The organism is Moorena bouillonii PNG (assembly GCF_001942495.1).
GTDB lineage: Bacteria > Cyanobacteriota > Cyanobacteriia > Cyanobacteriales > Coleofasciculaceae > Moorena > Moorena bouillonii.
Map to the genome: position 1 here is coordinate 2,539,753 of NZ_MKZS01000001.1, position 47,871 is coordinate 2,587,623.

Annotated in this window: 46 protein-coding genes, 2 tRNA genes and 5 pseudogenes; 29 read left to right on the forward strand and 24 right to left on the reverse strand. The window is 42.9% G+C overall.

Annotated features, from left to right (window positions below; all coding sequences use genetic code 11):
* Positions 1 to 56: 56 nt before the first annotated feature.
* Positions 57 to 429: pseudogene (locus BJP37_RS10380) on the reverse strand (DUF4277 domain-containing protein); the annotation flags it as partial.
* Between the two features lie 393 nt (positions 430 to 822).
* On the opposite strand from BJP37_RS10380, the gene BJP37_RS38885 reads away from it, so the two are divergent.
* Together BJP37_RS38885 and BJP37_RS42370 are read left to right on the forward strand one after the other, a co-directional pair.
* Positions 823 to 966, forward strand: a complete 144-nt coding sequence (locus tag BJP37_RS38885; RefSeq protein ID WP_158069515.1) for a hypothetical protein — start codon at positions 823 to 825, stop codon at positions 964 to 966.
* Positions 967 to 1,238: 272 nt separating this feature from the next.
* A pseudogene (locus tag BJP37_RS42370) lies at positions 1,239 to 2,474 on the forward strand (IS1634 family transposase); the annotation flags it as partial.
* Positions 2,475 to 2,536: 62 nt separating this feature from the next.
* Here the strand turns inward: BJP37_RS42370 and BJP37_RS36160 are convergent.
* A pseudogene (locus BJP37_RS36160) lies at positions 2,537 to 2,673 on the reverse strand (IS5/IS1182 family transposase); the annotation flags it as partial.
* A 454-nt stretch (positions 2,674 to 3,127) separates the two neighbouring features.
* Here BJP37_RS36160 and BJP37_RS10405 point away from each other — a divergent pair.
* The 4 genes and pseudogenes from BJP37_RS10405 (at position 3,128) to BJP37_RS10420 (ending at position 6,981) form a co-directional block, all read left to right on the forward strand.
* On the forward strand, positions 3,128 to 4,021 hold the full coding sequence (locus tag BJP37_RS10405) for a pyridoxal phosphate-dependent decarboxylase family protein (protein WP_075898615.1): 894 nt from the start codon (positions 3,128 to 3,130) through the stop codon (positions 4,019 to 4,021).
* A gap of 48 nt (positions 4,022 to 4,069) precedes the next feature.
* Positions 4,070 to 5,266, forward strand: coding sequence for an IS4 family transposase (locus BJP37_RS10410; protein WP_198953943.1), 1,197 nt, complete (start codon positions 4,070 to 4,072; stop codon positions 5,264 to 5,266).
* Positions 5,267 to 5,311: 45 nt separating this feature from the next.
* Positions 5,312 to 5,767, forward strand: a pseudogene (locus BJP37_RS10415) (hypothetical protein); the annotation flags it as partial.
* A 38-nt stretch (positions 5,768 to 5,805) separates the two neighbouring features.
* Positions 5,806 to 6,981 (forward strand): PLP-dependent transferase, encoded by a 1,176-nt coding sequence (locus tag BJP37_RS10420; protein WP_075898619.1) that lies wholly within the window; start codon positions 5,806 to 5,808, stop codon positions 6,979 to 6,981.
* A 224-nt stretch (positions 6,982 to 7,205) separates the two neighbouring features.
* On the opposite strand, the gene gntT is transcribed toward BJP37_RS10420, so the two are convergent.
* The 3 genes from gntT to BJP37_RS10435 all read right to left on the reverse strand — a co-directional run bounded on the left by gntT (position 7,206) and on the right by BJP37_RS10435 (position 11,367).
* Positions 7,206 to 8,534, reverse strand: a complete 1,329-nt coding sequence (gene gntT / locus BJP37_RS10425; RefSeq protein WP_075898621.1) for a guanitoxin biosynthesis MATE family efflux transporter GntT — start codon at positions 8,532 to 8,534, stop codon at positions 7,206 to 7,208.
* A 453-nt stretch (positions 8,535 to 8,987) separates the two neighbouring features.
* Positions 8,988 to 10,316: a DUF2330 domain-containing protein gene (locus BJP37_RS10430; protein WP_075898623.1), complete on the reverse strand. Its 1,329-nt coding sequence runs from the start codon at positions 10,314 to 10,316 to the stop codon at positions 8,988 to 8,990.
* 40 nt (positions 10,317 to 10,356) lie between these two features.
* On the reverse strand, positions 10,357 to 11,367 hold the full coding sequence (locus tag BJP37_RS10435; RefSeq protein WP_075898625.1) for an RnfABCDGE type electron transport complex subunit D: 1,011 nt from the start codon (positions 11,365 to 11,367) through the stop codon (positions 10,357 to 10,359).
* Positions 11,368 to 11,559: 192 nt separating this feature from the next.
* Between BJP37_RS10435 and BJP37_RS43430 the strand changes: the two genes are divergently transcribed.
* Entirely contained in the window at positions 11,560 to 11,682 is a 123-nt protein-coding gene (locus BJP37_RS43430) for a hypothetical protein (RefSeq protein WP_267876534.1), read from the forward strand.
* Positions 11,683 to 11,756: 74 nt separating this feature from the next.
* Here BJP37_RS43430 and BJP37_RS10440 read toward each other — a convergent pair whose 3' ends face one another.
* The gene (locus tag BJP37_RS10440; RefSeq protein WP_075898628.1) at positions 11,757 to 12,668 is read right to left on the reverse strand and encodes an alpha/beta fold hydrolase; all 912 of its coding nucleotides are present in this window, start codon (positions 12,666 to 12,668) and stop codon (positions 11,757 to 11,759) included.
* A gap of 92 nt (positions 12,669 to 12,760) precedes the next feature.
* A complete protein-coding gene (locus tag BJP37_RS10445) occupies positions 12,761 to 13,486 on the reverse strand; it encodes a hypothetical protein (protein ID WP_070392306.1) in 726 nt (241 codons plus the stop codon).
* A gap of 1,033 nt (positions 13,487 to 14,519) precedes the next feature.
* Here BJP37_RS10445 and BJP37_RS10450 point away from each other — a divergent pair.
* The 6 genes from BJP37_RS10450 to BJP37_RS10475 all read left to right on the forward strand — a co-directional run bounded on the left by BJP37_RS10450 (position 14,520) and on the right by BJP37_RS10475 (position 19,323).
* Positions 14,520 to 15,041, forward strand: coding sequence for a GNAT family N-acetyltransferase (locus BJP37_RS10450; protein ID WP_075898630.1), 522 nt, complete (start codon positions 14,520 to 14,522; stop codon positions 15,039 to 15,041).
* Between the two features lie 64 nt (positions 15,042 to 15,105).
* Positions 15,106 to 15,179 (forward strand) — tRNA-Pro (locus tag BJP37_RS10455).
* 327 nt (positions 15,180 to 15,506) lie between these two features.
* Positions 15,507 to 16,274, forward strand: coding sequence for a Tic22 family protein (locus BJP37_RS10460; protein WP_075898632.1), 768 nt, complete (start codon positions 15,507 to 15,509; stop codon positions 16,272 to 16,274).
* Positions 16,271 to 17,218, forward strand: coding sequence for a peptide chain release factor N(5)-glutamine methyltransferase (gene prmC, locus BJP37_RS10465; protein ID WP_075898634.1), 948 nt, complete (start codon positions 16,271 to 16,273; stop codon positions 17,216 to 17,218). Before BJP37_RS10460 ends, prmC begins: the two co-directional genes overlap by 4 nt.
* A 102-nt stretch (positions 17,219 to 17,320) precedes the next feature.
* Entirely contained in the window at positions 17,321 to 17,923 is a 603-nt protein-coding gene (locus tag BJP37_RS10470) for an L-threonylcarbamoyladenylate synthase (protein WP_075898636.1), read from the forward strand.
* A 407-nt stretch (positions 17,924 to 18,330) separates the two neighbouring features.
* Positions 18,331 to 19,323, forward strand: a complete 993-nt coding sequence (locus BJP37_RS10475; RefSeq protein WP_075898638.1) for a sensor histidine kinase — start codon at positions 18,331 to 18,333, stop codon at positions 19,321 to 19,323.
* On the opposite strand, the gene BJP37_RS10480 is transcribed toward BJP37_RS10475, so the two are convergent.
* Positions 19,283 to 19,753, reverse strand: a complete 471-nt coding sequence (locus BJP37_RS10480; protein WP_075898640.1) for a GNAT family N-acetyltransferase — start codon at positions 19,751 to 19,753, stop codon at positions 19,283 to 19,285. The two genes, BJP37_RS10475 and BJP37_RS10480, sit on opposite strands and share 41 nt — an antisense overlap.
* A 341-nt stretch (positions 19,754 to 20,094) precedes the next feature.
* Here BJP37_RS10480 and recJ point away from each other — a divergent pair, with 341 nt between their 5' ends.
* Positions 20,095 to 22,146 (forward strand): single-stranded-DNA-specific exonuclease RecJ, encoded by a 2,052-nt coding sequence (gene recJ / locus BJP37_RS10485; protein ID WP_081431135.1) that lies wholly within the window; start codon positions 20,095 to 20,097, stop codon positions 22,144 to 22,146.
* Between the two features lie 186 nt (positions 22,147 to 22,332).
* On the opposite strand, the gene psb30 is transcribed toward recJ, so the two are convergent.
* The gene (gene psb30 / locus BJP37_RS10490) at positions 22,333 to 22,467 is read right to left on the reverse strand and encodes a photosystem II reaction center protein Ycf12/Psb30 (protein WP_008178400.1); all 135 of its coding nucleotides are present in this window, start codon (positions 22,465 to 22,467) and stop codon (positions 22,333 to 22,335) included.
* A 201-nt stretch (positions 22,468 to 22,668) separates the two neighbouring features.
* Between psb30 and BJP37_RS10495 the strand changes: the two genes are divergently transcribed.
* Entirely contained in the window at positions 22,669 to 23,022 is a 354-nt protein-coding gene (locus tag BJP37_RS10495) for a YkgJ family cysteine cluster protein (RefSeq protein ID WP_075898642.1), read from the forward strand.
* 67 nt (positions 23,023 to 23,089) lie between these two features.
* The gene (locus BJP37_RS10500; RefSeq protein ID WP_075898644.1) at positions 23,090 to 23,722 is read left to right on the forward strand and encodes a phosphoribosylanthranilate isomerase; all 633 of its coding nucleotides are present in this window, start codon (positions 23,090 to 23,092) and stop codon (positions 23,720 to 23,722) included.
* A gap of 118 nt (positions 23,723 to 23,840) precedes the next feature.
* Here BJP37_RS10500 and BJP37_RS10505 read toward each other — a convergent pair whose 3' ends face one another.
* Positions 23,841 to 25,841 carry a DICT sensory domain-containing protein gene (locus BJP37_RS10505; RefSeq protein ID WP_075898646.1) on the reverse strand — a complete coding sequence of 667 codons (2,001 nt, stop codon included), beginning with the start codon at positions 25,839 to 25,841 and terminating at the stop codon, positions 23,841 to 23,843.
* Between the two features lie 123 nt (positions 25,842 to 25,964).
* Positions 25,965 to 26,636 (reverse strand): pentapeptide repeat-containing protein, encoded by a 672-nt coding sequence (locus tag BJP37_RS10510; protein ID WP_214607751.1) that lies wholly within the window; start codon positions 26,634 to 26,636, stop codon positions 25,965 to 25,967.
* Between the two features lie 436 nt (positions 26,637 to 27,072).
* Here BJP37_RS10510 and BJP37_RS10515 point away from each other — a divergent pair, with 436 nt between their 5' ends.
* Entirely contained in the window at positions 27,073 to 28,101 is a 1,029-nt protein-coding gene (locus BJP37_RS10515) for an Hpt domain-containing protein (RefSeq protein WP_075898650.1), read from the forward strand.
* 22 nt (positions 28,102 to 28,123) lie between these two features.
* On the opposite strand, the gene BJP37_RS10520 is transcribed toward BJP37_RS10515, so the two are convergent.
* The gene (locus BJP37_RS10520; protein ID WP_075898652.1) at positions 28,124 to 28,645 is read right to left on the reverse strand and encodes a DUF937 domain-containing protein; all 522 of its coding nucleotides are present in this window, start codon (positions 28,643 to 28,645) and stop codon (positions 28,124 to 28,126) included.
* Between the two features lie 317 nt (positions 28,646 to 28,962).
* Here BJP37_RS10520 and BJP37_RS10525 point away from each other — a divergent pair, with 317 nt between their 5' ends.
* Positions 28,963 to 30,507 carry a YcjF family protein gene (locus tag BJP37_RS10525; RefSeq protein WP_075898654.1) on the forward strand — a complete coding sequence of 515 codons (1,545 nt, stop codon included), beginning with the start codon at positions 28,963 to 28,965 and terminating at the stop codon, positions 30,505 to 30,507.
* Positions 30,508 to 30,707: 200 nt separating this feature from the next.
* Here the strand turns inward: BJP37_RS10525 and BJP37_RS10530 are convergent, their stop codons facing one another.
* The 3 genes from BJP37_RS10530 to BJP37_RS10540 form a co-directional block, all read right to left on the reverse strand.
* A complete protein-coding gene (locus tag BJP37_RS10530; protein WP_075898656.1) occupies positions 30,708 to 30,908 on the reverse strand; it encodes a hypothetical protein in 201 nt (66 codons plus the stop codon).
* A 330-nt stretch (positions 30,909 to 31,238) separates the two neighbouring features.
* Positions 31,239 to 32,078, reverse strand: a complete 840-nt coding sequence (gene mazG / locus BJP37_RS10535; protein WP_075898658.1) for a nucleoside triphosphate pyrophosphohydrolase — start codon at positions 32,076 to 32,078, stop codon at positions 31,239 to 31,241.
* A gap of 310 nt (positions 32,079 to 32,388) precedes the next feature.
* On the reverse strand, positions 32,389 to 32,994 hold the full coding sequence (locus tag BJP37_RS10540) for a metal-binding protein (protein ID WP_075898660.1): 606 nt from the start codon (positions 32,992 to 32,994) through the stop codon (positions 32,389 to 32,391).
* A 60-nt stretch (positions 32,995 to 33,054) separates the two neighbouring features.
* Here BJP37_RS10540 and BJP37_RS10545 point away from each other — a divergent pair.
* Positions 33,055 to 33,126 (forward strand) — tRNA-Val (locus BJP37_RS10545).
* Between the two features lie 179 nt (positions 33,127 to 33,305).
* On the opposite strand, the gene BJP37_RS10550 is transcribed toward BJP37_RS10545, so the two are convergent.
* Both BJP37_RS10550 and BJP37_RS38895 read right to left on the reverse strand, forming a co-directional pair.
* A complete protein-coding gene (locus BJP37_RS10550) occupies positions 33,306 to 34,463 on the reverse strand; it encodes a mechanosensitive ion channel family protein (RefSeq protein WP_075898662.1) in 1,158 nt (385 codons plus the stop codon).
* A gap of 314 nt (positions 34,464 to 34,777) precedes the next feature.
* Positions 34,778 to 34,936, reverse strand: coding sequence for a hypothetical protein (locus BJP37_RS38895; RefSeq protein WP_158069517.1), 159 nt, complete (start codon positions 34,934 to 34,936; stop codon positions 34,778 to 34,780).
* Between the two features lie 242 nt (positions 34,937 to 35,178).
* Between BJP37_RS38895 and BJP37_RS43435 the strand changes: the two genes are divergently transcribed.
* Positions 35,179 to 35,313 (forward strand): hypothetical protein, encoded by a 135-nt coding sequence (locus BJP37_RS43435; protein ID WP_269086978.1) that lies wholly within the window; start codon positions 35,179 to 35,181, stop codon positions 35,311 to 35,313.
* A 94-nt stretch (positions 35,314 to 35,407) separates the two neighbouring features.
* Here BJP37_RS43435 and BJP37_RS34320 read toward each other — a convergent pair whose 3' ends face one another.
* On the reverse strand, positions 35,408 to 36,358 hold the full coding sequence (locus BJP37_RS34320; RefSeq protein ID WP_081431136.1) for a hypothetical protein: 951 nt from the start codon (positions 36,356 to 36,358) through the stop codon (positions 35,408 to 35,410).
* Between the two features lie 580 nt (positions 36,359 to 36,938).
* On the opposite strand from BJP37_RS34320, the gene BJP37_RS42375 reads away from it, so the two are divergent.
* The gene (locus BJP37_RS42375) at positions 36,939 to 37,265 is read left to right on the forward strand and encodes a hypothetical protein (RefSeq protein WP_229415262.1); all 327 of its coding nucleotides are present in this window, start codon (positions 36,939 to 36,941) and stop codon (positions 37,263 to 37,265) included.
* Here BJP37_RS42375 and rfbB read toward each other — a convergent pair.
* On the reverse strand, positions 37,192 to 38,289 hold the full coding sequence (rfbB, locus tag BJP37_RS10560; RefSeq protein WP_075898664.1) for a dTDP-glucose 4,6-dehydratase: 1,098 nt from the start codon (positions 38,287 to 38,289) through the stop codon (positions 37,192 to 37,194). The genes BJP37_RS42375 and rfbB overlap by 74 nt on opposite strands.
* On the opposite strand from rfbB, the gene BJP37_RS43440 reads away from it, so the two are divergent.
* Positions 38,288 to 38,413, forward strand: coding sequence for a hypothetical protein (locus tag BJP37_RS43440; protein ID WP_269086979.1), 126 nt, complete (start codon positions 38,288 to 38,290; stop codon positions 38,411 to 38,413). The genes rfbB and BJP37_RS43440 overlap by 2 nt on opposite strands.
* Before the next feature lie 232 nt (positions 38,414 to 38,645).
* Here the strand turns inward: BJP37_RS43440 and BJP37_RS10565 are convergent, their stop codons facing one another.
* Positions 38,646 to 39,719: a glucose-1-phosphate thymidylyltransferase gene (locus tag BJP37_RS10565; protein ID WP_075898666.1), complete on the reverse strand. Its 1,074-nt coding sequence runs from the start codon at positions 39,717 to 39,719 to the stop codon at positions 38,646 to 38,648.
* A gap of 3 nt (positions 39,720 to 39,722) precedes the next feature.
* Positions 39,723 to 39,923 carry a hypothetical protein gene (locus tag BJP37_RS38900; protein ID WP_158069518.1) on the reverse strand — a complete coding sequence of 67 codons (201 nt, stop codon included), beginning with the start codon at positions 39,921 to 39,923 and terminating at the stop codon, positions 39,723 to 39,725.
* Between the two features lie 87 nt (positions 39,924 to 40,010).
* Between BJP37_RS38900 and BJP37_RS38905 the strand changes: the two genes are divergently transcribed.
* The 6 genes and pseudogenes from BJP37_RS38905 to BJP37_RS44930 all read left to right on the forward strand — a co-directional run.
* Complete coding sequence (locus BJP37_RS38905; RefSeq protein ID WP_158069519.1) at positions 40,011 to 40,184, forward strand: hypothetical protein; 174 nt, start codon at positions 40,011 to 40,013, stop codon at positions 40,182 to 40,184.
* Between the two features lie 28 nt (positions 40,185 to 40,212).
* Complete coding sequence (locus BJP37_RS10570; RefSeq protein ID WP_229415263.1) at positions 40,213 to 42,636, forward strand: CHAT domain-containing protein; 2,424 nt, start codon at positions 40,213 to 40,215, stop codon at positions 42,634 to 42,636.
* 575 nt (positions 42,637 to 43,211) lie between these two features.
* Positions 43,212 to 43,628, forward strand: coding sequence for a helix-turn-helix domain-containing protein (locus BJP37_RS10575; protein ID WP_075898670.1), 417 nt, complete (start codon positions 43,212 to 43,214; stop codon positions 43,626 to 43,628).
* Between the two features lie 37 nt (positions 43,629 to 43,665).
* On the forward strand, positions 43,666 to 43,863 hold the full coding sequence (locus BJP37_RS10580) for a hypothetical protein (protein WP_075898672.1): 198 nt from the start codon (positions 43,666 to 43,668) through the stop codon (positions 43,861 to 43,863).
* A 113-nt stretch (positions 43,864 to 43,976) separates the two neighbouring features.
* Positions 43,977 to 44,174, forward strand: a complete 198-nt coding sequence (locus BJP37_RS10585; protein WP_075898674.1) for a hypothetical protein — start codon at positions 43,977 to 43,979, stop codon at positions 44,172 to 44,174.
* Between the two features lie 119 nt (positions 44,175 to 44,293).
* A pseudogene (locus BJP37_RS44930) lies at positions 44,294 to 44,662 on the forward strand (DUF433 domain-containing protein); the annotation flags it as partial.
* 142 nt (positions 44,663 to 44,804) lie between these two features.
* Here BJP37_RS44930 and BJP37_RS10595 read toward each other — a convergent pair.
* From BJP37_RS10595 to BJP37_RS36175, 3 genes are all read right to left on the reverse strand, one after another.
* Positions 44,805 to 45,683, reverse strand: coding sequence for a DNA adenine methylase (locus BJP37_RS10595; protein WP_070395815.1), 879 nt, complete (start codon positions 45,681 to 45,683; stop codon positions 44,805 to 44,807).
* 152 nt (positions 45,684 to 45,835) lie between these two features.
* On the reverse strand, positions 45,836 to 46,708 hold the full coding sequence (locus tag BJP37_RS10600; protein WP_075898676.1) for a NotI family restriction endonuclease: 873 nt from the start codon (positions 46,706 to 46,708) through the stop codon (positions 45,836 to 45,838).
* A gap of 112 nt (positions 46,709 to 46,820) precedes the next feature.
* The gene (locus BJP37_RS36175; protein ID WP_143727558.1) at positions 46,821 to 47,045 is read right to left on the reverse strand and encodes a hypothetical protein; all 225 of its coding nucleotides are present in this window, start codon (positions 47,043 to 47,045) and stop codon (positions 46,821 to 46,823) included.
* On the opposite strand from BJP37_RS36175, the gene BJP37_RS10605 reads away from it, so the two are divergent.
* Positions 47,039 to 47,644, forward strand: coding sequence for a hypothetical protein (locus BJP37_RS10605; protein ID WP_075898678.1), 606 nt, complete (start codon positions 47,039 to 47,041; stop codon positions 47,642 to 47,644). The genes BJP37_RS36175 and BJP37_RS10605 overlap by 7 nt on opposite strands.
* Positions 47,645 to 47,871: the final 227 nt, after the last annotated feature.

Sequence of the window (47,871 nt, forward strand, 5' to 3'; positions counted from 1 at the left end):
TGAGAGCTATGAAGCTTATACAGTCTACTTTTTAGCTCTCATGTCGCCCCCCCAGCCCCAAAATACTTCGCCGCCGCCAATGCTACAGTGACGAAGATTTCGGTGAGTCCGAAGCTGTACAATTTGTCCAAGATCCGCCCCCTACGGTCATCGTTGAGGTGTTCTGGTCTGATCCCAACTCCCTTGTAGATGTTCTGTGGCTTTGCCCACAAAGAACCTTTCAAATAGATACAACGGCGCACTGACAAAGCCCAAACCATTCAGAATCATGGCTTTGACTACTTGCCCTGGGGTGATAATTGACTGGGGATGATTGCCGTATAGTTTGTCTATTTGTTCGACTAGTCCGATTTCATCACAAATTCCAGCCACTATTCCACAGTGGTCAAGATCCTGTACTCTGATATTAGACGCTTCAATTTTACTCATCTTTTAAAAATACCGGATTTTGGAATCACACCTGCGGAATGTGGGTTCAGGTATTCCGTGGCGTGATAAGCCTGAGAGGTTTGGGGATTTTCGGTCTGTGCACAAGCGTCATAGCCTAGGGTCTGAAAGTGGTGTGATAGAACGTGTATTACTGACACTGTCATTAGATGCAGACAACGAATACGCTGCGCTCGACGAACACGATTGTACGTGCCCATCAACACAGTGCTGGCGCAAAAAAAAACAGCAGACGATACACCATTAACACAAGCAATTGGGCGGTTGTAAGGGTGGTTTGACGACCATTATTCATGCTACTACCTGTGACGCACGCTGGTAATCCAACGGGGTTTCATTTGACTCCAGGTCTTGCACACGATTTACAGGGAGCTGATGTGTTACGCGGGTGGTATTCATGAGATTGGTGCATTGCTTGCAGACAAGGCAAAAGATGCTACGGAGCGAGTGCTCAAACGTTTTTTAGAGGCCGACTGCCAAGCTGTCATCCCTCCTAAAGTCAATCGCACTCAACTTTGAAAATATGACTTGCACATGTATAAGTGGCGTCATCTCATCGAAAACTTTTTTCAAAAACTTAAGCAATACAGGGCAATAGCAACTCGCGCTTGATAAGACAGCTCGCAATTTTCATCGGAGCCATTCATCTCGCCGCTTCCGTGATCTGGCTTAACTGACGACATGCCCTAGTATGTATCTTTTTGTAACATATCGGCTGAAAGTATTACCCAATAAGGATTTTAGCTTGCATGTCACCCCCTCAGATTTTGGGGTAGAAATGAGCAGCGACTAACCTAGATTCGAGTTCCCTGCACGTAGATGGAAATTACGCCTGTTCCGGTGATGAACCGGATCAGCCAGGTACAATTCACATTACCTATGGTTATTCGAGAGACCACCGCCCCGACTTAAAGCAATTCATGGTAGACCTGATGTGCACCGGCGATGGAGATATCCCCAAGTACGCTGAGAGTGGGGGATGGGAATGAAACAGATTCAGCAGTATTTGCTCAACTGATCCAGGAATTTAGACAGCAATGGAATGTAGATGCACTTTTTGTCGCCGATGCTGCTCTCTACACCAAGGACAATCTGCAACTCCTGACACAATTCCAATGGGTATCGAGAGTCCCAGCCACCCTCAAAGCGGCTAAAGAATTGTTACAACAGATTCACCCAGAGGCATTCGTAGACAGTTCTCTAACTGGGTTATGAGATGCCCCTGTGGGTAACAGTTATGGGGATATTCGACAACGATGGTTAGTAGTGGAAAGTCAGGCGCGGTTAGAATCTGACTCGAAACAACTAGAAAAACCTATTGCCAGACAGTTAACACTCGCGACTAGAGCACTGCATCAGGCACGAGAATCAACGGTTTGCTTGTCAACCTGATGCTCTGTGTGCGGCTGACAAGTTGTCCGCACAGTTACCCTACCATCAACTGCATGACCTGCAAGTGGTAGAAATTCTTCAACACCAAGGACGCGGTAGACCCCGCTTGGATGCCGTCCCTGACAAACACTATTCATACTCTGCCACACTTGTATCCATTGAGTCAGTCATAGCTGCTGAACGTCAACGAGCTGGCAAGTTCGTGTTGGCTACCAATGTCTTGGATGAGCAGGTGTTGAGTCATGACCAAATCCTTCGTGAGTACAAGGCACAACAATCGACGGAGCGAGGAAATCGCTTCCTCAAGACCCATTATTCTTCACTTCGAGCGTTTTTCTCCATACCCCTGAGCGAGTGGCGGCTTTGGCCATGATCATGGGGAAGGTGCTTGCTGGTTTATAGTTTGGGTCAACGCTCTGTGCGTCAGGCAATAGATACAGCGTGGGCAGAAGATTGATAATCAGGTCGGTAAGCCTACGGCTCAACCCACTCAATTCTGGATCTTTCAATGTTTCATGTCAATTCATTTACTGACGGTTGATGGTGTCAAGCACATTACCAATCTCACATCTGAACGATTGTGGATTCTTCAGTTCTTGGGTGCTCCTTGCCGTAAATATTACCTCTTGGCTTGATTTCGTGCTCAAAGGGGGTAGGAAAATTATCTGCATGTGATCCCTACCTGCGGAAAGTGGGCTGAACGGTATCGGTACAGTACGGCTTCAACAAATAGGCGGTTATCCAATGCATTTCCACCAACAAGCGCCCTCCTGGCCAGGTAGCATATCCTTGATTCGCTCCCACTGATCCAAGACGCAAAGCATACCGGCGCATTACTCCCCCCAAAATTTATTTTTACTGACTTCCCTCAGTTCTATAGCTGCGCTGACTGGTTGTCAATTCTCTAACTGACGACACGCCCTAGTTTGGCCTGACCTTGGACGTAGTTATAAGGGTTTTAGCTTCTAGAACATCATTCCTAGGGTCAATTGCCCAGTTTAGTTTATCTTTGCTAAGATAAACTGGCATCAAAGCATTATCTAGTAAGCTTTTAAGGGCTCATGTCACCCCCTCAGAAAAAAGTCAGTTTACATAGTTATAAAGCCAGGTTGTTGTGATATTGATTTATCAAAGTTTTCAGGCTTCCTTTCTCACACAATCTGTATCAAGTGCTAATTTTTGCACTCCGATCTCCGCTTATCCGGACTGGACGGCTTTATCGCGATAGGAATTGGTGATATCCAGATAGCTTAGACTGAATTACCCTAAACTTAGTACAACAATTAAGATGCTAACAGAACAAGACATTGATCAATGTTTGAAGATGCTGGATGGCATCTATACTTTATCCGAACCCGAAAGATTGGAGAGGATTGAAAAATTTGTTAAGTCTACCCTGTCTATTACTCCAGATATCTACAGTCCAAAAAACTTAAAATACTTATTTTCCTATCCTGACCCCATCGGTGTTTTTGCCGATTTCGTATCTAACTACATTAATTCTAATATTCATACTGAAGAATGTTCGCCAATTTTTACTCGGTGTGAAGTAGAAATGGTAGAAACTCTGTTACCACTAGTCGGTTATCCTGAAGGGGATGGTATCTTTTATCCGGGTGGTACGTTATCTAATTTGGCATCTGTATTCTTAGCGGTACAACGAGCAAAAGTTAATTTAGGACAATCAGTCATTCTGATCTCTGATCATTCTCATTACTCTGTTGAAAAAGCCGCCATAATTTGTGGAATTAAAAATATTATCAAAGTTAAAACAACCACAAAAGGAGTCGTAGATCTAGAACATTTAAGAGAATTAGTCAGCCAAATAAAAGCTGATAATCTCAATCTAATTTACTTTTGCTGTGTGATGGGTTCGACTACTTTGGGAACTTTCGACCCCGTAGAAAAAATATTGGAAATATTCCAAGAATTCGCCATTAAACCTTGGATTCATTTTGATGCAGCTTGGGGAGGCGGGGTTTACTTTAGTGAAGATGCAGCGTTTTACAGAAAGCTGAGTAGTTTGTCAGATTCGATTGTATTAGACTTTCATAAATTTCTTTCAGCCCCTCTATTATGCTCAGTCTTACTGGTGAAAGACAAATCTGTTTTAGTGGATGAAGTAACAGCACTTAATGGTAATTATCTATTTACCAGCAACCAGAATATAAAATATAGCTAACGGGGGGACAGAGCGGGTATAGCCATTGTGTAGCAAGGGATACAGCAGATGAAGGAAAAAAAAGATAGGTCAAATATAGTCATGCTGACCTATCTAGCAAAAATGATAGCTAAACCATACCAGAAAATCCTACAAAATAAGCTGCATCACACCAGGTATTTGTTACTAATCTTAGTCGTTGCCAGCCTACAATTGCTCAGACAGGTCAAACTAGAAGTGTTAGCTGAAGCGCTGCCGTTACCTATTTTATTTGAAAGTCGTCGAAAGAAATTACGTCGGTTTTTGCGCATCAAACAGTTCAATATTGAAACAATCTGGTTTCCCTGCGTAAGTGCTCTGGTAGAAGAGATGTTTAACCCGAACGATAGGATATATTTAGCGATAGACCGTACCAGTTGGGGGGTGATTAATATCTTGATGGTTAGCGTGATCTATGATCATCGTGCCTGGCCGATTTACTGGGAGTTGTTGGATAAAAAAGGCAGCAGTAACTTTGATGAGCAAACGGCTGTTTTGGCTAAAAGTCTTGGGTTACTCTCCAACTATAGCGTAGTGGTGTTAGGAGACCGGGAATTTTGTTCACCCAAACTGGGCAACTGGCTGAGCTTCGAGGGTGCATACTTTTGTTTGAGACAGAAAAATAATACCCTTGTTTGGCAGGATACTGAGGTGGCTCGGGAGTTGAAAGACTATGGAGTTAAACCAGGAGTAAAACTATTTATTAATGACTGCCATGTGACGAAACAAAAAGGATTTGGGACGTTTAATATAGCCTGTAAGTGGAAGCGGACTTACCAGGGATTTAAGACGAAAGAACCCTGGTATATTTTGACTAACTTTGATGATGTTGAACCGGCTATTGTAGCTTACCAAAGACGATTCTCAATAGAGGAAATGTTTCGAGATTTCAAGTCGGGAGGCTATAGTCTTGAAGGGTCTAAACTGAGTGGTGAGTATCTATCAAAACTGATGATTATTGTGGCGATTGCCTATACCAGTGCGATTCTCCAAGGGCGACACATTAAGCGAATGGGAATTCAAAAATATGTGGTCAGACCAGAAACCCAATCAAGTGGACAACGGCAACATAGCGCTTTTTATGTTGGCCTACATCAGCATTCGTGGCTTTTCTTAAGGGGATTATGCCAAAAAATAGTGGACGAACTTTTGGAAATTAACCGTCGTTGGCTCAATTATTACAAGAAGGGTGAGCGGGCTATAGAGTTTGCACTGTGTACGTTATAAGCTTTATGTCCCCCTGTCAGAAAATATAGTCTCAGCCTCAAGTCTTTACAATGTTCCCGAGAAGCCTATGCCTTTAAGCTCTGGCTAATGTTCAAACATCATGGTCTTGAACACTTTCAAAATTTAATTCAAAAATACTATGAAAATCAGGAAGAATTAATAAACAAACTTTCGGAGCGAGTTTTATATGTTGTCGAACCCCAGTATTTTAACGTGGGTTTATGGTTTATTCCTAAAGAAATGGAAGTGAAGGAAACTATCACAGATTACACGGCTGCAGAAATTGAGAAAATCGATCAACTTAATCTCGCTATCTATGATCAGATAGTTAAGGATGGCTTTATGAAAGTCAATTCATATCATTTTAATAATCTTCCTCTATTTATTCGGATTATTGTACATCATGGAAATCTGACAACAGACATCATTTCTGAAATTGTTGCTTATTTATATAAAATCTATGAATCTGTTGGATCAAGCCCTTGTAAAAGTCTAATCTAGAAGTCCAAAATTACAATAATTTACAGGAGGAATAGAAAATGGGCAGAGTCAGAAAGCCTGAATCCTACACTAACTCAATTATAACACCGATTTATCAAAATACAGCTTACTATTATGACGATCATAAAACTTATGTCAAAGCCTTACATGAAGGATCGATCACAAAAGGCCGCTATGGCAGGTATCATAATCCAAATTGGGAAGAAGTAGAAGGAAGATTAGCCCAACTTGATGAGGCTGAAGATTGTTTACTATTTCCCAGTGGGATGAGTGCTATTTACAGTACTTTAATGGCGTTCGCAAAATCTCAAAGCTGTTTCGCAACAACTTGCTATCTATATAAAAACACAAGACGTGTTTTTGATAATCTTGAGAAACTTGGGTTCAAAACTTTTATTTTGGATAATTCGGATTTATCTGAGTTGATGATATCACTTGATCAAGTCAGTCAAGATATTAATCTTCTCTTCTTGGAAATACCCTCTAACCCTCATCTTTACCTAGCAGATATTGAAAAAATAAAAAAGTTGTTAGAACCTGATACGCTTCTCGTTGTCGATAGTACCTTTGCCAGCCCTTATAATTTTAAACCCTGTTTATGGGGGGCAGATTTAGTAATTCATAGTTGTACTAAATATCTCAATGGCCATGCTGATGTAGTACTGGGAAGTGTTGCTGGGAAAAAGGAAGCGATCGATAAAATTAGAAATTTTAGAAATATCAATGGAGTCATTCCTAGTCCTCGCGATGTGTTTACATTGGGTCAACACTTGAAAACGTTTAAGTTGAGAATGGAGTCTCTCAATGCTTCAGGTCAAAAACTGACTGAGTTTTTAAATACACATCCTTTAGTTTCAAAGGTATATTATTTGGGGTTAGATTCTCATCCTCATCGAGAACTCTCTAAGAAATATTTTACTAATGGATATGGCGGTGTTGTGACCTTTGAACTCAAACTTTCAAAACGTGAGACATCAGAATTGATTGACAATCTGAAAATCCCATATATTGCTTCTAACTTTGGTTCAGCAGAAACCTATATCGAACAGCTTGCTCCCTTTACCTACTACTATTTATCCGAGGAGGATAGAAAATCATTAAATATTACAGATAGTCTGATTCGACTTTCCATCGGCTTTAATGATCCAGTCGATAGTATTATTGATGATATCGATTGTAGTCTTGCTCGATATATGGCTACGGCAATACATTAGAGTATCTTGTTTTTGTACTCTATTTACTTGGTCAGCTTGTCTCTAAACTAGATTCGTAATTTGTATTTCCTTGTTTGGTATATATTTAGTCCGATCTAGCCAATCGATTACTAAACAATCCTGATCAGGAAACTACAATTTTGGAAAGGATATGAATTCCCGTAACCTTTTTTTTACTAATATAAAATATCTCGTCAGAATTGAAAATAATAAAGAAGATATCTTTACCGTATCTGAAGCATTTTTTTTAAGAAAATAATATTAATATATATGGTTCTTACAATCATCAAAATCACCACAGATAACCATAAAATATGATTATCTTGATGAAACCAAGCTAAAATACTGAAAGGAATAAATCCAAAAAATAAACCGATTAGAGCAGAATTGCGAATAACGGCTGTATTGTTCAAACCAATAAAGTATCCATCAAACATAAAAGCAATAGCATTAAATATAAGAAGTGGAAGTAACCAAAAAACATATATTTTAATTTCGTAAATAATTTCCAGATGATTAGTTAAAATTATAAATACAGTATGAGGAAACCCGATGGAAATACCAGCAAAAATTAGTGCGAATAAAACTCCCGTTCCTACTGTAACTCCAACTAAAGAAGGTAAGCGATCGCGTTTTCCACGACCTACAAAATTTCCTGTTAGGGTTTCTGCGGCTAATCCAAAACCCTCAATAAAAGAGATCGTAAACAAAAACACTTCGATCATTAAGGCATTTGCTGCTAAAATCTGCGTTCCCATTGCCGCACTGATATTGGTAAAAATAACAAGGCTGGCTCGATTGCTTAAAATCTTAATAAAAGTATCTCGATTAACAGCAAAAACGGTTTGAAATCCTGAACGCTGCCAAATGCAATGACTTAACTGATGAATTTCTTGGAATCGAACATCCTGACTGACAAATAAGATTCCCACCAATAAGGTTAAGTATTGACTCAAACAAGCAGAAAAACCGGCTCCCATACTGCCCCAATGCCATTTAAAAATGGCAAAATAATCAAAAATTATTTTGCCTAAATTGCCAATGATTGTTATCACTAGCACCTTACCACTCATTTCTTTTCCTAATAACCAACCGATCACGACTAAGTTAAGTGCCACTGCGGGAGCACCCCAAATACGGGCATTAAAATAAGCAATACCAGAAGATTTAACTTCATCAGGAGCATCGAGTATAAGAAACCAAATTTTCTCGATAGGATATTGTAAAATAACAATTAATATACCCAGTACCAACCCTATCAATCCATTACGTAAACCCACTAATAACATGGCTTCGCGGTCATCTTTGCCTACAGCTTGAGCCGTCGCTCCCGTTGTTCCCATCCGCAAGAAGTGTAAAAGTCGGTAAAGATAGGTAAACAAAACCGTTGCAACTGCGACTCCTGCTAAGTGACGAATTTCTGTCAGATGTCCCAGGAAAGCCACGCTGACTAAGCCCGATAAGGGAATCATGATATTGGAGAGAGTATTAATGACCGCAAGCCTGTAGAAGCGGGGGAGAAGACTGTCTGAGTTTAAGCGGGCAAGTTTCATCGGCTCAACTATCAACTTTATTGGTATTTTTAATAGTAAATATTAACAAAAATTCAGCTGAATTTAAAAAAAAAATTATGGGATTTAAAAAATTCCACTTTCTATGAAACACAGGATAGAAAGACAACTCAGATCAAGAACAATTCTGATAGCTGGTCAGCTACCTAAGAGCTGATTTATAAAGTAAATATTAAGAAGCTTGAAAGCTTTGCTATGATTGTCTTTTGGGTATTAAATAGTTCAATTGTTCTAGTTTAGCCCAAGCCTTATCCTACAAGGATTACAGCGAGTTTACAAATCAGCTCTTACAAACGGCTCGATTATCTCAAAGGGATCAGAGCTGCTTCCCTGATCCAGTGTACTTTATAGGCGACTTGTCTCCCTCTGAGCAAGTAAGAAATAACCAGTAAAACAAGTCACAAGTTACAAGTCACAAGTAACGATTTATATAGTTTACCAGAGATGTCTCCACCAAGGAATAGGCTTAACATCAGGAAAATCGATTTTATTGCGGATTTCATCAATATCCCATCCAGTCAACTCAGCTAAGGTTTTAGCTTCCTGTTGCAATCGTCGATTTAACGATTGTTGATAGTCAACTCCTGCGCTACAGCTCATCTTTCCAGTAAACGGATGACGAAGGATATATCGTCCCTGAAACAATTCACGATTGGACGTTTCCTGGAACATCAAATCTTCTGGGAAGGTATCACGGGTATAGCGAACATGGAGGCGAGTGATATAAACATTATTATTGGGTCTTCTATTGGCTCTTCCCGAGTTTAGCCAAAAGACACCTGATTTCCGGAGTTCTTCCGGATTGAGAGGGTTAGCTGAACATGGGTCACAACTAGCCATATTCCAAGCATATTCAACAAAAGCTACTTTTTTCCCTTCACTCTCGTAAGCAGTTTGGAACATAGCAGTGTAGAAATCACCAAACTCTGTTTTGACAAATACCGGAATTTCAGTATTAGAAGGAATCTTCACCGTGCGGTAGTTTGTAATTTCAGTCTGACCTCGGGGTGATAAGACATAGACAATGAGGTCTTGCTCACCGGTAGCATTCATCATCCCTAAGCGAATGGGCAGCATAAATCGGGGAGACTCGTAAGCCATCTGGAGGGGTCGCAACCGTTGGTAGGCAGTTTTGTCAAATTCCTCCAGATTGACTTTGGCAACGAAAAATTTCATATTCTGGCGGATGTAGGGTCGCAATAGCCGATTTGCTCCCTGTGGAATTTTATAACCGTTGCGTCTGAGCCAGGTTTCTAAACCTCTAGAGTCCTTAGCACTGAGGATAAGAATGTTATATTCTCCAACTGAGAAGCGCTCTTCTACCGTGACACCTAAAGCACGATCATCAGTATTCCTTGCCCTTGTGCCACTTCTTGGACCACCTAGCCGTGGTGCTGCAGTTTCGGGATACTTTCGGTTATCGGCACAGGGGTCTGGGTCAAAATATTCCACTAGTCGAGGTGCACTAAACTGATCGAGGCGTTCAATAATCTTAGGGTCACCTACATTCACCTGTTCTCGCTGAAGCACCACAGGAACTGGCACAACCATGGCAAAGTCTTTAACATCCCCTTGATAGTCATTTGCCATGGTTAAAACAGTGCGATCGCCATCCCGAGCAATTATCACTTGAGACGTCTGGTTATATAGTTTACTATCAGCTTTGGCGACATAAAACCCACAAAAACCCCAGGCTTTTTGAGCCAAGCCTAAACTCAATAAAACCGTTATCAAAATAGTACTTATAACCCGAATAATTTTCATTATTATTTATTTGTTTGTCTTTAACTTAAGTTAATAAACGTCATTCAACAGAGTCACTATCATGCCAGGAAAATCTCGTAGATGACCAGATAAAATCCAAAATTACGCTCAAAGGGGATAGGGCAAACAACGCCCAGAAAATAGCAGTAGGCATGAATAATTGATTGCGCAATATAAAAGTGAGTAAAGCAATACACACCGCCCAGAGCAATCGACTAATCGGTGCATTGGGGATTGAGCGAGGGTCGGTTAGCATAAATAGGGCAAACAGTAACAAAGACCCACTCATCAACCGATGGCAAAATACATCCCAACTCCAGCCAAGCCAGAGATTTCTAATTCCTTCTAAAACGGCATAAGCACCCAAAAACGCTGCTGTTGTATCCCATCGTCCTACCCGTTTTAACACCATACTGCCAGTGCCAGCAAATAATAGACCATACCAACCATCATCCCCCCACTGTCCGGGAGAAACCCAAGCATCATTGGTTAAGATAAGAACAGCAATAATGCCGAAATTGGCTGGATTAAAAAAATGCTTGCCCTCAACTCGGAAAATAAATTTACTCAAAATTCCTAGGGAGCCAGCTAAAACCATAGTACTATAGTTATCAGCTCGCAGTAGCAGGCTCAAGCTTAAGGCTGTAATCATAGCACTTTTTAGGGAAGGGGATTGGGGAGAACTCGAAAAACTAGCATCATTATGCTGGGATAAATTTGGTGGTTTTCTCAGCAGATTAAGACTTATTTCTAAGGTTTGAATTTTGCACCATTCAAGGGTAGATTCAAGGGTAGTTTTAAAATCGGGTTTGGGATTAAAGCCCAAAGGAAGGCCAAGGAAAGGAAGGCCAAGGTACCCAGAGTTTTTGATTGCGGATCTGTGTTTGGGGTTTGACCAAAGAAATGCTGCTAACCACTGAGTTAGTAGGCAGCTTATGATTACGACTAGAATCAAGTCTGGTCTTAGTGTCCAGTCCCGAGTGCTGATGCCCAAGACTAGAAAGATCGAGAGAAACAGAATTTGATTGTTTCGGGGGTCTTGTTGCCACATTATCTACGCATTCTGATCCGACTGTTAAAGTAATTAGGGCGCTCTGTATGGATCAGGTTTAACACAAAAAAAGACGCTAACTCTACCAAGACTAATGCAACAGCGGTCAACAAATGTTTACCAGCTACCAACACCAGGATAAGAGAGCGATCGCACCATACTTTCCAAAGCCCTTTACAAATACCTTGACAAATGCTAGCTACTGTTTTTGATTGGTTAATTCAGTATGATCTCAAGTATAGTCGGGTCAGTTATCAGTGGTCAGTTACCGATTACTCATTACCGATTACCCACTTCACTCAATTATTCCATTAATAATCAATGGAGAATTCTAAGGGTTATACATTAAGCAAATGTCCGGTATATGGCCAGAACATTGCCCATTGTAATTAACTGTAATTAGCCAAAATTTGACGAATTTGATCATCAATAGTCTCTGGTTTCTCCACCATCGCCATATGTCCACATTCAGCAATTTCAATCACATTGTCCCCACAGGATTGAAAGAGACTGTGAAAACTAGCCAGATGACGCACATATTTCGGTTCCATTACCTTATCCTGACTACCAGCAATGAAATAAACAGGTTGTTTTAGTCGGGAAACAACCTGAGGTAAGCGATGCACCTCAGCTTCTGTGGTAGAATCTAGTAACGTCCTCAGTGCAGCTTCCGCGTTAGCAGTAACAAAATCAATAACCCGTTGACGTCCCCATTTCCGGGAAATAGGATGCGCTACCTGAGCCCGGGTAAACAGTAAATCGAGTAAAGGGACATAACACAACCAACGGGGACGGCGTTTTACCAACTGCTCACCAGCCAGCCGAAAGCGCTCAAATTCTTCTTTAAGATAAATTCCACCACCAGCATTAAGACAGATTACCCCTTGAATCCTCTGAGGCAGCAAATAGGCACCCCATAGAGCAATGCTACCCCCTAGGGAATGACCAACTAACCAAGCTTGTTCGATTCCCAGTTTTTCTAACAGGATGCCCAAGTCCTCAGCATAGGCAGCTAAGCTATAGCGGTCAGTGGATGAAACAGCAGTCTCAGGAAATGGTGATTCCGAGTCCCGGTTAGATGTTGAGCTTTGAGTGTTATGAATTTGGGACTGGGATTCACCGAATCCCCGCAGGTCATAGATCAGACACTGATACTGCTGTGACAACCTATAAATTAGAGGTTGCCAATAGCTACGGCTTAACAGCCAGCCGTGGATGAAAACCAGAACAGGGCAGGATGATTGGGTAGGAGGTGTTAATTCGTAAGTATGGGATATTCCTAGAATGTTAATGCTTGCCATACCTTGATCTTATCGAAGAATTAACAGGATAGGAAATTCGTCAGTGATTTTAATCACAACGGGTCGCACCTGTGCTTGTCACCTTTTTATGACTAAAACACTTGACCTAGTAATCGCCTCCGAATGCTTTCAGCAATTTTTTGACCTAAATAATCGGGAATCAAGTTTCCGTTAGGGCCTAGTAGGTAAAGAATCAGCCTGGTTCGTCCCCGCCACACCAGCAAGTTGGCATTGACCACCAGTAAATCCTCTTGCCAGATGGCATACATAACTTTGTAAAATAATCCAGGTTGGTTATTTGCCTCAATTAACAGCGCTGGTAGATGAAACACTGGGTCTACATAAAATTCTGTTTCTACCTGCTTCAAGCCAGCATCGAGATTAAATTCCACTGCCAGCATTTGTTCCACCTCAAAGCGCCCTGCCAAAGCCTCTCTCAGGGCACGGCAGACATTTTCTGAGGTTTTGTGGGTCAGCGCTTTCCGGTTACGAGACACCACTAGTTTCATAAACACCAGCATTGGTGGACTAATTTGACCATAAAGACTGAGACTGTGGATAGTCAGTCCATAGGCAGTCAGAACGCCAAAAATGTCACTGAGCAGAAAAGACTCATTCCGGTAAGCAAAGTGCAGGACACTTTTTGAGCCTTCCGGTTTGATCTCAATTACAGCATGTTGGGTTTTATAGAGTCGGTAAGCAAGTCTGAGGTTGTGCAGTTGGATCTCACTACTAACAAACTGCTCATAGAACTTAGGAAACGCTCGGTTGAAGCGTTTCAGGATTTCTTGTTGGGATGATTTCCAACCCACAGTCATCGATAGGGGTAGGTGGCTATTCTTGTTTATCAAAAGGTGCGCGCCCGTTCGCGCCCCGCGTCGGGCTTTGCCTCAAGGTGCTACCCAAGGTCGGGTAACCCGGCCTTGGAGGGGCGCACCGCCACGGGAATTTAATTGTTAATGGTAAGAGCGCACCTAAGCTTTTTGAGTTAACACAACCCGGTAAGCTTGTAGAGGGACTTACAAAAATACTGATAAAAGAGCCTTAAATCTATATATAGATAGAGTTTAACATTGATTTGCTTGATTTATTGATATATCTGGGTTTGAGCCCTTTTTGGCTATTTGGTGTATTTCCAAGGGTTTCCTCTGGGTTTGAGGCTTTTGTCTTGCTCAAAACTCTCTAAGTCCCCCGAGGCAACAACAAGCGCGGATCTGATTCATTTCTCACCAATTCTGCTGATTAGCCTAGTCTAACTAATCTTCCCCAACTTCCCCACCTTCGGTAGCTTGCCGACTTTCCTTGTTAGGTGCGCTCTTACCATTAAGAATTAAATTCTCGTGACGGTGCGCGCCTGTTGATGCAAAGCGCGAGTGGGGAGGGGCTGTGTGCGGAACACCACCATTCTCCTTTGGAGACACTACGTGAACGCACCGCTGTTTGCCCCGTGGAAACCCCCGTCACGCCACTGCATCGGTTGTTGATTTAGATTCGCGCAAGGGCAGCAAACAGCTGTGCCCCCTCCGACGCGAGCATCTTACCCAAGCGACTTCAAAGAGCGCGACCGATGGGAATGCTAGGATAATAATTTATATAGGAGGCTTAATAGGAGGCTTAATTGTGGTATTATCATTTGCACAAAGAATTAGTTTCAGATCAAGGTAGGTCGGGTATGATAGTTTTCCTGGTGGAATAAAACCAATAGATCAAAGATCACTTTCTGTTTTTTGAAACAAACATTTAAGTCTGGCTCTGGTTGACCGAGACCCAGAACGTCTGAGCCGTCAGGGAAAGAAGACCATTACCAGTTCAAGTAGCTCACAATTATGATAACGCCACTGTCACACCTGCATGGGTTTTTGGAAAAGCTTCTTTAGCAGTTCTGACACTGCTTTGCCTCAAACACGACCTGAAGGAGATACCGTAGAAGGTGTAAAATATCGCACTGACGGTACCTCACGGGTATTTTTCAGTACAACACGAGAAATTGACCTGTACGAATTGGAAGAACTTTGTGATGCTGTTGGTTGGTCTCGGCGTCCTCTGCGCAAAGTTAAGAAAGCTATTCAGCATAGCTTTTTGGTTACTTCTATGTGGTACCAGCGAGGTAACACCAGGCGCTTAATTGGCTTTGCCCGTGCCACTTCTGATCATGCTTTCAATGCGACAATCTGGGATGTAGTGGTTCATCCAGATTTCCAAACCAAGGGACTGGGCAAAGCTTTGATGAGATATATGATCAAAAAATTGCGCAGCCAGGATATTAGCAATATCACCTTATTTGCCGATCCTCAAGTGGTAAGTTTTTACCGTAAAATGGGATTTATGCCTGACCCAGAAGGTATTAAAGGCATGTTCTGGTATCCAGATTAATCTCGAGTACACACAAAGCGCCAAAAGTGAGTTATACTGGTTATACTACATTAGAGGTAGCACCCGGGATGTAGCGCAGCTTGGTAGCGCGCCTGCTTTGGGAGCAGGATGTCGCAGGTTCAAATCCTGTCATCCCGATTTTAAATTCATAAGTCAATCAGTCCATAAGTAAATCCGTAAATCAGTCAAGACACTAGGGTAAACTCAGTGGAACTTGATACAGTCAGGTAAAGTCAAACTTGATACAGTCAAACTTGATACAGTCAAACTTGATAAGAGTTAGCTACAGGGGGATTAAACGCCACTGATCAGCTAAGTTAACAAGCCAGGTCAAGCTATGATCGATCAAGTTTGATTTGAATCTCTGCCTCTACTAGAGGTTAGTGAGGTGCGTTCAGATCTCTCAGTGAGCAGGGTATTCTAGTTGTAACAGGCTCTTCTTCGTTAAAATTCGAGGTAATTTCTATGAAATCATTGTTCCGTTGGGGCACAACATTAAGTTTAGTAGCGAGTGCCTTACTAGGCTCAGTGAGTGTGGAAAATTTAGCGGCACTGGCTCTGACCGAAGAGCAGGTAAGAGAAAAGTTGAAAGCTGTACCTGTATTTGCAGTTACTGATAGTAAAGGTTCGCCACTAGTAGCCTCAATTCCAGATCAGCAAGATCAAAAGAAGACTACCTCAGTGGCAGGTGTGTTTATTAGCCAAGAAGATGCTAATGCGTTTGTACAGCGTTTAAAGCAGGAGAATCCTGAGCTAGGTAAGAAGGTACAAGTAGTTCCTGTATCTTTGGGGGAAGTTCATGAGCAAAATCAAAAGAATCGCACTGTTCCCAATGGTTTAAATTTTGCCTACATACCAAACCAACAGCAGGTAAAGCAGGCACAAGCGATCTGGAACCAAAATGGTCAAGAAAAAAAGCCATTTCAGGGCGTACCGCTGTTTGTTGCCAAAGAAGCTAGCAACAGCGGATACCTCACTATTCAACAAAATGGGGTCTCATCAATTCCGTTCTTTTTTAACAAAGAGCAATTGCAGAGTATAGTGAATCGCTATAAGCAGCAAGACCCTAACTCCCAGGTTAAGATAGAGGTAGTGCCTCTAGAGGGCGTTATTAAAACCTTACAGGAGAGGAACGATCAGCAACTAGAGAAAATCGTACTAGTGCCATCCCAGGAATCCCTGAAATTTTTGCAAGGTCTGTCCCAAAATCAACTCCAACGTCCAAATCAATGATTATGGATCAGCGGTGGATGGTCTCGGGAAAAGAACTCTGGCAGTGGCGTCAAGATGCTTGCAAGTCTGCAGCTGAGGCAGGTGTCTCTACAGCTGAAGTGGACTGGTTGCTAAAGGAGGTAGCTGAGCTTGACCCATTAGTGCTACGCTTGGAGTCATGGCAACAGTGTGCATTATCAGGGAAAGTCGCTGAAAACTCAACTATTCAACTTTCCCAACCTCTACCTGTACTTACCCAACTGTGGCAAAGGCGTATCCATCAGCGATGCCCAGTTCAATACCTAGCTGAGGTTGCTCCTTGGCGTCATTTCTCCTTGAGAGTTTCCCCAGCTGTCCTAATTCCCCGTCCAGAAACTGAATTCCTGATTGATCTGGCGGTCAATGCTGTAGCTATGAGCTCTAAACCTGACTTATCATCAGGACACTGGGCGGATTTGGGGACTGGTAGTGGAGCGATCGCTTGTGGACTGGCAGAGGTATTTCCCCATGGGACAATTCATGCCGTTGATTGCACTGAAGAAGCCCTTGCCATTGCTCAACTTAATGCTCAACAGTTGGGCATGGCAGAAAAAATAAAGTTCTACCATGGTTCTTGGTATTCACCTCTAGAAGCCTTAAAAGGTCAGTTCAGTGGTATCGTGGCAAACCCACCTTATATACCTAGTAACTCCCTCAAACAGCTACAACCAGAAATCTACTACCATGAACCCCATATTGCCCTCGACGGCGGCAGGGATGGTCTAGACTGTATCCGACAGCTGATTGAAATATCTGGGGATTATCTGCGCCCCGGCGGTGTTTGGTTAATTGAAATGATGGCAGGACAAGCTGAGAAGGTTGTTCAACTACTGCAAAACCAGGGCAGTTACTCACAGATCCAGATATTTCCGGATTTAGCAGGTATGGACCGCTTTGCTCTAGCTTATAGAAAGTATGAAGTATAAACAAGGTATGCATCGATGCCAATAGGTAAAAAGCTTTGGATAATTTCAGCCAACGTTTACCTTTGAGGTTATCGCTTCTACTTTTTAGTGTGCTGGTGAGCAATGACCCAAGTTTCTATGGCTACCCTGATTTCTGGGGCTCTCTCAGGTAAGCTGGTAAGTTTTCCAACAGATACAGTCCCAGCACTAGCAGTGCTACCGCACAAGTCAGAGTTGGTGTTTGAGGCAAAGCGCCGTCCTCAAGACAAACCTTTGATTTTGATGGGGGCATCCCCTAAGTCTCTTTGGCCATATGTTCAAGGTACTTCCGCACAGAGGTCGATTTGGGAACAGATGGCTCAGAAGTATTGGCCAGGAGCATTAACATTGGTGTTACCCGCTTCAGATAAAGTACCTACCGTTATGAATCCTTCTGACCCGACTACTATTGGGGTGCGTGTGCCAGCTTCTAAGGTAGCGATCGCAATTTTGTCCAAGACTGGTCCGTTGGCAACTACCAGTGCTAATTACTCAGGCGAGCCACCTTTACAAACAATGGCAGCGGTTGAGGTGCAGTTTCCCGAGGTATTGACGCTCCAGCCAGCTGAGTTAGAAGCGATCAAACCAGACAAGATTGGCGTCCCGTCTACTGTTGCTAAATGGACAAGCAGTGGCTGGGAAATTTTGCGTGCTGGAGGGATTCAATTAGACGATTCAGGGTTTTAATAGTTCTACTCACCTTTGAAAAAAACTAGCTATCCTTAAAAAGATCTGACAAAAAAGTATGAAGTTTGAATTGTGAAGTATGAAGTTTGAATTGTGAAGGAATCCTGAATTGTGAAGGAATCCTGAATTGTGAAGGAATCCTGAAAACCTTCTATCGATTGGTTACTTGGCAACAGGTATTTTTTTTAGCCTGGTTGTCTACCCAACTCTATCCTTGTCGATTTCCAGCAGTATAAGCTTCAACCTTCATTCTTTATCCTTCAATTTTGTTAGGTGCGCTTTCCGTTGCGAATTAAATTCGCGCTTTGGTGGGCGCCTCCTAGGCCGCAAGCAATCCCTCGCGGCCTAGGGTCGCACCAACGGGCTCGCACCTGTTGACGTTTTTAGTGTGGCAAGACTTAATAAGCATGGGTGAGACGGATCTGATCTATTTGCTAGTAGGCATTGGGTTAGGAGTTATCGGGAGTCGCTTCAGGAAATTTTTAAAGGTGCGCTTTCCAATGGCCGGGGCACCCGGCCTTGGGTCGCACCTCCATGAAAGCACAGACTCAAAGACCTCTGTATGCCATCAAACTGATACTGATGCTGAAGAAATCCAGCGTCTGAAACAGGAATTCAAGCAAAATCAATTGGCTTACCAAATGGCAATGGAAATGAGCCAGTTTAAAGCCGGATTTTTGGCACGAACTTCCCACGAGTTGCGATCGCCTCTGAGTCGGTTGATTGGTTTACATCAGTTGATTTTGTCTGATCTGTGTGAGTCTCCAGAAGAAGAGAGAGAATTTGTGAACCAGGCTAACGCCTCTGCCCATACTATGGTTAAACTGCTTGATGAGGTGACTGCTGTAGCTAAAACTGAACACGGTACTAACGTTTTGGAGATTTGCTCAGTCTCTTTGAAGCAGCTGTTTGAAGACCTCTATCGTCTGACCCATTTGCAAGCTGCCAATCGCAATCTCCAGCTGGAAATAGTTCCACCTGACCCCCAAATTCACGTTTTAGTCGATCCACGGCGTTTTCGACAGGCATTAGTAATGATTGTGGATACTGCAATTACTCAGATAAGTAGTGGTCAAATTAAAGTTTGGACTGCACTCTCCTCTAAATCTGAAACTGTTTCCATCTGGATTGATATGCCCTGTGCCATCAGCTGTTGGGCTGAAGCTGTTGATTTATTGCAATTACCTCCAGATCAATCAAAACAGCCCAGTGAAATGGTATCCACTTCATCTGGACTGACGTTGTTGATGATTCAAACTCTCCTGGAAGTGATGCAGGGGCGTATAGAAGTATTAACGGTTCCCAGTGAAGAAGCTGACAATGATACCTCTGTTGAGAATCTTACCCGGTTTCAAGTTTCTATACCCCAGGGGATTCCTGAGATTGTAGAGCCTTACTAGGCACTGGAGTAACTAGAGGCTGATTGTACAATACCATTGTGGTACTGGAGTTTAGCTCAAAACCAATGCGTTCGTAAAAACTTTGTTGATGGGTGGTCATCAGATAAACTCTCTCTACTCGGCTCATCCTCAGATGAGAGAGTACCGTTTCCACTAGCTTACGCCCTAGCCCAGCCCCTCGATAGTCTGGGTGGATAACGACATCCCAAATGGTTGCCCGATAAATTCCATCAGAGGTAGCTCTGGCTAATCCAATCAGCTTCTGGTTATCCCAGACACTGATGACAGGATCACTGTTAGCGATCGCAACTTGCCAATCCTCGATTTTTCGGTCTTTTGCCCAAAAAGCACCTAGGTTAAACAATTGCTGTAGCTGGTAATAGTCGATTTGAGATTTGCGATCGCAAAACTGAATATGGCGGTAGTCCATAGTTGCAAAAGTTCCTTCTGATTTTGTTAAACGTGCCTTTAAATTGACTTACTTTCCTGATGTTAGTCTGGAGTTTTAATGAAAAAATTTTAATTTAAAATAGGGTTCAGAGCCTGTCCTATTGACTACTTTTCAGTAATAGAAACCAGAAAATTTTTCCTGATTAATTAACAATTTAAAATTGACAATTAATCAGGATTAAACGGGTTTGCAGATAGCTGTTAAAGATATCTCTATCGATAGGTTATCTCTGGCTTGACAAACCCAGGGAGCTGAATATTACAAAATGTTAAGATTATAACCTATTGTAATTATCTCGGTCAAATCCAATAACTGATCCCATGGGTGATAGTATGGGCTATTGTTGTTCCATCACGACACCTGTGCACAACCACCTCTCACCCACCCCATCCAAACCCCATCCCCAATTGCCTAATCAGCGTTGGGAAATTGCCCCCCTCAAAACTGAACAAGCTAACCAACTCGCCCAAGCTAGAGGCATTTCCCCCCTAATCGCTCAACTCCTTATTAATCGGGGTATTGAAACCTCTGAACAAGCGCAGGTTTTCCTCAATCCCCTATCTCAGGTGATGCCTGCACCAATTGATGAATTTCCCGATTTGGCAATTAGTGTCGAGATGCTCACTGAAGCGATCGCAAATCAAGAAAAAATCGCTATCTGTGGAGACTACGATGCTGATGGCATGACCAGCACGGCTTTGTTACTCAGAGCATTACGCTGGTTGGGGGCGGATGTAGACTACGCCATCCCGAGCCGGATGACAGAGGGTTATGGCATCAATACACGGATTGTGGAAGAATTTGCGGAGGAAGGGGTGGGTGTGATTTTAACGGTTGATAATGGTATTGCTGCCCATGAACCTATCGCTAGAGCTGTAGAACTGGGAATAACGGTTATTGTAACTGACCACCATGACCTACCTCCAGAACTTCCAGACGCTGATGCCATTCTCAATCCTAAGCAATTGCCGGAAGAGTCACCCTATCGAAGTTTAGCGGGTGTAGGGATAGCTTACATTTTAGCTATCTGTCTAGCACAAGAACTGGGTCAACTCAAAGGCTTGACGCAACAACTGTTAGAACTATTTACTCTGGGAACTATTGCGGATTTAGCCCCTTTAACCGGTATCAACCGACGTTGGTTAAAGCGAGGCTTAGGGTTATTGCCTCAATCTCAATTAGCAGGAGTTCAAGCATTAATCGAGATAACTGGGGTTAAAGATGACCAAAAATCCCTCAAGCCCGAGGATATTGGATTTAGACTAGGCCCTAGAATTAACGCTATTGGTCGCTTATCGGATCCCCAAATTGTAATTGAACTGCTGACGACCACTGCACCCGAAGTAGCACTTGAGAGGGCAATGCAGTGTGAAGAAGTGAACCAACGGCGTCAGCAATTGTGTGCTGATATTGAACAAGATGCGATCGCATTTATTGAGGATACTGGACTAGATTGGGAACAGAAGCGGGTATTAGTGATTGTCCAACCGAATTGGCATCATGGAGTCATTGGCATTGTTGCCTCCCGATTAGTAGAGCGCTATGGTGTCCCAGTCTTTATTGGAACGTATGAAGACAAGGACCAACAACACATTCGCGGTTCAGCACGAGGCATAACTGAATTCAATATTTTTGAAGCCTTAGAGTTCTGCAAAGACTTACTGGGTAAATATGGAGGACACAAAGCAGCTGGCGGATTTTCCCTACCTGCTGAAAACTTAAGCACCTTTGAACAATCCCTGAGCCGTTTTGGCCATCAATGTCTAAAACCTGAACACCTCAAACCCCTAGTTGAAATCGACGCTAGCCTAGATTTCTCTCAAATTAGCTCTAAGCTCTACCAGCAATTAGATCTGCTTCACCCCTGTGGCATTGGCAATCGGGATCCTGTCTTTTGGAGTGCTAATGTCCAAATCCTTGAGCAACGAGTTGTTGGTAAGGGACACATTAAGCTTACCTTGAATCAGGACAATCAACCAGTCACGATTCAAGCTATTGCTTGGCGTTGGGGGGAATACTTCCCTTTACCTAAACGAGTAGATATTGCCTACAAGTTGCGAGAGCATCATTGGGAGGGCAACACGACCATTGAGTTAGAGTTAGTGGGTGTCCGTCTACCCGTAGTTACTAGTACCTCAAGCCCCAAAAAAGCAGAATTTTATTACAATCAGCGCCGCTACACCTGTAGCCTTTGGGAATCTTTAAATGAACTAAGGATTAGAAACCCGGAAGGGAAAGTCCTAGCGATTCAGAAAGGACAACGCATTGGACTTTTGGGTACTAAACGGGAAGATGCTAAAGAAGTTAATGTCACTAAACCTCCTTACTACCCCTTGATCAAAGCAGCAACTCGTGCGTTGGGACTCAGCTAAGGAGTTGAAAGTTGACAAGTTACAGGTTGCTGACAAGTTGAAAGTTAACAAGTTATAGGTTGCTGGCGAGTTGAAAGTTAACCAGTTACAGGTTGCAGGTTTTCTACTGAACCTTGGCCAAAAGGCCACGCGTGCGCGTTCAACCTTCAACCTTCAACCTTCAACCCCGTCACCTTCAACCCTCTATTAAAGGTCGCCTCTAAGAGCATATAGGGCGAAAATGACCACTGGACCAGCAATCACAACAGCTGCCAGCATAGTCAACTGAGCAATCAATACCCAATCGATGTTACCTATAAAATCTAAAAAAGCTAAATACATGTGTTCTCCAGAATTAACCCAACAAAGCCGATGGTGACTAATCACAATCCATCCCTTAGATATTACTGGGTAATGATCTGTTTTTTTTAAGTAAGTTTACAAAAATATACAAAACTCAACGGCAAGCCTGACCACACCTATCACGGGTGAAAACTCGCTAAGCTAGATCTACTTTAAGTTTGTAGCTCTTTTTTCAAAGTCATGGCCACTTGGCGTTGTGTAAAGCAATGTGGCGCTTGCTGTCATCTTGACCCAGCTGAGCGTCCAGGATTAGAGGAGTATCTGCTACCAGAAGAGCTAGCGCTATATTTGAGTATGGTAGGTGAGGGGGGATGGTGTATAAATTTCGACCACACCACCCGTGAATGTCGTATTTATCCCCATCGACCTCGTTTCTGTCGGGTGGAACCTGAGGTATTTCAGGATATGTATGGGGTGGAGGAAGCAGATTTAAATGATTTTGCCATTGACTGCTGTTTGGAGCACATTGAAGCACTTTATGGAGATTGCTCTCTGGAAATGCTGCGCTTTGAGCGGGAAATATGGAGGGAATAGGGAAAATCGAAATTAATGAGTAACGAGTAACGACTAACAAGTAACGACTAACAAGTAACAAGTAACAATGCGTGTAAAAATTTGTGGCATTACGAAACCGGAGCAAGGAAATGCGATCGCAAAATTGGGAGCAACAGCATTAGGCTTTATTTGTGTACCAGGCTCTCCTCGTTACGTTACACCCCAGCAAATTCAAGTCGTGGTCAACCACTTGTCCGTATCAGTTGACCGCATTGGTGTGTTTGCTAATACCTCTACGGAAGAAATCACTCAAATTGTCGCTGATTCAGGGATAAATGCCGTTCAGCTGCATAGTAATGAATCCCCAGAATTTTGCCAAAAGCTGCGCCAAGCTTTACCAGAGATTGAAATTATTAAAGCCTTAAGGATAAGAACTCCAGAATGTTTAAATCAGGCAGATAGTTATTTAAGTTGTGTAGATACACTATTGCTAGATGCTTACCATCGAAAAATGTTGGGCGGCACTGGTAAAACCTTAGACTGGCAAAGGCTACAAAAATTTCGTCCCAGTATCCCTTGGTTACTGGCTGGTGGCTTGACACCGGATAATGTCTTAGATGCCTTAACGCTGCTAGAACCTAGTGGGATTGATTTATCCAGCGGTGTAGAGCGCACACCAGGTGATAAAGATTTAAAAAAAGTTACTCGGTTGTTCGAGAAATTAGGATCAAGAGTTTAAGGTTGAAGGTTAAAATTTAAATGTTTAATGTTAAGTGTTAAATGTTAAATGTTGAAGGTTGAAGGTTGAAGGTTGTTGGCCTTTGGCGTTCGGTGTAGGGTAGGTTTAAGATTAAAGATCAATAGTCAACAGTCAACAAGGTTTGGGATGATTCTAATGGAATGGTAAAGTGGAATTGACTACCTTGATTTTTCCCCTCAGACTTAGCCCAAATTTTTCCACCCATACCTTTAATAATCTGACGACAAATAGCTAGACCAAGACCTGTGCCACCAACAGTGCGTCGGAGTGAATCTTCCTCTTGATAAAAACTTTCAAATATTGCGTCTAGCTGACTGGGTTCAATACCCCTACCTGTATCCGCTACAATTACTTCTAGCATAGGATTACGGTGGCGATTCTTGGTTATCAATCCCACCGAATCAGGTTGAGTTTCATTAATTTGGGCTTGGATAGTGATTTTACCCCCTGGCTCAGTAAACTTACAGGCATTATCTAGGAGTTTGGTTAAGACTTCTACCAATCCTTCACCATCTGCTAGGACTGTAGGTAACACAGAGGGTAGTTTAACGTTGATTTCTGGTAGTGTATCTGGTGACCAAATTGATCTCAGAGCAGAAAGAGCCAAGTCTAGGACTTCGATAATCTGGATGGATTCAGGGTAACGGGATGTCTGACCACTTTCTAACTTAGACAGAGTGAGGAAATCTTGAATCAGTTTACGCATGCGCTCGGCATCGGTTAACGCCGTATCAAGCATAGTTTGCCGAAACTCCGTTGGCATTTCTGGTTCACTCTCTAAACTTTCTAGGCAAACTCGAATAGTTGATAAGGGAGTTCGTAATTCATGACCAACGATAGCAATCAGATTATTGCGGGTTCGTTCTAGGGCTTCTAGTTGGTTATGGAGTTGAGTTAAGTCAGTATAAGCTTGGGCTTGATTCAACGCTACCCCAGCTTGAGTTGCGATCGCTTCTACTAAATCAATCTCGTCTTCGAGCCATCTATAGGCTTCCGAACCGCCATGGTGAAGTTCGAGCATCCCCAGCAGTGTTCCTTGATAGTGTATTGGTACCAGTAACCAAGATCGAATCTGCCAACGCTCAATAGTTGTCCTCAGAGCTGGGTTATTGTGTAAGTTGGGAGCTCCAGTAACATCAGCAATGGCAATGGCTCGTTCCTGAGCTAGAGCGACTTGAATTAGAGGATTATCTGCTAACGACCACATCTGTCCAGTGAGGGACGGTAAACCAGAAGCAACCGATTCATACTCAATTTTTGCTTGCTGGTCACTAGGACTACAGCGGTAAAGCAGGCAACGGCAAGAATTAAAGGTGTTTCCTAACTCTTTTACTGTCGCTGCTAAAACATCTTGGGGATTGAGGGAGCGACGGATGGTGGCGGTGATGGCATTAATCAGACGCTCCTTGCCTTCTTTGGTGCTGAGGACTCGATAAGCTTTCAGGAGCTTATATTGACTCGCTTGCAAATAAGTTACCAGCCGCTGAGCAAAAATACTAATATCAATCCCTGCACTGGTCAGCAACAATGTTTGCTCTGGGACTTCTGTAGTCAAACCATAGCGCTGCCATACCTGCTCAACTTTTGGGGCTAGTTCTGGTCGATAACTAGCAATCCGTCCGAGTAACAATCGAGCAGCATGAATGGTAACCCGGCGGTCAAAGGACCAAAAGCCCTCAAACCTGCGAGCCTGCTCCATGGAAGTTGCTGGTGTTAGTTGTTCTCGACAAATTAGGCAAGCTGTATACTTCTGCGCCAAAATCACCAGGTGCCACTCTTGGGCAAGACCATCATTTGGGTCTAAGGGGATAATTTCTAAGGATTGTTCAACCACAGCAAAGCCAGACTCGGATTCTGGTGCCGCCAGCACATAAACTTGGTTTGTACGTTGGGCAATTCGCTGATAGCGGTGGACTTCCTGACGATAAAACTTTTCATGCTGGAAATTGGCAATCACCAAGGGAGAGTCATCCACTGCTAGCACGAGGTCTTCCATGGCATGAGAAAGAGCTGTCAAGGAAGATTTGAAGTACATTTGGCAGCGCAGATCTGGTAACTCTTGCCGTAAATCTCCCAGTAACGAATTCGGATTATTCACCTAGAAATCCCTCCCTAATTAGTCCCACTCCACCTATGAGGGGGATAGTTTTACCTCAACAAACTCTCTTGATCAAACCAACCCTTTTGATCAAACCAACCCTTTTGATCAAGGGATTATTTATTAGTTGTTAGCTGTTAGCTTTTGGAATTTTGAATATTCACTAGTCAGTTGATCTGGTACCGTTGCCCCAGAAAGCTCAGCCTGACCCAAATCTACATTTGAGAGAGTAACCCGTCTCAAATCTACCTGACTCAAAATTGCTCCACTCAAGTTTGCTTGAGAAAGGTCAGCATCACACAGATTTGCCCTAGTCAAGTCTGCCTGGTGCAGACAAGCACCAGTCAAGTTAGCCCCTCTTAAGTCAGCGTAGCGTAGGTCTGCCCTGGTTAAATTGGCTCCTCGCAAATCGGTATTCTGAAGAACGGTTAATCTTAAATCGGCTCGGGTTAGAATAGCTTGGCGCAGGTTTACTCTAGTCAGATTCGCCCGAATCATAAATGCCTGACTCAAGTTAGCCTGCACCAGAGAGGTTTTTTTCAAATTAGTTCGCCATAGTTTCGCTCCTGTCAGATTTGCCTGATTAAGGTTGACTTCCTGTAAAACCGCGAGACTCAGGTTGGCATCAGCTAGGTTGACTCGTCTGAAAATTACTCCAGTCAGATTGACTTCACTCAGGTTGATTTGCTGGAGATCTACTCCACGAAAATCCCTCTCACCTGCTGAATAACGCTCTAGAAGCTCATTAGTATCCATTTGGGGTATCCATAGCTGGCAGCTGCGCCAACATGACATAGTGTTACTTTTAATGTAACATAATGTTAAGAATACTTTTTGGATGTAAAGGATTATGTTATATTTAGAGGTTTTATCCAGGGATAAGCTATTCTTATCGGTGCCTGCAATCGATTGGTGATATAATATGAAGCTTACCCGAACAGGTAAGTGTCGGCTTCAAGCTAACCCTAGCTATTCCTTGTGCTTTTAAGCTGGCGTAAAGTCTTTGCTGACTTGGTGTTGGATGCCACAATAGAGATCCAACTGAAGATCTAAGAGCAGTTTTCACCATTGATAGCCCAATAGCTGATTTGGGGGTAAGCTCAGAATAAGCTGTTGCTGTAACCAACGCTATGGTCTATTGATTTGAAAACTGCGTTGACCAGATCGAATGTTGCTTTGATGATTATCATCAATCTGTTGTGATTAGCCGTTCTGATAAGGGAAAATTGCCGTGGAAGCTGGGAATCAGCAAAGGATTTTAGGCTATTTCATTGAAGAAGCGAAAGAACACCTGGAAACCATTGAACAGGGACTGTTAAATCTGGGCTCAGTGGTCAATGAACCAGAGACGGTTAATGAATTGTTTCGCGCTGCTCATTCTGTCAAAGGCGGGGCGGCGATGTTGGGGTTTACAAGTATTCAAAAGACTGCCCATCGTTTAGAGGATTCTTTCAAAGTACTTCAAGAGAATAAGATTCAGGTTGATCAACAGCTGGAGACTCTGTTTTTAAAGAGTTATGATACCCTCAAAGCTTTGATTGATCTGTTGGAAGGACCGTTTGGGTTTGAGCAAAGTGAAGCAGAAAAAATTATAAAAGCAGCTCAGCCAGGCTTTGAACAATTGCAGAGTTATCTCAAAACTTTGGTCAGTGGTGAGAGTCAATCACCAGCCGCAATGGCTTATAGCTCTGCTGCTGCTGAAAAAGCAATTCGTTCTGATCAAGTTTCGACTAGCAAAGGGTCTTCTTCAGCAAAAGGGAAATTTCCCCCAGACTTTGGGCCGAAGGTGATTAGCGTACTTAAAGATATGCTAGAGCTGTTTAAACAATCTTCGACGCCAACCAATCGCCAACAACTTCAAAAGCTTTGTAAGCGTCTGGCTCAACTGGGGGCTGGGATTGGTAGTTGGCATAAATTAGTGGGAGTTTGCCATAAAGCGATCGCAAATCCTAAAAACTCCTATATCCAGTTAGCACCATTAGTGATCAAAGAACTCAAGGAAGCTAGTGACCAGTTGCATGCAGCACAGGGTAATCTAGAGGAGTTGCGAAAGGCAGCGGCTGCGATCGCTCCTAGTTCAGCACTGCAAAAACTAGCAGCTGTAGGATCTACTGGGCAAAACCGAACCACTAAGGGTAACGAAATTACGATTGCGCTAGAACCAAAAGCCGCCGCCAAGGTACTCATCCAAGCCTTTGATAAACGCCAGCTGTCAAAACTGATTAAGTTACTGATTCCAGCAACTCGTGCTTCTTCCTAGCCCGACAAGCTGGTTTTTTTGATTAACGTCCTAAGTGCCGTGATGCCAGCTGGATGGCATCATAAATATCTACATCCCCATCCCCATCAGCATCTAGAAAGCCACTGAGTACAGAATTAGAACCAAGGGGATTCTGAATATTGGTGCCAGTCTTGAGGAAATTCAATACCACGGGGACTAGGGTTGGTAGCATAGCTTGGATGATACCAGCATTAATGCCTGTCTTGCTAGTAATTTCTCCAACAAGCTCCTGGATCTGAGGCGCACTAAAGAGCATATTGACCACTTGAGAACTAGCACCAATGCCACCGAATTGATTAACTAGTGCTTGTACCTGCTCATCTCCTTCATTTCTGCGCTTTTCTTGGAGCGCTGAACGCACATACTTACCTACAATTGAGGTGGCAGATTGCACGGCTGAGGGCTGTGTTTGATAGGCACCACTCAACTGCTGTACCGTGTTCAGAATATCCCCTAGCTGACTAGAACTAGCTTGTTGTGTAGGACTATTAATGGCACTGATAATAGTATTGAATAAGCTCATTGTTTTTTAAAAGATTTAAACAGTCAGTTTGAAACAGTTCTTTGCCAAATCAATTATAAATTGCTGATAGCTTAGTATAGCGAAAGGCAAGAGGCAAGAGCGATGCAGCGCGGTCTTGGGGAGCCAGTGCGGTCTTGGGGGTTCCCCCCATGAGCAACTGGCGTGGTTTCCCCCACTCGCGCTTTGCATCAAGACGGCAAGAGGCAAGAGGGGAAAGATATCCGGAGTTTTATTGCACAGCCTCTCGGGTTCCTGGAGATCGGGGAATTATTCCCTGATCTAGCTAAGATTAATAATTAAAAGCTATCCTATCTTCCATGCCCCTGCCACGCCTACTAACCCTAATTATTGGTCTCATTATTATTCTGGGGCTAATGCTTTGGTTGATTAATGGTCTGTACCAACTATATATCCAAATTTCCTTTACTGCTCCGGTACTGGCTAATTTAGTGCTGCTGTTGCTGATTACCTTGCTAGGGCTACTAATATGGGCCTTAATCTACACCATGGGGTTATTTGGTAAATCCCGGAAACGGCCAGGTAAGGGTCGTCTGGAACCTAAAGCCCCCGAGGTGAAAACCGAAGCAGCAGAAGAAACCCTTAAAGCAGTAAGGCAACAGGTCAAACAGATTCAGGATGAAGTGTCACGGCAAGCGATGCTGCGCCGCTCTGAGGAAATTGAAGCTATCCTCTCCCGTGGGGAACTGTTAGTGGTAGTGTTTGGTACTGGTTCAGCGGGGAAAACTTCTCTAGTGAATGCTTTGATTGGTCGGATGGTGGGTGAAGTCGGTGCCCCCATGGGAACGACGGAAGTTGGGGAAACCTACAAACTAAAGCTGAAGGGATTAGAACGCCCGATTCTGATTACTGATACACCAGGAATTTTAGAATCTGGTGTGGTTGGCACTCAGCGAGAGCAATGGGCACGACATCTAGCAACGGAAGCGGATTTGTTGTTGTTCGTGGTGGATAACGATTTACGACATTCAGAGTATGATCCATTCCAAAAATTGGCACAGATTGGAAAGCGATCGCTTCTGGTGTTCAATAAAATTGACTTGTACACGGAACAAGACTCAGAAAGGATTCTAGCACGATTGCGCCAGCGAGTAAGGGGCTTTATTGCTGCTTCAGATGTAGTTGCGATCGCAGCCAATCCCCAGCCTGTTACCCTAGACAATGGTCAACTTTGCCAACCTGAACCGGAAATTTTGCCCTTAATCCGTCGCTTAGCTGCTGTATTAAGAGCAGAGGGAGAAGAGTTGATTGCTGATAACATACTGCTACAATCCCAACGCTTAGGCCAAGAAACTCGACACATCCTCGACAAGCAGCGCAGGCGAGAAGCAGATAAGGTGGTGGAACGCTTCCAGTGGATTGGGGCGAGTGTAATTTCTCTGACTCCCTTACCCGTGGTGGATTTGTTAGCAACTGCAGCAGTCAATGCCCAAATGGTGGTGGAAATTGGCAAAATCTACGGCTGTGAACTGAATATGGAAAGGGGTCGGGAATTAGCCCTATCCTTGGGAAAAACCTTAGCTAGTTTGGGCATTGTCAAGGGAGCGATTCAAATCCTTAGCACTACACTAAGACTGAATCTTGCCACCTATATTGTCGGCAAAGCAATTCAGGGGGTAACCGCTGCTTATCTGATCCGAATTGCTGGGAAAAGCTTTATTGAATACTTCCGCAATGACCAAGACTGGGGAGATGGAGGGATGAGTGAAGTGGTGCAGAAGCAGTTTCAGTTAAACCAGCGGGATGAGTTTATTAAAGCCTTTGTCAGTGAAGCGATCGCAAAAGTAGTCAAACCTCTGACAGGGAAACCAGAAGCCCAATCACCAATGGATGAACGGGACTAAACTAAGGACAAAGGAAGCAAATCCTAAATCTCCGCCAGAATGCCTATCAAATCGACTCACATTCCTGTTTAATTAAATAGAGTAGATTCAATGTTTTCTCCAGCCCCCCATGCCCCTCACATCAATGGGGGTTTCTTTTTATCTATTGTTTTCTATATCGTTTTCTCCAGGAGACTCATCCACTACCTATAGTCAAAGCACTAGGTAGCAAGCTTCACCCTGCCCCGATTTACAGCGTGGAGCAATCTGTCGATGGAGTCTCTCTCTTCGGAGGTGAGTGAATCCTCCAATAGTGCTGCCATCAATCCATATCGATCAGCAAGAGTAATTTTTCCAGAGCTGCTAACTTTAGCAAATAGTTCTGGTATAGCACCGGGAATAAGACGAACTGGAGCCAACATTATACTATAGGGTAATGGCTGTTGTTTATATTTTTAACCTTTTTCCGGAGCTTGGGGATGTGGGGCTATACCCCCTGTGATATTAATTCTGGTTGGGTACCCATAATCTTAGGGAGGGTGGGGAGAAACGGAGGTGTGGGGAGATGGGAAGATGGGGGAGATTTTTATTAAAGGTAATTATTCTGAGATGATATCAGAAGTCAGGATTCAGGAATCATAATCATTGATTTTAAAGTAATTTTTCGATAAATTGGGAAAAAATAAGCAAATATATCTTTATACTACTGCTATGCTGGCTTAATTATTCTGCTAAATTCTTCTAAGGAGACCCTACTTCTGAGCTAACAGTGCTTTAGCCTTTTGCCAGAGAGCATCCAACTCATCCAAGGTGTAATCAGACAGTGGGCGCTCAGCCAATGCTTCCACTTGCGCTAACCTTTCAATAAAGCGTGCTTGGGTTCCCTGCAAAGCAGCTGAAGGGTCAAGGTCATACCAACGCGCTATATTAATCATAGTAAACAGTACGTCTCCCAATTCTGCTTCCTGGTGGGCTTTATCGTCCTGTTCAAGTGCTTGTTGAAACTCAGCCAATTCTTCGTGAAACTTATCCCAAACTCCCTCAACATTATCCCACTCAAACCCACCACTAGCGGCCTTTTTCGATATCTTCATCCCAGCCATTAGGGGGGGAAGGGTTTTACTATAGCGACTGAGTTTATGACTCAATAATTGCTTATCCGCAACGGTTTCTCCTTTCTCTGCTGCCTTAATGTCCTCCCAGTTTTGACGCACCTCCTCGACATTATCAACCTCGACATCACCGAACACATGGGGATGACGGCGGATTAGTTTTTGAGTAATCCCCTGAGCTACCTCGGTCAAGCTAAACTGACCTTGCTCACTACTAATTTGAGCTTGCAGAACTACCTGCAATAACAAATCCCCCAACTCCTCTGCGATCGCATTTTGATTGTTACTGCGAATCGCATCCACTACTTCATAAGCTTCTTCAATCACATAAGGAATTAGGGACTGAGGGGTCTGAGCCAAATCCCAAGGACAACCACCCTCAGGCGATCGCAATCTGGCTACCACATCAATCAACTCTTGCAAAGCGGCCAACATCGAAACCTGATCAACTGGCTGAGCTTGTTCCGGGGAAGTAGACATAAAACCGAAAAGCGAAACGCCACTTAATTAGTCTTAACGAAATCTACCACTAATGCCAAATTTTAGGTAAGCATTCAGCTATCAGCTATCAGCTATCAGCTATCAGCTATTAGCTATCAGCTTATGCCCATGCTACTTGAAGTGCTATCAGCTTTCAGGCGCTTTAACTGTACGGGGTCGGATCAGTAAAGCGAGCAGGGATTTTCAACCAGCCGTACCAGCACCCCCCACCTTGTTTACTACCTCCCGTTGATTAGCTGACGGCTGACAGCTGATAGCTGTTGGCGTAGCCTGCGCGTAGCGCATATGCTTACCTTTTGCCTTTGCGTGCTTTGGGTCTTTGTGGTTTACTCTTACCGGCACCCCTGCCCTTGCTCCTCCCTTGCTTGCCAGACCATAACCCCGTGATCCCCCTTTTTTTAAACTCCTTATAAGCGGAACTTCCCCAATCACTGACAAAATGCGCGATCGCACCCAACTCCAATCCCACCACACAGGCCATCAACCAGGTACGATATTCCCACACCCTACTGCCCAGCCCTTGAATCAGCTCTAGCCAACGATCTGGTTCATCCTGGAATAGCTGAAACACCAGCAATCCCACACCCCCAAACAAGACGAGCCAATTGGCTAGATAAAGCAGTCGCAAAATTGTCCCAATCACTGGTCCATGAGAAAAAATAGAACGGTGAGGCACCATCCTCTGATAAGGAATCCAAATCCAGCGCAACCAGCCCCAACGCTTAAAGGGTCGAGAGTATAGATCTAAATCAGGGCTAAACATCAAGCCACCGAACAGGAAGCCTCCAGCTACAATCAAGGTCAAATCACTACTCCGGGTTACTACCAAGCTCAAAACCGTGACTACTGGCAAACTCCACAAGGTTATGCGATCATGTATATAGCCAGAGGACATATTTTTTATAGTTGTTGTCGTCTTTGGAAAAATATGCTATAGTAAGTAAGTATTGCATACGGGCGGTTAGCTCAGCGGTAGAGCGCCTGCCTTACAAGCAGGACGTCACTGGTTCGAATCCAGTACTGCCCATGTCCGTTTAATTCCAAAGTTAAACTCCAAGGTTAAACAAAGAACTAACTCTCGCTTGTTAGTTCTTTGTTTACTACCTCCCGTTGATTAGCATCATAGCTAAGGCTGATAGCTGACGGCTGACGGCTGTTCGCCTAGCGTGAGCTTTTAGCTGACGGCTGACGGCTGACGGCTGAACACTAAATTATCATAGCCACACTGGGAGAGCCATTTTCCTTCAGCTGTTTGTAGTCTTGAAGTTGCTTTTCTAGCTCAACATGCAGGTGATCAATCTCCTCTTTTTCCAGGATTTCTAATAGGGCTAGATTCAAGGTTTGCTGGGCAGCAAAGTAAAGGTTGGGATCAATCACAAATACCCTAACTATAATCACACGAGCATTCTCTTCAATGTGGGAAAATAAAACTAACAGTTTATGCTTGTGCAAGCCATCGATAGACGGAATTTTTTCTTCAATAGCCTGACAAATTCGGCTAGTTTGCTCAGCCGAAATCCCATCAACTTTTAGAGTTAAATTTATGCCCCACTCAAAGGTATCGCCAGTCTTCTGGGACCAATTTTCCACAACGCCAGCAATCATTTTAGAATTGGGAACTTTTTTGATAGAACCCCACTCAGTCAGACGAAGCTGTGTACTTCTCAGACCAATACTGACTATCTGAACAAAACCATTGACTCCGTCAACTCCTACCCAGTCACCGGGTTTATAGAGACCATCAGCGTAGATAATCACGGTACAAAACCAGTCATAGATAATATCTTTCAATAACAAACCTAAGGCGACACCTGCGCCACCGACTAGACCGATCAGTGCACCGGCAGATGCCCCCAACAAAATCTCACTGGCTTTAATCACAGCAATCAGGATTGCTGCTGTCTGAAAAAGCCTTGGGAAGTAGGGGACGAACAAATCGTCCAGTTCAGTTTCAGTGTGTGCCGCCAATCCGGCTAGCACCTCCCCCAGTAGTGGAGCAGCACGGTAAAGAATATAGGTAACAATGAACAGAGCGCTGACAAAGAGAATCTCCGGGATTTTCTGATTCTGTTCAGGACTAAGATGGGTGGCCACAACACTATGTACTAGCCATAGTCCAGCCAGCCAAATTAGCCAGCCTAATGGTGCCCTCAGAATCTTAATAAACTCATCGTCTAGGGTGCTTTCTGTAGCACTAGTCAGACGCTCGATTCTGTGAATGATTATTGAAGTGAACAAACCTCGACATATTTGGGTGAGCAGGAGGATGATCACCATAATAACTATCGTGGAAAGAGGGATGTTGCCGAGCTGGAAGTCGGAATCAAATATCCTTTCTTTGATTAGGTTGATAAGGTTTTCCATAGTTTTGACTAAAATAGAACAGCAGAGAGCTCCATCTGCCTAGTTGCACTGGTTCTTAAACTTAGATATTGCACTAGGACAAAACTAGTTAATAATAGGTAAAGTTGGCTCGAATAGCAGGTGAGTTAAAGACTAGGGATTAGTTACTGTATTTAGCTAATAACTATTCGAGGTTTTATCAATGTAGATAATAATTTGTGTTCCATGAATCCTAACTAAGAAGTTATTAGCTTTTATTTAAAGGGAAGACATCTCAGTATAATCTAAAAAACTCAACACCAACTATAGTAATAATACTGATCATAAATGTATTATCAATTAACGTAGTAATTGCTTAAGTAAGAGGACTTATAAACTAGGATTAAAGAAATCAAGAATCGATCTATAGCAAAGGGAACAGGGAACAGGGAACAGGTAGCAGGGAGTAGGTAGTAGGGAATAGGTAGTAGGGAGTAGGCAATAAAAATTATCACAATTTGTACACGGATTGCTAGACTGAAATAAGTAATGATTTACCTCTTAACTATTCAAAATATAACACCATCAAATAACCAATCGAATTGTCATAGTTTTAACCTGAAATTAAGTAATTAATATCTCAGTTAACTCTTAGGAATTCGTTCTTAATTATTGTCTCGACTATCAGTTTATATCTAACTCAGCTAAAATTTATAATTTTTACGGCAAACTAACTAAAACTTTAACTATATCAAGCTTGGATAAAAAAAAATATGATGATATAAAAATCGATAGTTTATCCCTTTCCCCAAAAGGGAACAGGGAACAGGGAATAGGGAATAGGGAAAGAAAGGTTGTTGTGGGAGATATGGGAGGTATGGGAGGTGTATAAAAATAGGAAAAAGTGCCCTTGTGGAGGCTACCACAAGGACCAAGATAGCGTTATGGAAATTCCTAAACTATGGCGCTTTAAACAGGAATCAATTCTACAGACCCAGAAGGTAAGAACCAGCAGCAGCACCTAACCAACCTGCCACCTTAAGGATGATAGGCTTGGCTTTGTCCCAGATGTTTTTACCCGCATCAACCGTCTTACTCGCTGTTTCGAGAGTTTCTGCTACACTCTCTAGGTTGGCGAGTGCTGTTTCCTTCTTCGGTTCTTCTTTTTCCGTCGCTTTTTTGGCAGCACCAAGATACATGGTTGCCTCTTCTTTGGTATCTTCTGGCAGTTCTGCTCCTCGAACCAGCTTGTCGAGTTTTGCTAACAACTCAATAACCTGCTCTTTGGTTAGCTGTTCTTCGTTTGATCCAGCACCTTGACCTTGGATTATTTGAGTGTTATTGTCACCTTGCAGATTGTTGTCACCTTGTTGGTTGTGGATATCACCACCGACAGAACCACTTACAGAAAATCCACCGGGATTGTTAGTCATAGTACCTACCTCTTTAACATTTGTGTGTGTATAAAAACTCGGACGCTGTAGCGCTGTTTCTACTTGTCTAATTAAAAGATTAATTAAATTATCTTTTTCTTGAATCAAACGTAGCAAAGCATCTTGAGATAAAGATTTAAGTTCTTGTTTCGGTTGAAGGTTTTGCTTTTGCTTCCAGGTGCTACTCAGAGATTGCTCCCTCAACTTTGACTGCTCACTCCATGGAAGCGATTGGATAGTTTGCTTGATAGTTCTAAAGAATTCGACAATGGCTTCTTCTCTTTGATAGGTTGAACTTCCAGAATACTCAAAACTTCTGGGAATTGAATAGGGAATAGTATGATCTCTGAGAAACTGTTCAAAGCTAGCAAAAGCAATGAGATGTTGTTCGTAGGAAAGACTTTTCCTTTTTTCTAAAAAGCGATCGCATAACTCAATTATTGCCTTATACACTTTGTCTGGTAAATTTTGGACAAAGTACCTTCTAAATTCTTCGTCTGTCATAGCTTCCCTCTGATCAGTTCAGCAACTTGTTTTTAAGATGTTCAATAGTTTAATATTTTCGAGATTTTTTCATATATTTTTATTATTTTTTGAATCTAAAATTACGTAAAAAGTGAACGTTTATAATTGTTTGCTATTTAAGCCTTATGGCGGTACAAATGCTTTATAGATAAGGATCGGGTTTTGATGAAAAAGAGCCAAGCAAGCTCCTAAATCGAGTATAGCTTGGAATTGTTGAGATGATTCTTCTAATGAAGGTAGACAAATAATCGCACTATAAAAAGAGTTAATTTTATCAATTATCGTATTAACTGTTTCTAAGCTATTAGACTGACTGCGCTCTATCTTATCTAAGTTACCTATCTCGGCATCTCGTTCGTATAAAACCTTAAATATAGTCCCAATTTGCTCAATAAATTTTCACTGTAATAGGATAAAAATATTTTCTTAGGTCTATTATTGTTAGGAATTGGTAGCATACCCATGTTTAACAAAAAACTAACTAAAACTTTAACTAGATAAAGCTTGGATAAAAAAAATATGATGAGAGAAAATTTGATAGTTTATCCCTTTATCCACAATGGATATCATCTATAGCATTTACAAGGGAACAGGGAACAGGGAACAGGGAACAGTAGGAAAGAGCTCGGAGGATTTTTTGGTGTTATTAAAAAGCGATGCAGAGGTGCGACCCGTGGCGAATTTAATTCGCCTACGGAAAACGCACCTAAGCGGTCTTGACCACACTGCATCGCTACTCCCTACTCCCTACTCCCTACTCCCTACTCCCTACTCCCTAAAACCTAGGACAAGGTACTCAAGCCTTAACCCTTCTAGGCATAAACTTTTTGATAGTAAGCTTGATACTCTTGGGATAGCAATGGTTGCCACCAATCCCGGTTGCTGAGATACCACTCAATAGTTTTACGTAGTCCACCTGCTAGGGTTTCTGTTGGTACCCAACCCAGTTCAGTTTTAATTTTAGTGGCATCAATAGCATAGCGACGGTCATGGCCTGGGCGGTCTTTGACAAAGGTAATTAACTGTTGTGCTGGAGCGACGGGTAGATCAGGGGCTAATTCATTCATCAGCTCGCAAATCTGATGAACTAGGTCAAGGTTTTTGACTTCGTTATTGCCACCAATGTTATAGGTTTCTCCTGGTTGACCTTTGTGAATCACCACATCTAAAGCACGACAATGATCACCCACATAGAGCCAATCTCGAATATTTTGTCCATCCCCGTAGACTGGTAGAGATTTGCCCAACAGGATGTTGATGCACATCAGGGGAATTAATTTTTCGGGAAAATGATAGGGTCCGTAGTTATTGGAGCAATTGGTGATAATAGTCGGGACCCCATAGGTATGGTAATAAGCCCGGGCAAGATGGTCACTGCCAGCTTTGGAAGCAGAATAGGGACTGTTGGGGGCATAGGGTGTGGTTTCACAGAAGGCTGGGTCATCAGCACTTAGACTGCCATACACTTCATCGGTGGAAACATGGAGGAAGCGATAATCCCTTGGTTGTCCTTGATTTTGCCATTTTTGCCGGAAGGACTCTAGTAGGGTAAAGGAACCGACTACATTGGTGCGGATAAAGGCATCGGGTCCTAAAATGGAGCGGTCAACGTGGGATTCAGCAGCAAAGTGGGCGACGGTGTCGATGTTTTCTTCCTGTAGCAGGCGGTCTACTAGAGTGCGATCGCATATGTCTCCCTGGACAAACCGCAAATTGGCTTTCTCTTCCAGACCAGCCAGATTCTGCCGGTTGCCAGCATAGGTCAGAGCATCTAGTACCACCACGCGATCGCCTGGGTACTGTTCACACCAGTGATGAACAAAATTCGAGCCAATAAATCCTGCACCACCTGTTACTAGTAATTGGCGAGGTTGTCTAGTAGTCAGGGATTTTTGTTCAGAAGAATTCATGATTAGTTTGAGTGGGTTAGTGATTAAGTGGGTTAGTATAAAAGTAAGCATTCAGCTATCAGCTATCAGCTATCAGCTATCAGCCATCAGCTATCAGCTTAAGCGCTACGCGCACGCTACTTGAGGTGCTATCAGCTATCAGCCCTTGGCCTCTTGCCACACTACTTGAGGTGCTTTTGAATACAAGAGGTAAGCTTTGGCCAAGGGCTTTTACCCAGACCTTCAATTCTGATTAATATCGAATTATTAAATTCGATCGTTTGCGCGATGCGCACGCTACGCGAACAAGGTTTATTTTCAGCTGACCGCTGACCGCTGACCGCTGACCGCTGACGGCTGACCGCTAAATGCTTCCCTTAAGTTAGTTCAACTTGTGAGTCATCACCAATCATGAATCGTAATGCTTTTGGATGTTGGGGTGCAGCTTTAACTTTAGCTCTTTCTCCAATTAAACTATCAACAATTCGTTGATGAATACCCGTTAATTTAGCACCTTTTAGAATCACGCTATGCTCAATGTCAGCATCTACCAGAGTAGCTTGGTCAGCAATGCTAGTATATGGACCAATGAAGCAGTTTTCCAGATGGCAGTTTTCACCAATGGTAACTGGACCACGAATGGTACAATTAGTAATATAAGACCCCTTACCAATCTGTACCCGTCCGCTAATTCGACTTTCGGAGTCAATTTCACCATCAACAGCAGATTCTAGGCAAGTATCTAGAATAATCTGGTTAGCAGCTAGCAAGTCATCTTTTTTCCCAGTATCGAGCCACCAACCTTTGATTTGAAAAGCTTCTACATTTTTTTGCTGATCAATCAAGTATTGAATCGCATCGGTAATTTCCAGTTCCCCTCTAGCAGAAGGCTGGATGTTAGCAATTGCTTGATGGATAACAGGAGAAAATAGGTAAACACCCACCAGTGCTAGATTAGAAGGAGGAACTTTGGGTTTTTCTACTAGCTGCAACACTCGGCCAAATTCATCGACTTTGGCAACACCAAAGGCAGTAGGATTTTCTACTTCTCTTAGCAGAGTCAGAGCATCCAGATTTTTGTTCTGGAAATTCTCTACAAATAAGTTCAGCTCACTTTGAACCAAGTTGTCTCCCAAGTACATTACAAAAGGAGAATCTCCCAGAAAGGGTTGGGCGACTTTAACGGCGTGGGCAAGTCCTAAGGGTTGGTCTTGGAGGATATAGGTAATCTTGGCTCCGAAGCGATCGCCATTTCCTGTTTTAGCCTTAACTTCTTCCCCAGTTTCAGGACTGATAATAATACCGATATCAGTAATACCAGCAGCGATAATCGCTTCAAGCCCATACCACAAAATTGGTTTATTTGCAACAGGTACTAACTGTTTGGCACCAGTATAAGTTAGGGGACGTAAACGAGTGCCTTTTCCCCCAGAAAGAATCAGTGCTTTCATAAGCTATATGAAATCCTCACTATAAAGTCTGAAATATGAAATATGAATTATGAAATATGAAGGTTGGCAGGTTAGCAGGTTGAAGGTTGAAGGTTGTTTGGTTGAAGGTTGTTTGGTTGAAGGTTGTTTGGTTGAAGGTTGAAGGTTGTTCGCGTAGCGTGGCCAAAGGCCAAGGTTAGCAGGTTGTTCGCGTAGCGTGGCCAAAGGCCAAGGTTAGCAGGTTGAACGCGATGGACGAAGTCCCGCTTTCAGCGATCGCGTGGCCGAAAGGCCAAGGTTTAAGGTTTAAGGGTGAACTTGAACTATAGCGGTTTTCATAGTAATCAGGTACACAGGATTTTTTTCCAATTCCCGATTCCCGATTCCCGATTCCCGATTCCCGACTCCCGACTCCCGACTCCCGATTCCCGATTCCCGACTCCCGATTCCCGATTCCCTAGAAGAACAAGCCCAACAACTCTATGAAACAGGGCAATATCAACAGGCGATACCGTTGTTGGAGCAAGTTATTACTAACTACAGCTACAGTGGCGACTTTATTGGTGAGATTAACTCTTTAGTTAATCTGGCTTTAGTTTATCAACGTTTGGGAAACTTCGAACAAGCTCAAGAAACACTATCCCAGAGTTATAGCAAATTATCACAACTCCATAATACCAAAGAACGTCAAGAATTACAAGCCCAAATCCTGTCAGTGGAAGGACAAGTATACTTATCTCTAGGTGATGCCAGAAAAGCCTTATCAAATTGGGAGCAAACTAGTGCTATTTACCAAGACCTAGGAGACCTAAATCGATTTACAGAAAGTCAGATTTACCAAGTGCAAGCCCTACGATCATTAGGGTTATATAACCAAGCCACTAAAACCTTAACTCAAATCAAGGAAACGCTTCAAGAGCAACCGGATAGCAAACTCAAAAGTACCGCCCTCCAATACCTAGGTAATATCCTGCGCCGAGTGGGTAAATTCCAAGACTCTCAAGAAATTTTACAACAAAGTTTAGCTATAGCCGAAACATTAGCAGATCAAACCTTGATTGCTGAAAGTCTACTCAGTTTGGGGGATACAGCTAGATTACAAGCTGAAAGTCTACCCAGTTTGAGGGATAGAGCTAGATCACAACAGAAAAGAAAAGACGCAATGGCTTTCTATAAACGGGTTGTGGAGGAATCTCCCTTACCGGATCTTAAGATTCAGGGACAGTTAAATCAACTGAGTATACTGATAGCTAACCAAGAGTGGTCACAAGCCAGAGCATTATTGTCAGCGATAGAGTATACTTTAACGACATTATCTCCAAATCAAACAGCAATAAGTGCTAGAATTAATCTAGCCCAAACCCTTTCAAAAAGTAAAAACTCAAATCTCAAATCTCCCAACTCCCTGGCTACTTATCTCGCCGATGCCCTTAAGCTGGCTAGGGATTTAGGAGATCAAAGAGCGGAAGCTGAAGCCATTGGTAACTTGGGGAGGTTATACGAACAGCAATCACGTCTTGATGACGCCCAAAAATTGACCGAAAAAGCCTTACTCATTGCTCAACAAATCAAGGCTCCAGATTTAGGGTATCAATGGCAATGGCAACTGGGAAGAATCCTCAACCAAAAAGACGATAAAAAAAACGCGATTGACCGAAGGTCACGCTCCGCGATCGCTGCCTATTCCCAATCCGTGCAAACCCTCAAATCTATCCGTAGCGATTTAGTCGCAATTAGTAGCGATATTCAGTTTGAGTTTCGAGAGAGTGTCGAACCAGTCTACCGAGAATTAGTAGGACTACTCCTAGAACCGAATGCATCTCAAGAAAACCTCAAACAAGCACGAGATGTGATTGAATCCCTGCAACTAGCGGAACTAGACAACTTTTTTCGCGATGCCTGTCTAGATGCCAAACCAGCTAATATCGACGAAATAGACCCCAACGCTGCTATCGTCTATACCATTATCTTGCCAGACCGCCTGGAAGTAATTGTCACCTTACCCGGACAACCTCTGCGCCAGATCACCACTAACTTACCCAAAACAGAAATAGAACAACAACTCGCTTCGGTAAAGACAAATATTACTAGGCCTTGGCGAGATCTTCAAAAGAAAAACTTACAAACAATACACGATTGGTTAATCAGCCCGATTCAAACCGAACTAACCAAGAGTAACATCCGCACCCTAGTATTTATCCCAGACGGAGCCCTGCGCAATCTTCCCATGTCTGTGCTTTATGACGGGGAAAACTATTTGGTCGAGAAATATAGTATTGCGGTAGCACCTAGCTTACAATTAATCGACCCTAAAGCAAATGTCAGACAAAACGTTTCTGCTCTGAGTGCTGGAGTGACGGAAACTCGTCCCCATCGTCCCAATTTAGCACCACTTCCTGGGGTGAAGGTGGAATTAGAGAATATCAAGGCTCAAATTCCTTCATCGATTCTACTCAATGAATCCTTTACTGAATCCAACTTCAATACCGAAGTTAATACCTCTGGTTACGAAATCGTTCATCTGGCCACTCATGGTGAATTTAGTTCAGTAGCTGAAAAAACCTTTCTGCTGACCTGGGATGACGTGATCAATCTCAATGAGTTAAATAGTCTAATCAGAGCCGATCAAAAGCAAAAAAATCCCATTGAATTACTCGTCCTCAGTGCTTGTCAGACAGCCGCAGGAGACTCCCGAGCGGCGTTGGGATTGGCTGGAGTAGCAGTGCGATCTGGTGCACGCAGTACCCTTGCTAGTCTCTGGTCTGTGGACGATGTAGCCACTACAGAGTTAATGACTCGCTTCTATCAGAGGTTAGCTAAGGGCAAGGTTACCAAGGCTGAAGCTCTGCGACAAGCTCAACAGGAGTTGTTGCAGAGGCAGGAATTTAATCACCCCTATTACTGGTCGGCTTTTATTTTGCTGGGAAATTGGTTGTGAAAATTAGGGATTAGGGTGTGGGGTGTGGGGTGTGGGGAGGGGAGATAGGGAGATAGGGAGATAGGGAGTCGGGAATCGGGAGTCGGGAATCGGGAGTCGGGAGTCGGGAACCTTAACCTTTACTTCGACTGCTTAAGGAACTGGAGCTGATAACAGTAACTAGAAATATAGTAGTTGTATTTGGTGCGTTCGCGTAGCGTGGCCTACGGCCAATCGCTTTTTTGTGCTGCTGACGAAGTTAGTGCGTCAGTGCAATAGTTTTTATTACCCCTTTTTCCACCTTTAACATTCTTACAACTTTTACAACACTTATCACCCTTTACACGCAGATTGTGTTAATGCAACAGTTTTTATGACCCCCTTAACTCTTTCCTCTGTTACCACCTTTACCTCCCTTTAGCTAGAAATAGCGTCAATGCAACAGTTTTTATGACCCCCTTAACTCTTTACTCTCTTACAATCCTTACCACTCTCTAGCTAGAGATAGTGTCAATGCAATAGTTTTTCTAACCCCTTGCATCTTCTGAGAACTTGTGTTAAAATAACAGTATCGTTAAAGCAATGGTTTTTCCGCCATGATGATTTCTACCGCCCAAGCCGCTGAATTACTAGGTGTTTCTGCCACTCGCGTCCGTTTCCTTCTGGGCAAGGGCAGAGTGAAGGGGGCTTATAAGGTGGGTAGAACTTGGGTGATTCCTCTATTTGACGGTATGCCGGTGGTCACCCCTGGTACTCGCGGACCGAAGCGGAATTGGTCAAAGCGCACGGAGTACACTAAGGCTGTGATCCATGTTAATCAGAAGGTAATTCGCGAAAATCTCAAGAGCGGGGAGCGCAACCCTGTGATTACGGTCAAACGGGGTTCTAAAAATACTTATGGTCATACAGTAGAAGTCAATGGCCCCTGTCGGGTGATGTATCGTCCAGATGATCCATTACATTGTGGGGCTAGGGTCTGGATTGAGACGATTTCTGATTTTAAGGTCAGCTGATTTGGCTACTTGAAGGACGACTTTCAGCATCGGATTTATGAACAAAACACCAGACTTTGATGATGAGATGCTACCTGAGTACCAGTTTGACTATCGCAAGGCAAAGCCGAATCGTTTTGCTCAGCAGCAACCAACTAATGCGATTGGCCTCTGGCCACGCTGCGCGATCGCAACCAAGTTCCAAAGACAACTTAGTGCAATTCGCTCTCAACTTCAAAAATTAGGTTTGTTGTAAGTGAGTTGTTAAACCCTACAATAACAAGTTACTCCTTATCAATTGTAGAAAAGTATGCTCCAATTTAAAGGAGTGTGAGAGAATTGAACAAGTTAAGCATTTCTCTATTTCCTATGACAGTAGTGGAGTTATTTCCTACTCTGAAAGGTTTAAACCGTGCAGACAAACTGAAAGTCATTCAGTTTTTGGTAGCAGAGCTAGCTAGGAAAGAGGAACCTACCTTAGAACCAGGAGCTACCTATCCAGTTTGGTCGCCCCTTAACTCTCATCAAGCCGCTAATCAACTCGCTCAACTGTTGGAATCGGAGTAATGTTATGCGATTGGCCTCTGGCCACGCTTCGCGATCGCATCAAACTAGACAAAACCAGTAGCAGCTTTCCTAGTGCTAGGGTAGTTAATTATGGATTCAGTCTTTTAAGAATAAAGGATATGAGTTTAGAGTCTAATGCAAAAGTGGCTATCATTCGCACAGAAAGGGGATTAACGATTTCAGGTACGCGCATCACACTCTATGATGTAATGGATTACCTAACTGCCCAATATCCTCCTAAGTTTATTCGTGGTCTGTTCAATCTAACCGAGGAACAAATAAATGCTGCTCTTGCCTACATTAAGGCCAATCGTGCTGAAGTCGAAGCTGAGTATCAAATTGTAGTTAAAGAAGCTGAAGAATTGCGACAGTATTACGAACAGCGCAATCGTGACCTGATTGCCAGACTTGCCAAAAAGCCACCATTACCAGGTAGGGAGGCGGCTTGGGAAAAGCTGCAAGCACAGAAAGCAAAACATCAAGCTCAATTTGAGTCCCAGCGTCACCGGTCAGCTTATTTTATTCAAAAGCACCGATTGCGCTACTTGAGGTGCTGCGCGAACAGTAGCCTTGACTACCGCCAATGGCTGATAGCTGATAGCTGATAGCTGATAGCTGATAGCTGAATAACTAATATAAAAACCAATCGAAATTTCGGCTAATCAACAATTCTGTCTTCTTGGCATGGTGAGTGTTTTTCATCGCAATAGGTTGTATAGCAAATTCATAGCGACTTGCTAGATCCCTTGTTTCTTCTGTATTGTCATAGCTCATCAGAAAATCGCCTTCTAATTTGCTAGCAAGTTTAAATAGAGCTTCATGATCAACTGCTGAATATCGATAGAGCCTGCGCCCAGCTTTTAAATAAGGTGGATCAATAAAATAAATAGCATCGTTGCGGTGATAATTTTGCTCACAAACCTCAAACCCATCCCCAGCAATAAATTTAATTTTTGTCTTGATTTCAGCAATAGAAAGTATGCGCTTTTTCAGGGTTTGAGGATACCAGCGTGACGTGATTCCTTTGCCATTTTCCCCATTTTTCATAAAACTAGCACCATCAGCCAGAATTCCACCACGATTAACGCGATTTTTAACTACTGTTGCGAAAGCGAGAGATTCAAGAGATTCATTTGCAGAATCAATAGCTTGCTTAGCACTCTTTGCAGTTAGATGAAAATTGACAATAGTTTCGGCTAGCCATTCGGCACCACCACCTAAAATGACCTGCCACACAGCAGCAACCCCTTCATCTTTTTCTACCATAGTCACTCTACCTACTAAATTATCGAAAGCAGCAGTAAGACTGACTATACCTCCACCAGCAAAAGGTTCAAAAAGTTCCTTATCTGTACCACCTTTATTATACAACCATTGGCGAATTTGGGGTATTAGCCAAGTTTTACCACCAGCATAGCGAAATGGGCTACGTTGCGGCACACTAGCTACATTTATGACTTTTTTATGACTGGTGAGAGAGGCAGTATTAAATAGCTCAAGTTGAGTCATTGGCTTATAGCAATTCTACGACTTGTTAGGTACAAATTTCTGGTTTTTAGGGAGCAGGGAGCAGGGAGCAGGGAGCATATAATAGGAAAGAGGGAAGAGGGAAGAGGGAAAAAATAATGTGTACCTCATAGCTACGATAAACGGCTTATCCTTTATTGTAAAGGAAGATCTACTATGGTTTGAGTATCTGGAGGATTATCTAGTTTATCATCAAGTTTCTGTTGAAGCACTTCAAGGAAATCTTCTACGTTACCAGCTTTCGGTGTTGAAATAGCGTTAATTGCTGCCCAGTATTCTGTATAAATTACATCGTGTAACGTCAAATTGAACTTATTTTTTTCCTGTTCTAGGGTGTAAAGATGCCAGGCAACTTCCGATTTATCCCATTCAACCTGTGGCAATTGTGGCAGAGTATCAAAGAAACTCTTTTGTAAAACGATTACCTGTTTCTTATTCCACTCACGAAAAATTGACCCCTTATACAAAAGCTGAGGGAGGAGGCGTTTGCGTGAGGATGATAGATAATCTGGACTAGGATAATAAGTTGTCAATTTTGCCCAATCTATAGTTTTCCAGTCTTCAGGATTACTAATATACCTTTCAAAGGGTTTTCTAACGTTACCAGAAATATAAACAGCTTGCACTTCTACAGAGCCAAAATCTAAAACTTTTCCTCGATCATCATAAGAAACTAAGACTAGATCAATATTTCCAGCGGACTGACCATTGGCATCTTTCAAGCGAACCTCTGTCAGGGAAGTCCAATTAGTTTCCTCTCCAAAGAAATAATTAGCGGCATTTTCAGCAATTAGCCAATCCTGTCGGAAGCGAACTGGACAAGTAATGACCGATTCATCCCTGTGATAGATACTACATACACCTAGAGGATTGTTTGCCTTATCTTTGGTGCAATTCGGCACCTTATTGTTATAAGGACACAGTTTGTAGCGACGATACCGCTTTGCCTGTTCTGTGAAGTTGTTAGTTGGGAATCCGAAGACCTCTGCAAGAGGATTGTTGGACATATCAATTTAGTATAGTACTTATGTAAATCTAAGACTACCGTAAGAAGGTCAAGATATTGATTAAAGTTGTACCGCGAAGGGTGAAGCTAGATGATTGCTTACGGATGAACAGCTAAGGTGGCAATTTATACTCAGCAGCAATCCATTGATGCGAACGCGAAGCGTGACCGTTCGCGTAGCGTGGCCTTTTGGCCAAGGTCAATCGCAACCAAGTTCCAGCAAACTTCCTAGTGCAATTCGCTACTTGCCCGATTGTCACGTTTCTTCGGACTGCCCTATAAAATAGATACAGCTCAACCTTACCATTAGGCTCAAAATCAGGAGACTTAAGTGGCATATAGTGACTTTACTCTCAAGAAAGTAAAGCTTGACTTCAATATCCAGACTGTGGAGGATCAGTCACTATTTTCCAATACTGAAGAAATTCAAATAAGTGATTATCTGGCACAGACCTTAAAAAGAAATGTCCCTTTAGCCTTAGCGATTAATACGGAAAAAGCTAGGTCAGAACTAATCATTATTAATATCTTACTGGAAGTCAAAGAAAAAGCATCTGAAAAAATTAGTCTATTCTCAGGCATTGATTTTAATGTAGATAAGGAAAAAGGCTTAACTGGATTTTGCGATTATATCATTAGCGGATCAGAAGAGCAGTTATATTTAGAGTTACCGGTAATTACAATAGTTGAAGCTAAGAATGAAAATATTATATCTGGCTTAGGTCAATGTATTGCAGAAATGTATGCGGCTCAACTCTTTAATCAAGAAGCAAGTTATGAGTTACCCTGTGTATATGGTGCAGTAACAACAGGGGATGAATGGAGGTTTATTAAACTTGAAAAAAATGTCGCTTATATAGATAATGATAGCTATTATATTAGCGATATTAATAAAATTATTGGGATTCTAGTGAACATGGTTAAAGGAGAAGCCTAATACTATTAGGAAAGGGAGCAGGGAGCAGGGAGCAGGGAGCAGGGAGCAGGTAACACGTAAAAGGTAACAGGGAAGAAGGTAAAAATTATGTGTACCTCATTAGGGTAAAATATACTACTTTAGCAAAGGGAACAGGGAAAATAGAAAAAATTCGTCTACCTCATTCTCCCGATTCCCGATTCCCGATTCCCGATTCCCGATTCCCGATTCCCGACTCCCGATTCCCG

Bases quoted from the DNA above. Each gene is read 5' to 3' on its own strand.
- BJP37_RS10580 (WP_075898672.1), top strand. From the start codon at position 43,666: ATGAACAAAACACCAGACTTTGATGATGAGATGCTACCTGAGTACCAG.
- BJP37_RS10585 (WP_075898674.1), top strand. From the start codon at position 43,977: ATGACAGTAGTGGAGTTATTTCCTACTCTGAAAGGTTTAAACCGTGCA.
- rfbB (WP_075898664.1), bottom strand. From the start codon at position 38,289: ATGAATTCTTCTGAACAAAAATCCCTGACTACTAGACAACCTCGCCAA.
- mazG (WP_075898658.1), bottom strand. From the start codon at position 32,078: ATGTCTACTTCCCCGGAACAAGCTCAGCCAGTTGATCAGGTTTCGATG.
- BJP37_RS10530 (WP_075898656.1), bottom strand. From the start codon at position 30,908: ATGTTGGCTCCAGTTCGTCTTATTCCCGGTGCTATACCAGAACTATTT.
- BJP37_RS10460 (WP_075898632.1), top strand. From the start codon at position 15,507: ATGAAATCATTGTTCCGTTGGGGCACAACATTAAGTTTAGTAGCGAGT.
- BJP37_RS10540 (WP_075898660.1), bottom strand. From the start codon at position 32,994: ATGTCCTCTGGCTATATACATGATCGCATAACCTTGTGGAGTTTGCCA.
- BJP37_RS10565 (WP_075898666.1), bottom strand. From the start codon at position 39,719: ATGAAAGCACTGATTCTTTCTGGGGGAAAAGGCACTCGTTTACGTCCC.
- recJ (WP_081431135.1), top strand. From the start codon at position 20,095: ATGGGTGATAGTATGGGCTATTGTTGTTCCATCACGACACCTGTGCAC.
- BJP37_RS10595 (WP_070395815.1), bottom strand. From the start codon at position 45,683: ATGACTCAACTTGAGCTATTTAATACTGCCTCTCTCACCAGTCATAAA.
- BJP37_RS10495 (WP_075898642.1), top strand. From the start codon at position 22,669: ATGGCCACTTGGCGTTGTGTAAAGCAATGTGGCGCTTGCTGTCATCTT.
- BJP37_RS10410 (WP_198953943.1), top strand. From the start codon at position 4,070: ATGAAGGAAAAAAAAGATAGGTCAAATATAGTCATGCTGACCTATCTA.
- BJP37_RS34320 (WP_081431136.1), bottom strand. From the start codon at position 36,358: ATGACAGACGAAGAATTTAGAAGGTACTTTGTCCAAAATTTACCAGAC.
- BJP37_RS10420 (WP_075898619.1), top strand. From the start codon at position 5,806: ATGGGCAGAGTCAGAAAGCCTGAATCCTACACTAACTCAATTATAACA.
- BJP37_RS10440 (WP_075898628.1), bottom strand. From the start codon at position 12,668: ATGGCAAGCATTAACATTCTAGGAATATCCCATACTTACGAATTAACA.
- BJP37_RS10520 (WP_075898652.1), bottom strand. From the start codon at position 28,645: ATGAGCTTATTCAATACTATTATCAGTGCCATTAATAGTCCTACACAA.
- BJP37_RS10550 (WP_075898662.1), bottom strand. From the start codon at position 34,463: ATGGAAAACCTTATCAACCTAATCAAAGAAAGGATATTTGATTCCGAC.
- BJP37_RS10405 (WP_075898615.1), top strand. From the start codon at position 3,128: ATGCTAACAGAACAAGACATTGATCAATGTTTGAAGATGCTGGATGGC.
- BJP37_RS42375 (WP_229415262.1), top strand. From the start codon at position 36,939: ATGGATATCATCTATAGCATTTACAAGGGAACAGGGAACAGGGAACAG.
- psb30 (WP_008178400.1), bottom strand. From the start codon at position 22,467: ATGTATTTAGCTTTTTTAGATTTTATAGGTAACATCGATTGGGTATTG.
- BJP37_RS10500 (WP_075898644.1), top strand. From the start codon at position 23,090: ATGCGTGTAAAAATTTGTGGCATTACGAAACCGGAGCAAGGAAATGCG.
- BJP37_RS10525 (WP_075898654.1), top strand. From the start codon at position 28,963: ATGCCCCTGCCACGCCTACTAACCCTAATTATTGGTCTCATTATTATT.
- BJP37_RS43440 (WP_269086979.1), top strand. From the start codon at position 38,288: ATGATTAGTTTGAGTGGGTTAGTGATTAAGTGGGTTAGTATAAAAGTA.
- BJP37_RS38885 (WP_158069515.1), top strand. From the start codon at position 823: ATGTGTTACGCGGGTGGTATTCATGAGATTGGTGCATTGCTTGCAGAC.
- BJP37_RS10480 (WP_075898640.1), bottom strand. From the start codon at position 19,753: ATGGACTACCGCCATATTCAGTTTTGCGATCGCAAATCTCAAATCGAC.
- BJP37_RS36175 (WP_143727558.1), bottom strand. From the start codon at position 47,045: ATGCCACTTAAGTCTCCTGATTTTGAGCCTAATGGTAAGGTTGAGCTG.
- BJP37_RS10475 (WP_075898638.1), top strand. From the start codon at position 18,331: ATGGGTGAGACGGATCTGATCTATTTGCTAGTAGGCATTGGGTTAGGA.
- BJP37_RS10445 (WP_070392306.1), bottom strand. From the start codon at position 13,486: ATGACTGTGGGTTGGAAATCATCCCAACAAGAAATCCTGAAACGCTTC.
- BJP37_RS10470 (WP_075898636.1), top strand. From the start codon at position 17,321: ATGACCCAAGTTTCTATGGCTACCCTGATTTCTGGGGCTCTCTCAGGT.
- BJP37_RS10435 (WP_075898625.1), bottom strand. From the start codon at position 11,367: ATGTGGCAACAAGACCCCCGAAACAATCAAATTCTGTTTCTCTCGATC.
- BJP37_RS10430 (WP_075898623.1), bottom strand. From the start codon at position 10,316: ATGAAAATTATTCGGGTTATAAGTACTATTTTGATAACGGTTTTATTG.
- BJP37_RS10575 (WP_075898670.1), top strand. From the start codon at position 43,212: ATGATGATTTCTACCGCCCAAGCCGCTGAATTACTAGGTGTTTCTGCC.
- BJP37_RS10600 (WP_075898676.1), bottom strand. From the start codon at position 46,708: ATGTCCAACAATCCTCTTGCAGAGGTCTTCGGATTCCCAACTAACAAC.
- gntT (WP_075898621.1), bottom strand. From the start codon at position 8,534: ATGAAACTTGCCCGCTTAAACTCAGACAGTCTTCTCCCCCGCTTCTAC.
- BJP37_RS10450 (WP_075898630.1), top strand. From the start codon at position 14,520: ATGGGTTTTTGGAAAAGCTTCTTTAGCAGTTCTGACACTGCTTTGCCT.
- prmC (WP_075898634.1), top strand. From the start codon at position 16,271: ATGATTATGGATCAGCGGTGGATGGTCTCGGGAAAAGAACTCTGGCAG.
- BJP37_RS10510 (WP_214607751.1), bottom strand. From the start codon at position 26,636: ATGTCATGTTGGCGCAGCTGCCAGCTATGGATACCCCAAATGGATACT.
- BJP37_RS43430 (WP_267876534.1), top strand. From the start codon at position 11,560: ATGCTAGCTACTGTTTTTGATTGGTTAATTCAGTATGATCTCAAGTAT.